This is a genomic window from Peribacillus sp. NPDC094092 (assembly GCF_050279365.1).
GTDB lineage: Bacteria > Bacillota > Bacilli > Bacillales > DSM-1321 > Peribacillus.
Window position 1 is genome coordinate 285,999 of the sequence record NZ_JBNNUC010000004.1, and the last position, 57,671, is coordinate 343,669.

Here is a 57,671-nt window from a genome sequence, read left to right on the forward strand (position 1 = left end):
TCGATTGTAAAAATAAGAGATATGAGTCAATCCGGGATGTTCCTTCACACCTGAACTTGCGCAACTTATTTCTTGAGCGCCGAGAAATAATTATAAATTGGAACCTTTTCAAATATCTGAATAAAGAGCTAAAAAAGAACAGGAACCGTCAAATTATGACGCTTTCTGTTCTTTTTATTTATCCACTACTTACATACCTTATAACAGTTTGAAAACAGTAAAAGGGCTAGGAGGATACCACTACGGAAGGCCGCCACTTCCTTGAAATGTCTGCAATATGATGCGGTGCCGTTCTGCAGCATCCTCCAATTAAACGTGCCCCTGCATGGTGCCATTCTTCAGATTTCAGGTCGAACCTGTTACATGATTCTTGACCATGCCAGCTTTTAGTTTCCGGATTATATATTTCTCCAGAATTCGGATAAACTATAATTGGTTTATCCGTGTTTGAACGCAACACCTGTATGGCTTCCGTGATACCTGATACAGGCGCACAGTTGATGCCGATTGCAGCAATTTGCTCACTGTCCCCAAACAATCTGGTACACGCCTCAAGCAATGTACCGTCACTAATCGCTTTTTCATTTTTCAATGAAAAGGATAGCCAAGCATAGACTTCTGGATAATCTTTCAATATTGCATGTAATACTTTTGCTTCTTGCAGGGAAGGAATCGTTTCAAATGCTAAAATTTCAGCACCGGCTTCAATCAAGGCAGATATTCGCGAGCGATGAAAAGCAGTTAAAGTTTCATCTGAAACACCATAGTTTCCTACATACTCTGAACCATCTGCAAGGTAAGCCCCATAAGGTCCAACTGATGCAGCAACCAATGGCTTAGGTCTACTCGTTCGATATTCTACTTCCTTCCAAAATTCATCTCTTGCTTTCCTTGCAAGTAAAACCGTTTTCCTGATTAGTTCCAAAGCCTCTTTCTCTTGTATTCCGCGGAGGGCGAAACCTTCAACTGTTGCTTGGTAGCTTGCCGTTATCGCACAGTCAGCACCAGCCCGAAAGTAGTCAGAGTGAACTTGATAAATCACTTCTGGATTTTCAAGTAATACACGTGCGGACCACAGGGGATCGTTCAAGTCGCACCCATGCCTTTCAAGCTCTGTAGCTAGAGCCCCGTCCAAAATCATGACTGGATGATCTCGTAATATTTCGTCAATTGGGCTAATTTTATTCTTCATGTTGTACTCCTCTTTTTCTTTATAGTTTGGGTCAGATAATAACTTCCATAGCAAAATAAAATAAATGGAATACCACAATATAGTGCAATTCGTTGTGTGGGATCAAATGCAATTCCTATGCAAGAAGCAAGACATAGCATAAAAGAAATGATTGGTATGAGTGGATATAATGGTGTATGGAAGGACAAATCATTTACTGAATTTCCTTCGTTTATAAATCGTCTGCGAAATAGAAACTGTGACGCGCTAATACTCATCCAAACTACTACCACGGCTAATCCAGAAATGGATACAAGCACTATATATACTGTATCCGGTGCAATAATACTCGAGAAAAGGGCTAAACCACCTCCCAACATACTGAAAAGGACTGCATTTATCGGAACACCCCGTTTTGTCAATTTTGCAAATATGGGAGATATAGTTTTCTTATCTGCAAGTGACCATAGCATTCTGGATGATGCATATAATCCTGAATTTGCAGCAGACAAAATGGCAGTTAATATAACAAAGTTCATAATATCCGCTGCATACGGCACTCCAATTCGTTCGAGAATTGCAACAAAGGGGCTCTCTAGTACGCTTGCATCCGAAATAGGCAATAATGCGGATAATACAACAATGGTTCCTACAAAAAAGATGATCAATCTCCATAATGTCATTCGGATTGCCTTTGGAATCGTTTTTTCTGGATTCACTGTTTCTCCAGCTGCGATCCCGATTAATTCAGTACCAGAAAATGCGAAATTCACCGCGAGCATCGTCATTAGAATGGCAAAAGCACCATTCGGAAATAAACCTGCACTTGTAAAATTGGAAAATAAAGGAGCTGATTGTGAATTAATTATTGGAATAAAACCTAACATTGCCGCAGCTCCCAGAATAATAAATACCACAATAGCAAATACTTTTATTGAAGCAAACCAGAATTCGGATTCAGCGAAGAACTTAACGGTCCACGCATTTAAAGCCAAGACCAATATGGCAAATAGAGCACTCCATATCCAGACATTGATTGATGGAAACCATCGCTGCATCAACAATCCTGCAGCCGTAAATTCCGAACCTAGTGCAACAGTCCAGGTTAGCCAATACAACCAGGCTACTGTATACCCTGTCCCTGGTCCAATGTATTTGGCTGCGTAGCTATGAAACGCACCTGTCTCGGGCATATGTACTGCCAGTTCACCTAGACATAGCATAACTAGATAAACCACTAAAGCTCCTATCAGATACGAAAGGATGGTGCCGAAAGGGCCAGCCTGTTGAATCGTATAACCCGAACTCAAGAATAAACCAGTTCCAATCACCCCGCCAAGCGATAGCATTATTATATGCCGTGCTTGCATTTGCCTTTGAAAATCATGCTTCTTTTTGTTCTCCATTCTTATTCTCCTTAATCTTGGATCCAGAAAAAACGAAAACGCACTCTAAAAAAGAGTGCGCTACTGACAAATAAACAAGTACGGTCTTATCTATCAAGGTTTCACCCCCTGGAATTAGCACAGTGTCTTTGTAGACCTGTTGCTGAGGTTTCGTAGGGCCAGTCCCTCCACCTCTCTGGATAAGAAATTATTTTTTTATAACTTTATCAATCTATGAAAAAATTGTCAAGTTTTGTTTCTGATTGTAAATACCTCCTTTTAAATTCTAGCGATCATGGGCGCCGGCGGCATAAATATGACATGGTTGCTCGTTTTTGGAACATTCGCTAATCGCCTTAAATCGCAGATAAAGCTAACCGAGATAATTTAGATTTAAAAAATGGCGCCATCTTAAAAAGATGACGCCATTTTTTCTTTAAGGACGTTCTATTTCGAATAATTCCCCTAGTTTTGTATAAGTATGACCCGCTAATCTTGCTACAGGTTTTAGGCCATTCTGGTCAATTCGGCCATTATGGTAAATATCTTGCTCTATATGATAGCAGACTATTTTCCCTATCAATAAATCACAACCTGGTTTCTTCTGGGAACCTGCCAATGGTATCGCATGCTCTAATGTGCATTCAAAGCGTACCTTCGCTTCTTGCAATCCTGGTACGGATACTTTATCACTAACAACCGGCGTGAAATTGGTAAGACCCAATTCACTTTCGTCAGATGGGAGTTCCTTTGCCGTTCGATTTGCATCAGCTACATTATTTTCATCCGTGATATGGACAACGAATTCACCTGTTTGAACTGCATTTCGGGCCGTGTCCTTTGAAACCCCTTCTTTTCGTTGAACAGAAATGGAAATCATTGGAGGATTTGAACTGACTATGTTAAAAAAGCTAAACGGCGCTATATTGATTGTACCGTTTTCGGATTTGGTTGTGACCAAGGCTATCGGTCTCGGTATAATGCTTCCAGTCAAAAACTTATAATTTTCCCGTTCAGTCAGACTTTCAGGATTAACAGAAATCATCTTCATTCCCTCTCATTCTTATAAAAAGTTCTTTTGAAACCATGAACCCGCTGCCTCAACCTCTGAACGTGTTAACTGATGACCGTAATTTTCCCACTGGACATCCACTTTAGCACCAGCTTGCAGTAATAGTTGATTAAGTTCATCAGTTTCTGCTGCCGGGCAAATCGGATCGTTTTTACCTGCAGCAATAAAGACAGGTATATCCGAAAGGGACGGCAAAGCAATCCCCCGTCTAGGCACCATTGGATGATGAAGAATCGCTCCTTGTAATGCCCCTTCGAAATGGAACAGCAGACTTGCCGCAATATTTGCACCATTGGAATAACCTAATGCTACCACTTTGTCACGGTCGAAGTCATATTTTTCGGACGCTGATTCCAAGAATTCATAAAGCTCCTTCGTACGAAAGATCAAATCTTCTTCATCAAAAACCCCTTCGGATAACCGGCGGAAAAAACGAGGCATTCCGTTTTCGAGTACATTTCCCCTTACGCTCAATACGGATGATCCCGGTGAAACCATTTCCGCTAATGGCAAGAGATCTGTTTCCGTTCCTCCAGTGCCATGTAAAAGCAAAAGCAATGGCGCTTCCGGATTACTTCCTTTTTGAAAAATATGCTTCATCATTTATCCTCCTCCAGTACTCTCGGCATTGCCGGCAGTAACGTTTTCTCCATGATTCCCCTTTTTTCTTCAAGCCATGGCGGCAGCATTAATTTCCTGCCCATCGTTTCCTTCGTTTCATCATGAGCGAAGCCAGGTGGATCTGTGGCAACTTCAAAAAGTATGCCCCCATCTTCCCTGAAATAAATGGCATCGAAGTATTGGCGGTCTTTAAAGGGTGTCACACCATAGCCATGGTTTGCAATATGCTCCCTCCATTCTTGATGATCTTCATTATCGATTGCACGCCATGCAAGATGATGGACAGTTCCCACTCCGATTTTCCCATTTGGCAAAACCGTTTTTTTAACATCTATCAAGTTTCCGATGTCCGATGTGGATTTGAAGCGGATGTAATCGCCCTCTTCCCCCATTTTTTGCAGGCCCATCACATTTTCTAATAATTCCATCGTTTTGATCGGTTTTGACGTCAATAATACGGCACCGCCGAATCCCTTGACCGCCTTGGCAGCTGGTACACCGCCGAATGACCACTCGCTATTTTTCCCTTCTTTTCGCTCAACCAGCTCAAGTTGCAAACCATGCGGGTCTTGAAATTCCAGGTATTCCTCGCCGAAACGTGAAACCTTTTTAAAGTCTATGTCAAACTTACCTAAACGCATTTCCCAGAAATCCATTGATCCTTCCGGAACGGCATATGTTGTAACACCCACTTGTCCTGAGCCAATTCTCCCTTCGTATGCCCCAGGCCAAGGAAAGAAAGTGATGATAGTGCCCGGAGAACCTGATTCATTTCCGAAATATAAATGATAAGTGCCTGGATCATCAAAATTAACGGTTTTCTTCACCATACGCATTCCCAATACTCCAGCATAAAAATCCACGTTCTCTTGCGGATTGCCTACAATTGCGGTTATATGATGTATTCCTGCATTTTGCTTTTGCATGCCTATTACTTCCTTTCCCTTTGATTAATTTGTTGGGTTTGTATTCAGAGGTTTTAAATTCGCTTCAATATCTTTTCTTTTCGATTCTAAAAATGGTGGCAGGGCAAGGTTCTCACCTAAGTGCTGCTCTGCTTCATCCACTGCAAAACCTGGTCCATCAGTAGCTAATTCAAATAAGATGCCATTCGGCTCCCTAAAATAGAGTGAATGAAAATAAAAGCGGTCCACATAACCCGTGTTCACGAACTTCGATTCACTAATTTTCTCTATCCATTTTCTAAGTTCCCCTTCATTATCCACCCGGAAGGCAACATGGTGTACTCCACCCCTCCCCAGCCTTTCCCGAGGTATGTCATTTCTTTCTTCAATATGGAGTTCAGCTCCTGGTCCTCCCTCACCTGTTTCATAAACGACTATCGGTTTCTGACCCCTGATTGAGGATGGGTATGTGCCTGATTTCGTGAACCCCAATACCTCGGTAAGAACGCGTTCTGTTTGTACAATATTAGGTACAGTAAGTTTTACTGGTCCCAATCCAAGAATGGAAAACTCTTGCGGAACCGGGCTTCCATCCCACGGTAATCCTCCTTGAACGCCGTTATTATCCTGATCGGAAACCAAAAGAAGCCTCTGCCCTTCAGGATCTTTAAAAGAAAGCACCTTCCTTTCAAAACGGCTCGATATTTCATCATGCTCAACATTGAATTCAACAAACCGTTTTTTCCAATATCCTAGTGCTGCATCATCTCTCACCCTTAAGGAAATTTCTGAAATACTATTGTTCCCCTCATGAGTGCGGGCAGCATTGGGAATTTCAAAAAACGTCAATTCGGTACCAGGTGAACCAATTTGATCTCCATAAAATAAGTGATACATACGTACATCATCTTGATTCACCGTTTTTTTAATTAATCGCATCCCTAATACTTTTGTGTAGAATTCAAAGTTATTTCCCGCTTTAGCTGTAATCGCCGAAACATGATGTAATCCTTTTAATTCCATCCGTACCACTCCTATCTTTATAAATCTCCCCTTACGGAGATGAATTAATAGATGAATTAATCCATAAATAATATCTCGAATTCAAGGTATTTGACATGCGTAATACTTTTAATAAAAATATCTTGATTTAAAGATAAACGACATAGATAAATTTGTCAACCATTTTCATACAAATAAATACCTGTATTCACTTATCATAAATTATTAAAATCAGGTCAAAATAAATCGGTATAAAGAATGGAGGTGTGATATATGGTTAAAGATTTTTTTAGCGCAATTGAAGATAGACGCTCTTATTATTCCCTTAGCAAGGAACGTGTTGTTCCTAATAAAAGGATTAAAGAAGTTATCGATCATGCCGTACAATATTCCCCTTCCGCTTTCAACTCCCAAAGTGCAAGAGTTATTGTTTTAACAGGTCCAAGCCACGACCAATTCTGGAATATCACAAAAAAAACATTAAGAAAAGAAATCGGTGCCAAAGATTTTAAAAAAACTGAAGAAAAAATGAAGTCATTTATAAATGGTTATGGTACGGTTTTATTCTTTGAGGATCAGGCCATTATAGATAGGCTTAAAGAACAATTCAAAACGTATACCGAAAACTTTCCGATTTGGTCGAACCAATCATCTGCCATTTTACAATTCATCGTATGGACTTCCTTGGAAATTGAGGGGTTTGGTGCAAGTCTTCAGCATTATAATCCTTTAATCGATGACGAAGTGAGAAAAACATGGGATATATCACACGATTGGAAACTCATCGCACAGATGCCCTTTGGAAAACCAACTGCTGAGCCTGACGATAAAGACTTCACACCGCTTGAAGAACGTGTGAAATATTATCATTGAAACAATATGGGCTGTCTCTATATAACGAGCCAGCCCTTTCATTTTAGTAATCCGGGAATGTTGCAAAAAATTTTGAAAATATCAATGACGCAAAGCCTATATATTCTACAACGGGCATGATTTTGATATCCTCAATGGCGTTAAACATATACATTTCAAATCCCCCCTTGTAACTATTGAATTGGTGAAGAACGCCCTGGTAGCCATTCCTTCAAATAATATGGGAGTTCACCGGAATATTGTTTAGCAGCATGTCCACTTTTCAGGAGGCTATATGTCTTATCCTTACATCTTAAATGCTTCATTACCGGATAGATCATCTCCTGTGGGACCAATCGATCATACTCACTAGCGCTTACCAAAACACTAGCATCAATTTTCGATAGCTTCGCTTTTTTCCCCCTTACCTTAAAACCTCCATTAACCAAGCTGTTTTTTATCAAAAGGTCTTTGGTTATTTGTTTTGCGGCTGCTCCGGATAATGGTACATGCCCATTAGCCCAAGCATTGAAGCGGCGCCAATTTTGAACGTATTCATCATCATCCGCTTGATTCAATAAAGATAAATAGGGGGATATATAGATAGGAGATGTAATTAACCGGATTCCATATTTAACTGCACTGGCTGGGATCGTTTGATAAATATCAATCGTATCGTCAAAATCCGCGGTCCCTTCCTTTAACGCTTCCTGCCATTGATCAAAAAATTCTGAGGCACTGAAATCAACCGGTGTAACGGAGAGGATCAAGTTCTTGATTGGCTCGTCTGCAATGGCAGCATATATTGCTGCTAATGTACCGCCGAGGCAAAACCCCATAACTGTAATTTCTCTTGCTTCAGAGTGGCGTAATGCACGCTGTACTCCTTTTTGAATATAATCGACGATATAATCTTCGATCGATATTTCACCATCTTCAAAGCCTGGACTTCCAAAATCAAGCAAATACACATCAAAACCTTCATTTACAAAAGATTCTATTAAACTATTCCCGGGGGACAAATCAAGAATCAAAGGAGTATTAATTAGTGAATATATAAGAAAAACCGGCACATCATATTTTTTTTGTGCGGATGGGTAATGCCAAAGCGTTGATTTGTTTTTTTTCCACACCGCTATTTTCGGTGTCAGTCCCATTTCAGGCAATGGCTGATTGGGAATATCCATAAAATGTTTCCATTTAGCCATGGATTCGGATTGATCTTTCGGCACTTTCCGCTTAGACATTTGAATTTCCCTGTCCAAGTGAATCGATCTCAGGTAACTGCGAGCTTAACAATAAGGAGTTATTTATAAAATCCGCGGCTCTTTTTTTACGCCCTACCATTTCATTGGATTCCCCACTTGATTTCTTTTTCTTACTGCGCGATGAAAAAGCATTGCGTTTTTTACTAACTGAAGAATTACCTCTAACGTTCCCGCCCCCATCCTCTACAAGTGTTGAGACCAGCTCTTCTAAACTATCAATTTTTTCTTCGAGCTGGATGACTAATTTCGCTACACTCGCAATATCTTTTTTTGTTGGATAATTCATGATGATGGACATTCTTTCTGAGGTTTCCTGCATTCTATTTATTCTTGGAATCTGCAATCGGGCATTGTCGCTTACTGCCTCGATTAACTCACGTCTATTCAGCAAATCCTTAATTTTACCATTAAGCTGTTGCTCTTTTTGTGCGCCTAGTAATTTAAGCCCTTTATAAAAATTTGATTTTCCCTTCATATATTCCTTCCTTCCTTTCTCCTACGTTTACACTAATGCCGAAATTCCACCGTCAATGATCAAAACATGACCGATCATATAATCAGAAGCCTTTGAGGCTAAAAATACGGCGGCCCCCTTTAAATCATCTTCATCGCCAAACCTGCCAGCCGGGGTTTTACCTAATATGTCATAGTTAGACTTTTCAAGAATTTTCTTCGTGATTTTAGTCGGGAAAAATCCAGGTGCAATTGCATTGACTTGGATCCCATATCTAGCAAGTTTAACTCCTAAATCCTTTGTCATTGTAATGATGGCACCCTTACTGGTGTTATAAGCTATCGTATCCAATAGCTCAGGAAACGTCCCGCCAAGACCTGAAACCGATGCTATATTTATGATTTTTCCGGAATTTTGCTGTTTCATGACCTTCGCTACAGCCTGTGAAAACAGGAATGTACCTGTAACGTTAACATTCAATACTTTTTCCCATTTATCCTTAGGAAGATCCAAAAGCGGACCTGACCAGGATGTACCGCTATTATTGACAAGAATATCAATCGTGCCAAATTGAGCAACCGTTTCCTTGACGACATGGTCAATGGCACTCTCATCCGTGATATCACATTCAAAGGCAACGGCATTAACACCGATCGATTGCAAGTCTTCACATGCCTCTTTACATAGAGGAAGATTTCGTGAAGCAATGACGATATTGGCACCAGCCTCCCCCAACGCCATGGCGATCTGTTTGCCCAATCCTCTGCCGCCGCCGGTGATGATGGCCGTTTTATTAGTCAAATTGAACATATTACTCAATGTAGTCAACTTTTCAGCCCTTCCTTAATGAAGAATTTTTTATATAAAACCGTCTATATCATTATAGAAAAGCCTATCCAATATTGTGCTTAAAATAGCCTAATGCCTCTGCCTTTTGTTTCATCAACATGTATCCTTTATAACCATGATAATGCTACGGTCAGCTGGCGGAAATTCGGCCTACCGGAAACTTAATTCGTCAAGGCGGCAGATTGTTCGATGGAACTTTATGTTAGTTGGCTCTGGAGGTAGATCATTCGACGACCGTTTCGTCACTTTTATTGTCTGATAACTGGATTATTCGTATGAGTGAGCAAAATCGGATACTTAACCTGTTTAATCGTTTACACTATAGAATAGTAAGGAGGTTAATAAATGACGATACATCACTTTCATTTAACCGCCGAATGGCCCGGCGGCAGAAATGATATCGGCACGATTCATTCAGGGAATCTTCAAACACAGATAAGTATTCCTACTGGAATGGAGGGACCAGGGATTGGCACTAATCCCGATGAAATGCTTCTTGGGGCGGCATCGACCTGCTATATCATCACCTTTGCTGCCCTGTTAGAGCGGGCCCATATAGAAAAGGTGAGCTTGTCCATGCAATCGGAAGCGTTAGTGGATGTTACGAATGGTATATTCACCTATAAGAAAATCATTCATTGCCCTGCACTTGTATTGGTACCGGGCACTTCTGAAAAAGTGGTTGAAAAAGCGAGGAAACTTGCTGAAAAGGCTGAAACATCATGTATGATTTCTAAAGCGATCAAAGGGAATGTAGCAGTGGAATTGAATCCGACAATTTCCATAGCACAGCAACCTTGAACTGAAAAAGTGCCTAACCCTATATTGGTTTAGGCACTTTTTGAACTATTGTATCATGTTCACTTTATTTTCAACCTCGCGGCACACTTCATCAGCCGTTAAACCATTTGCCTCAATGATGGACGCTTTCAATGAAGTATCGCTTATACCCATCACATTACTTTCCAAGCCTGTTACCACACAACAATCCACGTTTTTTGCGTCAGCTTCTTGTTTAATCTCCACAACATCAAAACCTTTTTCACGAAGTGCTTCCTGAATATTCGTTAATGATTCTTCAACACCGATTTTTGACATCAACACACACCTCCTCTACTCTCTAACCTGTCCTTTTCACCTTCAATATATGTATAGGATGTGAAGGAAATAGGGAAAGTAATATCGAGGTGATAAACATGAATGGGAAAAACAAGAAAGATGCTTCACAAACTCGTTTAGGTTCTTCTCAGATAGAGGGGCAAGGTACCACTACGAAAGAAACCGGGGCCTTCGCTAAATCTTCTTCACTAAAAAAGCAAAAACGTTCCTGATATATGATCATGGAACTCCGCCTTCATGATACGCAAAAAACGCTTGGTTTATCCGCCAAGCGTTTTCCTGTCTTCACTTTACTTTCATTCAAGTTCTTATAAGTTTTGTTTTCTGATTTCCCTTTGAATTTTTAAATCATTCAACTGATCTCCATCAATTGTTTTTGAATCCATTTTTGCTTTATCGGCTCCACCTGGGTTTAAATCACTTGCCCTTAAATTATTATTGGGAGCTGCTTGCTCGTTCCATTTGGTCATCATGATCTCCTCCTCAGTCCTATATCCTTCCCAAACCTAAGAATATTCATGAATACACCCCATCATTTATTGCAAAGATAGGAATGGAGGTGGTTTCATTGGAACCAAACAAACCCGGAAATAAGAGTGTACCGGATTTTAAAGAGTTGAACGACCGTATCATCAGAGAAGCATCACAGAGTCCCCGTTTAGTGATCAAAACAAATTTGGATGCAAAGAATGTAAAGGATGAGAACCCTTATGCCGATCGGATTAACAGCGAAGGATTCTCTGATTTTTTTGAGGAATAAAACAAACCACTTTATACAATTTGGACGTTGATTTCCACCCCAGGCAATCTCTTTTCCGCGGGCTGTCCGGGAGCCTCCTTGACGTCTTTTTAGCCTATGGGGTCTTCCCTGGACGCTTTCAGATAGAATCCCTTTGTCTACAAAATGAAACCGGCTTATTAAGCCGGTTTCATTTAAAAATATTTTTTCTTCCAAAAAATGAATGCCGTCGTCCCAGCCAACGTGATGGCAATTAATAATGTAAAAATGAAAGCAAACCGATTATGTTCAAACGGCAGTTCCACATTCATTCCGTAAAAACTTGCCACCATCGTCGGAAGCGTTAAAATAATGGTCACGGAGGTTAAAAACTTCATGGCATTATTGACATTATTGGAAATGATCGAAGCGAATGCATCCATCATACCGCTAAGAATGGATAGGTACACTTCTGCCATTTCGATTGCCTGTGCATTTTCGATGATTACATCCTCAAGCAATTCTTTATCTTCTTCATACATTTTCAAATAATTAAAACGGAGGATCTTATCAAGTACTACGCGATTAGATTTCAATGATGTCGTAAAATAAACCAGGCTTTTTTCCAAAGCGAGGAACGTGTATAATTCTTTATTTTTCATGGACTGGTGCAATTCACGTTCCGCTTCATTAGTCATCTTGTTAATCTGTTTCAGGTAACGTAAGTAATAGGATGAAATCTCAAATAATAATTGTAAAGCAAACCTTGTTTTCTTGTTGGTGAAAAACCCTTTGATTTTATTGTTTTTGAAATTCGCCAGTATCGGTGTTTCTTTTAAAGACACTGTAATGAAACAGTCTTTGGTAAAGATCATGCCTATGGGAATCGTTTCGTAGATCGGTAAGCCGGCTTCGTCCCTGGTCAAATAGGGGAAGTCGACAATAATTAAAACATTATCATCCTCTTTTTCGATTCGCGGCCTTTCCTCATCGTCCAGTGGATCTTTCATGAAATTGATGGGTAATTGCAAAGTCGTGCATATATAATCTATTTCAGCTTCTGTAGGCGCTACAATGTTCACCCAGGAACCTTTTGTCATTTCCTCGATATTGTTTAGGTGACGGTTTTCATCCGTCTTGTAGATTTCAATCATTTCTTGACCTCCTCTTCTATAGAGAAAGCCTTATTTACCTTCTTCGAGCAGATACTCAGGGAGAATAACAGTCTCGACTTCTAGCATCATATTGGCTTCCTCTTTCTTTCTGGGTTCAGGATCATAAGAACTGCTGCTCACTCGTATCCACTTCCTTTCGATTCTTTAATCTTAATCCTTATTCATTTAAAGCACAATAAAGAATTTAATACCCTGAATCCCTGTTTAAAATTCGCAATTATCTGATTTCATCTAATAGAAAAATATAACAAAAAAAAACGCTTGGGAAACCCCAAGCGAGTGTGATTGCATTATCCATGTTTCGCATTATTATAATAGTGAACACCATACATGGCGCCTTCATCTACCATTTTATTATCACCATGGTCATATGGATCAGGGTGACCTGCCTTTTCGATTACCGGATCCAGATCGGAAGCCTTTCTATTCCAAAATCCTACTGCTTTTGCTTTTGCATTGGACCAAATATCCTTCACTTTTCCTCTGTTCGTTTTATTTGATAAAAATGAGACTCCGGCAACTCCGACTCCTATTAATACAACGTTTTTTCCTAACGCCATCATTACCTTCCCCCTTATTTATTGACTTGCTTTATGTATACCCCACGCCAGAAATTTTAAACCTTTATTTATATGGAGGAATTTGATAAAAGAAATTAGGTTTCATTATTTCATTATTATATGGCTGATGAAAAACATGTGTCGTCGCAGGAGACACCGGTGGAATTAACCAGGTCCAGTCCCCCGTTACTTTCCGGTTACAAGAGGTTTCTTTTTCTTCGAATTTCTTGAATTGTTTTGCCGCTGTATGGTGATCTACAATGCTGACTCCGTGTCTTTTATATGAATGCAGGACTGCTTCATTCAGTTCGATCAAGGCTCTATCTTTCCATAAATTCGAATCACGCTTAATATCCAAGCCCATCCTCTCCCCTATTGCCGGCAGCATATTGTAGCGTTTTTCATCCGCAAGGTTCCTGGCGCCGATTTCCGTTCCCATGTACCACCCATTAAATGGTGCAGCTGAATAAGTAATACCGCCAATTTCCAATCTCATACCCGAAATGATCGGAACTGCATACCATTTGATTTGAAGATCTTTGAACCATTTTAGCTTAGGGTGGGTGATTTGAACTTCTTTAATGAGACTTTCAGGTATATCATGAAGACAAGGAGTTTTTCCGTCCAATTGGACTACAAGGGGTAAAATATCGAAAGGACCGATTTTCCCTTCCCATCCTAATGCCATACATTGCTTGGTGAATTCGATCGAACTTGAATCACCGATTACGCCATTTTCCGTCTCATATCCCGCATACCGAATAAGCTGATGATTCCAAATATCCACTTTTCGATCATGATCTTTCTGTTTGAAAATTGTAATCACAGGTCTGATGTTCCCATTATTCGTAGCATATTCGATATGCTCAAAAAGAGCAGATACGATTCCATCTTCGCTTTGAATCATCCTTTTATCAATCACTCTCAGCGATTCCCAAAAAAAGCGCCCGATGCAACGATTGCTATTACGCCAAGCTAATTTAGCACCATATTCCAATTCTTCATATGTATGTTCATATCTGCCTGTTTCAGTTATTTCCTTGTTAATTTGTTCGATCCTGCCCTTTATATCCTCTTCCGTTTTCAATAATTCCGGATAACATGTCCTGATAAAGGATGCGGCCTCTTGCAGTAAATGATTCATCTTTCCCACGGATCCTTCCATTTGCAAAACTTTGACTTCCATTTAAAAATAACATATTTTTCATGGTATCTCTAAAAAACAAATTTTTTTAAAAGCGCATTTTTTAAAAATGTGGCAATTCGGCGTCAAAACCATTTCAAGATACTTAAAGTAAGCTCATAAACTTCTTATACTTTAACATCTCTAGTAACTAAATAATTATCGGTAAAGTTGTTACAAATGAGGTAAATGGATTATAATATATTAATAATGAGGTGATATGATGAATAATACGACACTTTGTCCACGATTTGAAAAAGGGATGCAAATCTTGAGTAAACGCTGGACTGGATTGATTGTCAATCAATTACTTAATGGCCCTCAACGGTTTTGTAATATTGAATCTGCATTCCCGATAAGCGGCAGGATTCTTTCTGAACGTTTAAAGGACTTGGAAATTGAAGGGATTGTTAAAAGGGACGTATATCCAGAGACACCGGTCAGGATTGAGTATTCTTTAACTGAAAAAGGCAAGGCCCTTGCACCGGTAATGAACGAAATTCAAAATTGGGCACAAGAATGGCTCGAACCGATACAGAATCAATGATATAGGAATTAAAGAAGTGAGGAAGGTCTGCCAGCTGCGGACTTCCTCCTTTTTTGTTTAAGCGCCAGTGCCTAGTGGTATATTTTTTACAGATAGAATAACACTAGGTTTATTCCAAATTTATGGGCGGTGAATTATGAAACAAGCAGATTGCATTATTATTGGTGGTGGTATAGCCGGTATTCAGGCAGCCATTCAGCTCGGAAGATATAAACATGATATTATCGTCATTGATACAGCAAAAGGCCGATCCTCCATTGCCAAGGCTTACCATAACATTCTTGGATGGCCTGATGGGGTAAGCGGCAAACAATTGAGGACGCTCGGCAGACAGCACGCTGAAAAATTCGGTGTCGAATTCTTGGATGATACAGTTAAATCCCTTGAAAAAAAGCAGGACAAGTTTTTTATCCAAACAAAAAACGGCATGGTATATCAAGCTAAAATGGTTTTTATTGGTACGGGCATTACCGATAACATTCCTCCAATCAAAAACATCTATCCAACGCTTGGGACATCCACATATATATGCCCTGATTGTGATGGGTATGAAATCATGGATAAGCAAACCGTTGTCATAGGAGGAGGAAATACAGGCGCGAGCATGGCGCTTACCCTTTTATATTGGTCAAAAAATATCATTTACGTAAATCATTTGAAAACAAAAATTGATGAGGAGTATAGGGAAAAGTTAAAGGAAAACCAGATTCCCGTAATCGAAGAGGAAGTTTATGAAGTCCATGTTGATGCCAAACAGCAGTTGACAGCCATACAATTAGTATCAGGTAAAATAATCGAAGCTGAAAAGGCATTCACGGCATTTAAGGGTAACAAACTTAATAATGAGCTGGCCTTACAATTGGGTGTGCAAGTTAATGAAAACAATCATGTGGTAATTCATCCACGGACTAAAGAAACGAATATTAAAGGAGTCTGGGCAGGCGGGGACCTCGTTGCCCATTCCGAACAAGTCACCATTTCGATGGGGGATGGTACCCAAGCAGCGATATGGATTCATAAGAGGCTGTTGGGCCAGCCGCTTCCTTATGATTGACAACCTGATGGAAAATTGAAAGGCGACCTGTCCACCAGGCCGCCTTTTACATTGGTATTTATAGAGTTTTCTACTATAAACACCTATATTCGATTCCTTCCCTTAAAAACTTTAACCAAAATGAGAATGACCGCGATGATAAGCAATATATGTATAAATCCTGCAGCCACTTTAAAGACTAAACCAAGAACCCATAATAATATGATTAAACCAATAATTGTCCAAATCATGATTAATCCCCCTCTCTTCCCTTCTTTAAATGACTTTTTATTAATGTGAACCTACAAAGAAGTTTTCTGCTTACATTTAAAATACCCATATCTTTCTGTAACAAACCCTCACCCTATTTTTTACATAAAACTGTAAATGCTGTAAATGATAATAAAGAAATAAGGAATCTTCCATATTGAAGAACATTCACCATAAGGAAGAGACTTTCAGGTTTTATAGGTTCCGCAAAAATCCAATTAAAAGGAGTCGTTCATTCATGAAAAAGTTTTTAGTCATCTGTTTAACAGCTTGTTCCCTATTCTTGGTTAACCTGAATCACCCGGCTGCACAAGAAAATAAAGCAAAACCGGAAAGTGTCCAATTCACTGAAGCTCAAAAATCGGAAATCGCTAAGATCCAAAAACAGATACTCGCTGATAAAAAGTTATTGATCGAAAAATATGTCGAGTATGGCGCGCTTTCGAAAGAAGAAGCCGATAAAATGGTATCACATTTTGAAGAACATTATAAAATGATGGAAGAACATAATTTTCAAATTCCGCCGCACCGCCCACATTCTCGACACATGCACAAGTAATTGTATGTTATTTGCCTATATAGCCTGATAATCCGACCTGATGAATAGGCCGGATTATTTTCATTTCTTTCGTCCTTGATAAATAAACATTGCGCGTTTACCATTTACTAAAGGATTTATATTTCTCTTTAGCGAAATACATAACTATGAGAAATGAAAGGGTGAAAAGGATGAACAAAATAGGTATAACAGCAAGAGACTTATTTCACTTGAAATCAGTAACCGATCCAAAGCTATCCCCGGATGGCAGCATGGTGATTTATGTCCAAACCAGAATAGATGAAAAAACGGAAAAATACATTTCCAATCTGTATATGTTCAGCCTGATTACGAATGAAACAAAGCAATGGACTTTCGGGGAAAATCGTGATACATCACCAGCCTGGTCCCCCGACGGCAAGCATATCGCCTTTTTATCGGACAGATCTGGTAAAAAACAAGTCCACATTATAGGGAGCATTGGCGGGGAAGCTCGACAGCTGACCCATTTCGTGAACGGTGTATCAAAGCCTATTTGGTCTCCTTGTTCCACCAAGTTACTGCTTTCAACCGGATTAAAGGAGGGGGAAAACCTTAATACGGTCAAAGATAATGATTTGTCCAAAGAAGTTCATAGGTATGACCGGATTAAGTATAAATGGGATGGGAGAGGCTATTTTGATCAGTTATATCAGCAGCTTGTTATAGTGGAAATTTTCAAGGGAGATTCCACATTGTTAACGGACAACAATATTGATCATCATCCGAATGCATGGTCCCCAGACGGACAGCGTATTGCATTCATAAGCGGGGATGCAGAAAGAAGTGATGATGAACTTTTTTCCGATATTTTCATCATGGAACTAGAAACGAAAGCTTTAGAGAGGATAACGGATGGCAAAGGCTTCTTTAGAGATCCGAAATGGTCTCCAAATGGCGAATATCTATCTTTCATTGGCCATAATAAAGAATTTGCCGGTGCCACCTTTTCAAATATCTGGTTATATTCCATTTTCAATCAAACAACTCAGTGTTTGACCGATGGATGGGACGTCCAAATTGGAGATTCCGCAATTGGTGATTTCCAAATCGGAGCCGTCGACCCTGGTATCTTATGGACAAACGATAGCCAAGGCTTTTACTTTTTAATTAGCGATTACGGAAATACCGGGGTTTATTATGGTTCCATTGAAGGGGCCATGTATCCATCGATCCTTGACCCGCAGCATATATACGGCCTGACTATAGATCCTGAAAGCCATCGTGCTGTCGTGGCCATTAGTACTCCTGTTCATCCCGGCGATCTCTTTGCTTATAACCTTACCAATGGCGATAAGGAACAAATCAGTTTTGTTAATGAGGATTTTTTGAAGGATAAACATTTGTCCATGGCTGAACCCATTACTTTTCCATCTGTTGATGGTCTTACCATCCACGGCTGGATTATGAGACCGACCGATTTTAATGGCAATCAAAAATATCCGCTCATTTTAGAAATTCACGGCGGTCCGCATATGATGTATGCCAATACCTATGTTCATGAATTCCAGACCTTGGCTAATGAAGGCTATACTGTATTGTTCACTAACCCGCGCGGGAGTGTAGGATATGGCCAAGACTTCGTAAATGCCTGCCGGGGCGATTATGGAGGCATGGATTATAAGGACTTAATGGCCGGGGTTGATCACGTTTTAGCCACGTATGATTTTATCGAGCATGAAGATTTAGGGGTATCCGGAGGAAGTTATGGAGGGTTCATGACAAATTGGATCATCGGCCATACCGACCGCTTCAAGGCTGCTGTGACTCAGCGTTGCATAAGTAACTGGCTAAGTTTTTATGGGGTCAGCGACATTGGCTATTATTTTACAGAGTGGGAAGTGGGCGGCGATATCGTTAATTCCGCTGAAAAATTATGGCAGCACTCTCCTTTAAAATATGTTTCCAATGTTAATACCCCTTTACTTTTACTTCACGGTGAAAAGGATTTCCGCTGTCCCATTGAACAGAGCGAGCAATTTTTTGTCGCTTTAAAACGGCAAAAAAAAGAAGCAGTGCTTGTTTCCTTTCCAGATGAAACTCATGAAGTTTCCCGAAGTGGATCTCCAAAAATGCGCCTGCAACATATTGAGGAAATCAAAGGATGGTTCAATGAACACCTTTAAAAACAAAAACTCTGTTAGCAAAAGCTAACAGAGTTTTTGTTTTTAGTGTTGAATTTGGTCTCTGTCCTCGGAAATCGAACTTAAAGCATTTCCCGCCATTGAATTTGTCTGATGATGTACAGCAAGATCACCTAATGCCACGACACCCACCAGCTTGTCATTCTCAATGATAGGGAGCCTTCTGATTTGTTCGGTGGCCATTAACTCTTCAGCTTCCTCCACTGACATATCAGGGGTACCAGTTACAAGGTTCGTGGAAATGACATCAGTAATTCTAGTTGAATTCGGCTTTTTCTCGGCAACACAGCGAATGACGATATCCCTGTCTGTGATGACACCAATCAAATGGTTATTCTCCAGTACAGGAATGACACCAACATCATCATTCTTCATTTTGACTGCTGCTTCATATATATTATCTTCCGCCGTGCAACAATCCACGTTTGTTGTCATGATATCTCTTAATGTAGTCACGGAAATCCCTCCATTTTCATAAGTTGCTTGTTTATTTTTGACCTATGAAGAGAAATTATTCATGTAACGCATTCTTGCTTCATTCCACATATTTCCCATGATCCGGTTTAGCTAATGAATCGAACTCCTTTGCAAGCTTTGATAAACCCATTTCCAGTTCTTTCCCTTCAACAGGATACCCGTGCCCCGTTATGGCAACAGCCGGCTTCATGCTTTCCAATAATTTTACAGATCCTTTTGCCGCCTCCCAATCAGTTGTCAAATACCGCGGCGGGCCCGCAATTTCTTTCTCCTGAGTGATTACCTTGTATAGGGAATCTTGCCTGACATTCACAAAAGCATCTCCAGCAATCAAACTTCGGTCACTTTCACGGAAAAGTGAAATATGTCCTTTTGAATGACCAGGGGTATGAATCCATTTCCAATCGCGAAGCCCGGGAACACTTTGGTCATCAGGCAATGGCTGAACTTTTTCATCAAGATTTATTCCCTCATTCGGAAATATCCAAGAAATTTTTGCGACCATCCCCCCTTCAACTGTAGGGTCCGGTTCGGGGTAATTTTCCTGTCCCGTTAAATAAGGCATTTCTTTTATATGGGCATAAACAGGAGCATTCCAATACTCCATTAACTCAATCAGTGCACCAACATGATCGAAATGTCCATGTGTCAAAATAATGGCAGCAGGTGGATTTTGAGGTCCATATATTTCTTCAGCTGTTTTCTTTATTACCTCCGCTGAGCGCGGCATCCCTGCATCTATCAATACCCATTTATCATCTTTGGGTGACCCTACAAAAACAACATTAACGATTTGGACGGACAGACAATATATATCCTCATTTATTACCTGTACATGACCACTGGAAACTGAAGTCATTGGCAGCAATTTTTCATTCAAATGATTATCATCCATTTTTAATCCTCCTAATTTTGAACATTCTTTTTTTAAAAAGGATACCCTGTACAAGAATATAAAAAACAACCTATAATTTTTATAGGTTGTTTCTCAGTATACATCCCTTCGGGTAAATACTGTAAAGGATACAATTAAAGCAAGAGCCCACCAAACGAGCAAAGTAGTGACAGATGATAATAAAGTCATCCCTTCTATCGGGGGAGCCGTCCCGCTAATATAGGCGGTCAACTTCAAATTCACCATAAAGAAATATTTCGCTGATTCCCATGATGAAACCATATTGTTCAATATAGCACCGGAAATTAATGCAGCCAGCATGATGCCCATGCCTGCAGGGGTACTCCTCACTAAAACCGAAAGCATGAAAGAAAGGGTCCCTACAACGACCGCCACCAGCCAGACAAGTCCCAAATCCATCAATAGGAATTTCCATTGTTCAACTAACCTTACTTGACTGACATCCACATCAGCACCATTCAATTCGAATCCGGTTATTACGGGGGCCCCCCACCCTTGATACCCGAAAACGATTCCTGATAAAAGGTAGGACAATAAGGCTGTCATCGCCACGATAATCGAAACCGATAATAATAATGTTACATATTTGCTCAATAAGATTTTCCAGCGCTCCACTGGCCTTGTCAGCAGAAGCTTTATCGTGCCTTGTCCATTTTCGTAAGAAACCAAATCACTGGCCACAATCATGATCAACAGCGGAATGAACAAATCAATTGCATTTTCCAAAAACATGCGTGTAAAAGTAGCTGCGCCCGGTTCTGAGGGATTAATATCATGATCGAGATAATATTGCTGCTGCTTCAGGCTTACTTGCAGCTGTTCACGCCACTCATCCAGCATCCTATTCGAGCCCAATCGATTTTGAGTATCAATGATTTGCTGCTGAAGTGCCGCACGCCAATCATCAGTTCCCAACTTCTCCCGTTGCTCTTCCACTTGTTTGTATTGGGCATATGTAAACATCAACACTAAAATTCCAACGATGATACCGATTATGATCAGCCGTTTTTTTGCCAACATCTTCATCATTTCATTTTGGACCAAGTTATTCAATGCCTGCACCTCCGACACCGGTAACTTGCAAAAACAATTCTTCCAATCCCGGGAGTTTTCGATTCATTTCATGCACCCTCACCCCTGCTTGGTTAAGTGCAGCATTCCATTCGGGTGTTTTGAGTTCATCATAAGCTGTAATGATATATTTTTGATCTAAGGTAATATCGGTGAAGCGGCTAAGAATTTCCACTCCCTTTTGAAATGGTTCCACCCGCCAAATGATCCGCTCCTGCGTGGATAATAAGCTTTCCACTGTATCGGTTTTGATAATTTCCCCGCCTTGAATAATTGCTACCCGGTCACAAAGTTGCTGTATTTCACCTAATAAGTGTGAGGAAACAAGAACACTCATACCTTCTTCTTCGGCCAACTTCCTTATGAATTGTCGCATTTCACGGATTCCTGCAGGATCTAGACCGTTAGTCGGTTCATCCAAAATTAATAGCTTAGGGCTGTTCAGCATCGCCTGAGCGATTCCTAAACGCTGCCTCATACCTAACGAATAGGTCTTCACTTTATCGTGAATTCTCGCTTGCAGACCGACGAGTTCAACAACTTCGGTCATTCTTGTTTCACCGACTTCAGGTAACATTCTTGCAAAGTGGAGCAAATTATCCCACCCGCTCAAAAATGGATATAACTCTGGATTTTCAACGATGCAGCCCATTTGCTTCATAGCCTTCGTAAATTCATGACGAACATCATACCCGCATATATGGATGGAACCCGAGGATGGCTTAATCAGTCCGACCAACATGCGGATTGTCGTCGTCTTACCTGCTCCATTCGGTCCTAAAAAGCCGAAAACCTCACCTTCATTCAACTCAAAATCTATTCCTTTAATAATTTCCCTTTTGCCAATCTTTTTTCTCAAGTCCTTAACAGACAATGTCACCTGTTTCATCGTTCCACATCCTCCCATTTTATTAAAGGAGCAACTCTATCAGCAATTAAACGGTACCCCTTCTTATTTGGGTGAAATTTGTCCGAATACAAATACTCATTTACCGACAATTGAAATAAATCGAATGTTGGAACGAAAATTGCATTTTCATAATGAGCCACGACTTCTGCCGTTTCATTATTCCAGTCCCGTACAATGCGGTTCGTATCAAAGTCCTTATCCAAATCTATAAATGGATTATACAGCCCAAGCAACAAAATGGTAGCTGAATCATTGACTTTATTTATATCTTTAAAAATTTCATGTAAATTCCCCAAGAATTTCTTTTGTGATACGGATGTAGCTTCACGATCATATTCAAGCAGGGTCTGCCCTTTTTGAAATAAATCGTTACCCCCGATTGTAACTAAAATAACATCAGCTGCCTGGATTTGGCGCTTAACTTCCGGTTGTTTCACCTGCTGCACCAATTCTTTAGACACTTGTCCATTAATTCCCAGGTTATGAATGATTGGTTTTCTATTATATCGACTCTTCAAATCTTCTACTACAAGTCCAACATAGCCTTTGCCTGTTTCATCGCCTGTGCCACGTGTTAATGAATCGCCTATCGCCACTACCGTAAAATCATCGGGAAGATCATTTTTAATGGGGGCTTCTTCAATTACTTCCAAATCGGACGTTCCTTTTCCATAATGGTCCATAATCGCCCATCCTAGGCAAAATACAAAAAACAGGCCGATAAGAGCTGATACGATGGTGGTAGCCAACACTTTTGGTTTACGCAAAAACACTCACCTCTTCCATTCATTCTCTATCTTCCATTAAATCATATTATTTCCAAAAACAAAAAAACGTTTACTTATGTATAAAAATCCCAATGATTTAATCATTAACAGCATTTCTTTTATAAACCGCACTCTTCCCCTATAATCAATAAAAAAAGGCAGAATGGGACTTATTATTCCCTTTCTGCCTTTCTTTGAATTTGTCTAGTATTTTTTAACCCGGAAACATGATGCCACACACTAAAGATGGCACCCCGGAACGGCTGCAAGTGATGAGAAATGATCATGCAGCCCTTAAACATGCCCACTGCAATTGAAGTCGTTTTTGATCTTCCTTATTAGAACTGAAGCACTCATCATTTTTCAATCGTATCTATAGGTTTCCCCATTCCTTTCAAATTTTTTTCTAACCTCATGAGCCAAATGGTAAGCAGCATCCCGATCAGAGTGAGTAAACCATAAAATAAATAGACTGAATATATTCCTGATTTTTCCAATATTATCCCGCCACTGAAGGTACTGAACCAGTTCCCCAATCCGTTGCCAATGGAGGAATAAAGAGTTATTGCTGTCACCGTTATACGTGCAGGGACAATTTCCCTGATATATTGTAAAGCTGCTGGAATGAATAAACCAAGTGAAAACCCTTGAATGATCGAAGTCACATATACGGCAGCCAAACTTGGTTCGGTGAAGTATAAACCCCAGCGGACCAATGAAGCCGTTCCAGCCAATAAAGTAATTGGAAGCAGGCCGATCTTATGAATCCAGGTACCTGCCATTCTCATAAAGGGAATCTCCGATAATACAGCTAATAGGAACGCAATGCCGATTCCTGTATATGTTCCGCCTCTTGCTTCGACAAACAAACCATAGTATACATTATTTGCTAGATTAGGACCAAAAAGCAAAAACGTTATCGCAAGAAAGATAAGAAAACGTTTCATGGTGATCAATTCTTTCATTCCCCCGAAAAGTTTCACTTTTCCCCCAGGTGGCTCTTCGGGCAAACGAAGAGCCAGACTAGCCGCTAACAACAAGCCGAAGAAAAAGGCATAAAATATAACGGAAGGACCTATGAAGGATTCAGATAACCTTCCCATTACAAAAACCGCCACACCGTAACCAAGTGATCCGAATAAACGGATTTTACCATAATTCGATTTGATTTTTGTTGTATATTGTAGGGTGATGCTATCAGAAACTGGTATTATCGCACTTTGAAAGATGGCCAAAGCGATTGCGACGGATACTAAAAGGAAATAATGTTCGAACAGCAAGTAGCCTAAACCGAATACACCAGCAAGAAACGATGATATTGCAAGTATTTTTGCTGGTCTCCCGCTCCAATCACAGACAATTCCCCAAAAAGGTTGAAACACGATCATCACTATGGGACCAACAGACATGATCGTACCTATTTCAATACCGGATAAACCTGCCTCATTGGCCAAATAAACGCTTAATAGCGGTGTTAAACTTCCCACTGCAAAAAAAGAAAAAAGGTAAAATACCTTCAAGCTAATAAGATTGACATGCTTTTGTTTTTCCAAATCCAGTTCCCCCACGCAGACACCTTCTACAAAGTTGATGATTTTTTTCATTGCTTCCTATTAGGCATTTTAAATAGGGAGCACGATATTAAAGACTGTTCCTTTATTGACTTCGCTTTCGACAAAGACATTTCCCGAATGGCTTTCTATGATTTTAAAGCTGATCATGAGACCTAACCCATTTCCAGATTTTTTCGTGGTGAAAAATGGTTCCCCAAGTCTCTTAAGCTGCTCTGGCGGTATCCCAATTCCTGTGTCGGTAATGGATATATGCACATTATCCTTTTTAAGTTCAGTATTGACTTTTATGAACCCACCGTCAGGCATAGCCTCCATCCCATTTTTAATGAAGTTCAATATGACTTGTTTTAACCGATTCTCATCACAACGAACGAGGATTTCTTCGTCATTACAATCCGAAATCAGCTTGATGTTCTTCTTCCTTGCTTCAAACTCCGTCAAAGATACAACGTTTTGAATGATCGACACAAGATTCTTCGTTTCCAATATCAATGCCTGTGGTTTGGCCAATTGTAAGAACTCTTCAACTATCTCATTCACACGATTGATTTCATCCATGATTATTTCTAAATATTCTTGTTTATTTTCGTCTGTTTCATTCAATTGCAAAAATTCCGTAAACCCTTTCATGGAGGTCAGCGGATTCCGTATTTCATGTGCCACCCCAGCAGCAAGCTGACCGACAGCGGCTAATTTATCCTGCCGATGGAGCATCTCTTCAGATTGTTTACGCTCAGTTATGTCATATCTAAGCGCCAAAAACTGGAATGGCTCTCCCTCTTCGCTGAAAAATGGAACAATTGTTGTATCGACCCAATAAAAACTGCCATCTTTCGCCTTGTTTCTAATTTCACCTTTCCAAACTTTCCGTTCATGGATGGTCTTCCACATTTGTTCAAAGAATTCTTTTGAATGGTATCCAGAATTAACTATCTTATGGGTCTGGCCTATCAATTCACCTTTCCCATAACCTGAAACCTCCAAAAACTTGTCATTCACTTCAATAATGACTCCTTTATCATCGGTTATCGCCACAATCAAAGATTGGTTAATTGCATAATGCATATCTTCCAGTTCCTTGATTGACCCCTTTAAAGCATTTTCTGCTTCTTTACGACTGGAAATATCCGAACGGATGGAAATATATTGATAGGGTTTCCCCTTTTTCATAAAAGGCACGATAGTTGTATCCACCCAATAAACATTACCATCCTTAGCCCGATTGCATATTTCTCCATGCCATGTTTCCCCTTGACTGATCGTTAGCCATAAGTCAGTGAAAAATTCTTTTGCATGATAACCAGAATTGATTATCGAATGATTTTTCCCAATTAGTTCATGTTTTTCATATTGTGATATTTCCAGGAATTTTTCGTTAACATATGTAATGATTCCTTTTGCATCCGTGATGGCGACGATTGCCGATTGATCTAAAGCATAACGGATATCACTCACAGTATTATCGCTTTTTGCTAACCGACGGCCCACGATCGTACTTGATGCTATCAAGCTGGCAAGGATGAATATTGACACGAAGCATGTAAGATAAAGCATAAAAGGAGTGAGCGGAACAAATTCACCCGTTACATTTTTCACGTTCATCGGTAACACTCTCACAAAAAGATAATACCCTTCAATGATTGCCCCACTCATCAGAAGCGTACTGACTGGCTTTAGTGAAGATTGACTTAATTTATTAAAATAAAATAATATTGCAAGCGCTGCTACAAATAATATAAAGATGCTGAAAAGCGTACTGAGTACCGACAATGGGCTAAAGTGCAAAGAGTGATTTAAAGAAGATGTTCCCATTATATAATTGGAAAAAATGGCCATCGTAAACATGAAGCCGCAAAAAACGATTTGCAGGACTTGCGTTTTATACGAAATGGCCAATAATCCACCCCCTGCGAGAGCGATTGCTATTGCTAACGAAAAGATTATTGTAGAAAAGTTGTATGCTGCCATTCCTGAATTATCGAGTGTGTATATGACCACAAAATTAAGCGTCCAGATTGCCACTCCCATGGAGCAGCTGCTCCCTATAAATACCAGGCGTTTATATCTCTTTATCATCAGTAATGTTGTAAGTAAATCCAAAGCCGTATAACACGCCATTATTATCAATAGTACTGCAATCATAAAGAGGACAGGATTTGATGCCACAATTGATTGTTCCATTTTTTTACTTGATCACCTCTACGTTCTGTTCTCCTATATTGTAATGTAAATTCATAGGACCTCAAAGGTTTTTTATTTCCTTACTCCTATATATTTACACGCTGTTTCTTTCGGAGCACCCCTTACCCAAGAAAATGCAGGTTTTTTCATAAAATCAATAAAATGAGAAATACTATTGTTTTGTATGGAGTAGAATATGAATACATGGTAATGACAAGCATTCACAACCCTGTTCATCATTGCAGGGAATTATCAATAATACCAATAATTATTCAGGAATATATTAATGAAGAATGTTAATTTCTTTATTTAATTATACCTATAGGTTTATAATTAAAGAGAACTTATATAGAGAGAAGGAGTGGGGGGCATGATTATGTCAGACCTGGCAGGTGCAAGTACAACAGAAATTATGCAAAAGAAGACCCAGCATAAAAAATTAACACTTAGACAAATTTTACAGAGAGGTCTATTAATTACGATCGGTGCGGTTTTAATGGCTGTCGGCCTCGAGATTTTTCTAGTGCCGAATAACGTAATCGACGGGGGCATAACGGGTATTTCGATTATGTTATCTTACATCACTGGATGGAAGCTTGGAATCTTTCTTTTCATTTTGAATCTTCCTTTCTTTTTTATCGGTTATAAACAAATCGGAAAAACCTTCGCATTATCTACCCTTTATGGAATTTTAATCCTTTCCATTACCACTACATTGCTTCATCATGTACCAGCTTTCACTCAAGATATCCTCCTAGCGTCCGCATTCGGCGGAATGATTCTTGGAATTGGTGTTGGAATGGTCATTCGATATGGCGGCTCGTTGGATGGTACAGAAATACTTGCTATTCTCGCTAGCAAGAAGCTCCCTTTTTCCGTTGGGGAGATCGTCATGTTTTTTAATTTATTCATCCTTGGCAGTGCGGGCTTCGTATTCTCGTGGGACCGTGCCATGTATTCGATCATAGCTTACTTCGTGGCATATAAAACGATGGATATCGTCATCGCAGGTTTGGACGAATCCAAATTTGTTTGGATCATCAGTGATGAATTTAATGATATCGGAGATGCGATAATGAATCGTCTTGGACGGGGCGTAACCTTTTTAGCTGGAGAAGGTGCCTATTCTGGTGATGATAAAAAAGTCATCTTTTGTGTAATAAACAGGCTTGAGGAAGCAAAACTTAAAGAGATAGTCAAAAGCTTCGATCCATCTGCATTTCTTGCCGTAGGGGATATCGCGGAAGTTCGAGGCGGTCGGTTCAAGAAAAAAGATATCCACTAACCTCACCCGCTTTTTGCTTCTTCATCCTATTTGCAAAAAGATAAAAAAAGCTGAAGGGAAATTTCCCTTCAGCTTTTTTTATTTAACATTAATAATTTCTTGGATTGTTGATTGCTTGAAGCATTCTGGTGCCGGGTTTCATCTCGCTGCTACATAACGGACAAACATGTTCATCATTACTTGTAAAGTTATCGCGAATCCAACCTTTGCAATCTTCTGATGTACATTCCCACACCTTTGTTTCTTCAGGAATGATTTCTTCCGTATTATTTCTTCTATACATATATCTCACTCCTTAGAATTGAATTGACTCCGTCCTGCATAACAGATCACAAGCCATAAAGATAAAAGAAAGAATAGATGGCGTTTAATCTAAATTGTGAGTAAATAACCATTCGTTAATCCAAGTATGATCATTGTTCTTTCAAACAAACTCTTGAATGGTAAGAACTTGAGATTACGACATGAATTTTTCATATCTCAGTACCCATTATATCATATATATGCTTTATTTATTTGAAGAAAGATTCTAAAAAAGAAATGATTCCCCAAAATGAAACACAGTCCCTGACTTACCCTTCAAGATAATCGAGACTGCGCTGTTTAAGAATCCATTCCATATGGTTCTTCCTGCTCGTTCAATGAACATTTCAAAGCGAATCGAGCATGAGAGTAATTTTTTAATGCCAAAACCTAAAACAATGAAAGCCCTGCCTCTCTCCCATCCATACGGTTCCTAGACCGTGCCTGCGAGAATCAGATAAAAGCTTGTAAGTACATGTTTATTAATTAAACCGTCCGTAATTCCAATTGGGTAGATTAAATTCCAAAAGACAAATGGTACATAGAAGTAAGTTAATGAAGAACAGAAATGGATCGAGGAAAATAATTACATGTAGTTCTTTTTTCTAGATGTGTTTAACTTGTTTCTACTTCATCATGAAAATGATGAAAAATTATTTTATTAATAAAAATGCTACTTTAAATTACCCTCCAGTGTTTTCTTTTCTTAACACTGAAATTTAACTATACCATAAATATTTTTATGTGTAAAGTCTTTATCCAAAATGAAATCGCTCCGTCATACTTCTTTCTTAAAATAAAAAATAAAGAGGCTATGATTCACCTCTTTCATTTAAAAGCATTATACTCATTTTCTATTTTTGGAAGTTCCCTGACTTCCTCAACTAATTGACTTCCGCACATTGGGCAATCATAGTTTTCCGAGGCAAAATCTTTTCTCATCCAGCCATTACAATCTGCTGATCCACATGCATATACTATCGTATCTTCCATAACGATTTCTGGTTCCTCTGAATTCTTTTTACCAAAATACATGAGCAACCTCCTCTTTTTTATATAAAGACTCTGATCAAAGGCGCAAAATTTCTCCTTTTTATCATTCCTAGTATACGCATTAAACTATAATCTTATTTATTCAATGAAGAAATTATCCAAAAAACCTTAACACCTTTCGTTTTCCAACCCTGCTTTAACCAAGATCGCTTTAATCATGAAGTAGGAAATATGCTCAGGCAGGGCTTCTTTTAATGGTTTCAATTTTTCAGAATCCAATTGTTTCGCAGTTTCCAAAACAAGATCAAACTCTTTATCCGAGAAAATCTCATCCCATTTGATATCCATGTGTTCTTCTGCACACTTTAATAAATGATTTTCAATTGAAACGGAAGACAGCCCTCTCAATGTTCCTATTTCCTTGATTGATTTGCCTTCCCGATATAAGCTATAGCTTTCTGCATGAGATGGTTTAGTAGCTCGCTTTACCGTTTCCTTTGTAACCATAGTATTCGTTTCTAATTCAGGGTGTGCCTGTACATACTGGGAAATCCCTTGTAAGAACACAGATCCGAAGCGTTCAAATTTCTGCATCCCTACGCCTTTAACTTCCAGGAATTCCTCTTCCGTCCTCGGCAGTTTGACGGCCATATCTTTTAAAGATGCATCGGAAAAAATAATGAATGGAGGTACATTTTCCTTGCTTGCCAATTGTTTCCTTAACTGTCTTAATTCTTCGAACAACCCATGATCCGCACTGATGCTGCTTACTTTTTTTATTTCCTTGCGCAGGACTTTTTTCTGTCCCAGCAGCACTTCCCTGCCAGCATTGGTAACCTTGAGGACCGGAAACTGGCCGCCCGTCATTTCGATGTACTGTTTTGCTGTCAGGAAATCAATGAAATCACCTACATCCTTAGCAGATTGATCATTGATGATACCATAGGTTGAAAGCTTCTGGAATCCGAACTCTTCAATTTTCTTATTGCGTGATCCCGTAAGCACCTGGGAAATCATCGTTTTACCGAATCGCTCACCCATTCGCAACATGCATGAAAGAACCATCTGTGCCTGTGTCGTTACTTCAACAGATTCACGTTTATCTGTACAATTTTCGCAATGACCGCAATCTTCCGGGTTTTCTTCTCCAAAGTATCGAAGGATGAAGGCTTGCAAGCACCCTTCGGTAAAACAATAATCCTTCATTCTGTTCAATTTCTTCAATTCCTGGGACTGCCACTCCTGCGAGGGATTTGATTGATCAATCAGGAAACGCTGTATCTGCATATCCTGAGGGGAATATAAGAGAATACATTCACTATCCAAACCATCCCTCCCTGCACGGCCCGCTTCCTGATAATAACTCTCCATGTTCTTTGGAGTTTGGTAATGGATGACATATCTAACATTCGACTTATCGATTCCCATCCCAAAGGCGGATGTTGCTACCATCAAGGGAACGTCATCCCGAATGAATTGGTCTTGCTGTTCCGACCGGTCTTGTTCATTCATGCCAGCATGGTATCGACCTGTATTGAATCCAGCCTTAATAAGCTTGGCATACAATGTATCGACTTCTTTTCTAGTGGCTGCATATATGATACCCGATTCACTTTTGTTTTTCTGTAAATAGCGCATTAAAAACCGTCCGCGATTTTCTTCTTTCACAACGGAAAAGAACAGGTTATCTCTGGAAAACCCAGTTGATACTGTATGCTGCTCTGATATCCCTAGTGACTGACATATATCATCGGTCACATGCGGTGTGGCCGTTGCCGTTAATGCCAGTACAGCAGGAGCTGATGGCATGTTTTTCAATAAGGTTTTGATTTTTAAATAACTTGGTCTGAAGTCATGTCCCCATTGAGATATACAATGGGCCTCATCAATGGCAACCAATGATATGTCCACATTAAAAAGATCCTGTTGAAATGCAGGATTTTCCAAGCGTTCTGGTGCAACATAGACCAACTTATATCTACCGTGCTTAATATCGTTCATTCTATTGGATGATTCTAACCCAGAAATGGAGCTATTAAGAAATGTGGCATCAATCCCATTTTGTTCGAGGGCATCTACTTGGTCCTTCATTAAGGAAATAAGTGGGGATATCACAAGCGTTACGCCAGGTAACAGAAGGGCTGGAATTTGGTAACATATTGATTTACCTCCGCCGGTAGGCATGATTCCTGCTGTGTTTATTCCTTCCAAAACCTGTTCGATAATCTGTTCCTGACCTTTTCGGAATGACTCATAACCAAAGTATTCTTGTAAATAAGTACGTGCCTTTTCCATCAATTTATTACTCCCCCTATTTTTTGTAAAGATTTATAAGGATCTATTTCTTCCATTGTACCTGCTTTTCCCGTCAACCTAAAGGACAAAAGAAGCAGACACATTATGTCTGTGTCTGCTTCTTTCAATATATGAACATGTTTTGCATGGTTAAATTAATTCAGGATTTGCACTTTAACGTTTTTAACGCCCCAATTCACGGCATCCTGTTCGTTTGGAACAAATATGTCCACTCTATTCCCTTTGATGGCACTGCCAGTATCGGCTGCCGTCGCGTAGCCATAACCTTCAACATAAACCTTTGATCCCAGTGGAATGACTGAAGGGTCCACGGCAATCACTTTTGCATCAGGATTAGCTTTCAAGTTCACTCCTGTGGCTGTTGTACCGCTGCAACCTTGACAATCAGCCGTATAGGCGGTTGCACTAACAGTAATCTCTTTTCCAGATTTTGCTTGATCTTGAGATTCATTGTTTGTGTCTGCTGGTTCCGCTTGTTCAACCGGCTTTGTTTGTTCTGCTGGTTTCGATTGTTCCACTGGCTTTGATTGTTCTGCCGGTGCAGCCTCTGATTCCTGCGCGGGTCCTACACTTGCAGCTTCGACTTTATTAGCTGCAGGTTTAATGACCAGTTTCTGACCAGGATGGATTGTATCTGAGTTTAAACCGTTCCAAGATTTAATATCATTTACCGCTACAGCATATTTGTCTGCAATTTCCGATAATGTGTCCCCTGACTTTACTTTATGATGCTCTTCTTGAGAAATATGTATGGTTTCTCCGGCATAAATCACGTCTGAAGACAAATTGTTCCAAGACTTAACATCTTCAATTGATACTTTATAAGTTTGAGATATCCCCCATAATGTGTCTCCATCTTTCACTTTGACATCTTCTGCTTGTACCGGAATTGTAAATGCACCGGATATTGCAGCCGCTGCCGCTAACGATAAGATTGATTTTTTCATATGTTGTTACCTCCTTGTGAGCTGCTTTATAAGCTACGAGTTAAATCTTAACATAGTTTTTTTCTATACAAAGAACAAACAGATAAAGAATAGATGACAAACATCACAGTAAGATAACGAGACCATAACAGGATTTTATAATATTCTGAAAAAGCATCATTTTCCAGATAGTTTCCTTTCCAGACCAGGGGAGTCATATTATGCATGACTAAAGCATAAGAATTAAAGGCTATATTTTTACAAAGGAGGTATTTATTTTGACTCGTGAAAAAACTTTTACCTTAGTAAAGTCATATAAACCTTTCCATAGTAAATTCGATCCTTGCCCGCCTATTGGGAGAAAGTACTACAGGACACCTCCTAATCTGTATATTAATTTTCAACCGCCGAATTTGGAGCAGTTCACACCGGAAGAAGCTTTGAAATACGGGACACTTTGGAAATTCTTTTATGATTTTTATGATAATCCATACCGGGAAAGGGAGACGTAAATGAAAAAGAAACTGGATGATGAATATTATCAGTTGCTTGAACAAATACAGGCTGCCGATTTTGTACTAGTTGAGTTGACACATTATTTGGATACACATCCTAACGATCAGCAGGCTTTACAGCAATTCAATCAATTCCATGAATATTCCAAACAGTTGAAATCGGTTTTTGAGCCTAAATATGGTCCATTATTGGGATTTGGAAACAGTCCGGGCGGTGAAAATAAATGGGAATGGGGCGAAGGCCCATGGCCATGGCAGGTATAAGGAGAGATAGCTATGTGGGTTTATGAAAAGAAGCTGCAATATCCAGTTAAAGTAAGGGACTGTAATCCTAGATTGGCTAAATATTTGATAGAGCAATATGGGGGTGCTGATGGTGAGTTAGCTGCAGCACTCCGTTACTTAAATCAACGATATACAATTCCCGATAAAGTAATTGGCCTGCTGACGGATATCGGAACCGAAGAATTTGCCCATCTGGAAATGATCGCCACGATGATTTATAAACTTACAAAGGACGCTACCCCCCATCAGATGGCAGCAGCTGGGCTAGGTGAACATTATGTCAATCATGATAGTGCTCTTTTTTATCAAAACGCGGCAGGAAATCCGTGGACTGCCACTTATATCCAAGCCAAAGGAGATCCCATTGCAGATCTATATGAAGATATCGCTGCTGAAGAGAAGGCCAGAGCAACCTACCAGTGGTTGATTGACATCTCGGATGATCCTGATATCAATGATTCACTCAGGTTTTTACGTGAAAGGGAAATTGTCCATTCGATGAGGTTCAGGGAAGCTGTGGAGATTTTAAAAGAAGAAAAAGGTAAAAAGAAGTTCTTTTAACGAAATTCACATAAAAAAGGCAGCGGAGAAAATCCGCTGCTTTTTTATTTACGGTCTGAAGAATATGTCCATCCATCTTCCTGGTAAATCTTTTCTTCTTTCATCAGTTTGCCGAGGGCACGCTTGAACGCTCCCTTGCTCAAACCGAAGTGAAATTTAATATCATCAGGTGGAGTTTTGTCTCCATAAGGCATTGCACCGCCGCGATTCATTAAATAATTGAAAATGACATCAGCATCTTCCCCCATTAAATCTTGTTTAAAGGGGATCAATGAAACGTTAAGCGTCCCATCTTCTTTACTATCAATGACGCGCCCTTCAACTAATTCACCAAGACGGGGCTCCTCCTTGCGTTCACTTTCGTGAATGAAACAGCGGTACCCTTCTTGTGAAATAAAGAAAGATCCAACCATAAGCAAACGATAGACATTTCCCTTAATACTGGTGTTACGGATTCCTTTTAAAGGAGCTTTTACTGCGATCTCCTGAATTACATCTTCCGTTGCAAGTTTACCAAACAGGCGATCATGTCGATCTGTCTTCAGGGATACATATAAACGATCACCTACCTCAGGCCATAAACGATCTATATTCGGAAGGTCATCCAGGGATACAAGAATATCTTTGGAAAGACCGATGTCCACAAAAACCCCCAGTTTCCTTTTCACATTGACAACTTCCGCCCAGCCATATCGATCAATCTGAATTTCAGGTATCTTCATTGTCGCTGTTAGCCTTGCTTGTTTGTCATGGTAGATGAACACAGTTACTTCATCGCCAATCTCAAGTTCCGTTCCTTCATTCATTTCATTATGATGAAGTAAGACATCTTCTGAACCATCCGTTAAAAACCATCCAAAATCAGCCTTACGTTCCACTTCTAACTCTACAGCCATGCCGGCCTGAATTTTTTGCATGAATAAAAATCCTCCTGTAACTTACCTTTTCCTACAATTGTACCCAATTATTTATTTTTCCAACATATTTGAATTTATCATTTTTTTGTTGTTCTGTATACCTATTACGTTTTTTTATTTTTTACCCCTTCTTTTCTTCATGGAATGCCTTTGGGATCAAAATCTGCCCTTGTTTACCGTTCCTTAACAATGTATGGATGATCACATTGGATAATTTGCTATGTGATTGGTATCTTGACTCTGAAGTGTTCATGCACCATTTTGCAGATGGAATTCCACCGCGATTCATTACCGAAAAATCCCTTGGCCAGTTAAATTAACTTCGTCAATAGACGCTCTATCCTAGCCTGAAGTTCACTAATACTAAATGGTTTCGCTACATAATCATCTGCACCATGTTTCAAAGCATTTGCCATATCATCCGTACTTTTCCTTCCAGTTAGCATTAAAACGGTGAAAAGCTTAGCATTACTGCTGTGTTTCACATTCTTCAGAACTTCAATTCCATCCAGGATGGGCATCACTCCATCCAGGATTAAAAAATGCCCTACATCTTCCTTTGCTCGATTGGATTTCAAAAAGGATGGACCATCTTCATATACAGCGATATTCAAATCAAAATGCGGAATTTGTAGCGAATGCAAGGCTTTAGTCAATATGGTCCGGATAATGAAATCATCATCGATAAATGACACATTGAGGGATTTCTTGTTATTTCCCGCTAATTGTATGCTTTCAACCCTTCCGCGACCTGAGCGTTTCGCTTCATATAAAGAAGTGTCGGCTTCCTCCAATGCCTCCTTGGGCGTAATATTTTCATTTTCAACCGGAAAAACCCCCGCAGAAAATGCAACCGAAATGTGTGACCATTCTGGTTGATTTTCTTTGCAGAAAAATCCTTGATTAATTTGGTTAACTTGTGTTTTGCTTCATCATTCGATGTATTCGGAAAAATAATGACGAATTCTTCCCCTCCATGCCGGCAGATCAAGTCCGAACTCCTTATATTGTTTTTGATGAATCGGGCAAACTCAACCAGAACAAAGTCGCCCACCGAATGCCCGTATCGATCATTCACCCTTTTAAAATGATCCAGATCAATGATGCTTATTGAAAAATGGAGCCCTGACCGCTTATAATCATTAAAATAACGTGGCAGTGTATCTTCCAGGAATCTTCTATTATATACCTGTGTCAACTCATCAATTAGGACCGATTGGTCAAAGATTTTTTTCCGCTGTATATGTCTTTCCATCTTGACAATAAACTCATCGAAATCAATTGGCTTACCAATAAAGTCATCCGCACCCATCTTGAATGCTTTTATCCGTGTATGTTTATCGTTCTGAATGCTGATCATGATTTTTGGTATGAAATATTTCTCGTTATGTAGATGAATCTCCTGAAGGATTTGAAAACCATCCATTGCAGGTAACTGAATATCAAGAATAAGGCAATCCGGCTGCATCTCAAAGTATTGATTTGTCGCTTTGACAGGGTCGGCGTTCGTTATGACCATCCATCCCATATCTTCCAATAGATCTTTCAATAAAATCAACATGGAAATATCATCATCAATGATCTGGATGAGCGGGGCTTGTGAATCGCGGACAGGCTTTGCTTTTATTTCAACTTCATCAAAATGCTCATATTCATATATATGTTCTATGAGTTCAAAAAGGAAATTCCTAAGTTCCGTCCGATTCCAGACCTTCTCACTATCTTCATCAATCCCTTCCAATAGCTGTTCGGTGATGGCCATTAATCCACACAATTGCAGGGTACCAGCCGTTCCTTTGATTGAATGCAGAAAGCGGAATATCTCTTGGGAAGGAATGGTCTCCCCTGCATCCAGCTCTAACCAATCAGATAGTTTGTTTTTAATATTCCCAAATAAGCTATTTTTGTATTTTTCCATATTTACAAGATTCACTTTTTATCACTTAACCCTTTCCACCTAAACAATCCTACGGTCATCTTACTCTTAACAATTTCAATAATGACTTTTTAACTATACAAATCTGTTTAATTCATTTTTATTAGGTCTAAAGTATATCATTTCAGGAATATTTTACATCATAGGGGTCAGTCTGATAAATAGAATATTGCCATATTGCACAATTTATTTAAAATTTGTCATAAAGTTTACTTATTTCTTATCTTCTAAACCCGCAATTTCATACTCAGGTATTTCGATGATATAATTTAATGATCAACAGAAAGGAAAAAGAAATCATTCATGACAAAAAAATTGTATTACACATCCACCAAGACTTCCCAATGGGACACCAAAATTCAGGAGAGCTTTGAAGAAGATGGCTTTTACTACATCACTCTTGAAGAAACCGCTTTTTATCCCGAAGGGGGCGGTCAGCCTGCAGATACAGGTTTAATAGAAGGAATCACCGTTCTTGACGTTAAAAAAGGCAATGATGGAAAGATTCTGCATAAGACGGAGAGAAGGCCAGATTCAGAAATCGTTCACTGTGAACTTGATTGGTCCCGCCGCTTCGATCATATGCAACAGCATAGCGGCCAGCATTTACTCTCTGCTGTCTGCAGGGAACTGTTCGACTCTAATACGGTAAGCTTTCACCTTGGAAAAGAATATTTAACGATCGATATAATGGCAGGATTTCAATGGACTGAAGTACATACGGCTGCTGCTGAAAAGCTAGTTAATCAATATATCATCGAGAATCGCGAAATCCTTATCTATTACGTGACAAAAGAGCAATTACTGACTCTTCCTGTTGTCAAAATGCCTAAAGTTTTAGAGAATATCCGCATTGTTGAGATTGAAGGGATTGAATATAACCCTTGCGGTGGAACCCATGTAGGGCGGACAGGTGAGATTGGCTTAATAAAAATTTTAAAAACGGAAAAACAGAAAGAATATACCCGTCTCTATTTTAAGTGCGGCTTCAGGGCATTGAACGATTATTCCGAAAGTCTAGGAATTCTTTCTGCATTATCGAATAAGTTCAATACCGGACGTTCAGAGATTCTGAATAGAGTGGAGAAACTGGAGAATGAGTTTAAGCAGCTACTATCGGCAAATGAAAACTTGAAACTTGTAAATGCAAATTTCCTTGCTGACTCTCTGCTTGCAGAAAATGCAGGGGGATTCATCTCTCATATTTTCGAAGACAGCCCAATGAAAGAACTGCTTTACCTTGCAGGTACGATTATAAAAAAGGAAAAGGTTACCGTATTATTAGCATCGCGTAAGGAGCAAAAGATCATCCTTTCGCACAGTGGGGCTATCCCCTTTCATTGCGGACAATATTTCAGGGCTGAACTCGGTTCGTATAATGGGAAAGGCGGAGGGAACGAACAGACTGCACAAGCAGGTTTTGCGTCACAAAATGACTTAATGGCATTTTACCAATACACAGTTGAAAAATTAGGCCATAATACTGGTGTATAAAACCTTTGCGAAGTGTTTGAAGATATTCATGATGAACACGGAAATCACGACTTCTCAGAATGAGAAAAGAGAGGACAAATTTATGTCCTCCCTTTCATTCTTCTATTTTCAATTTGACTAATCCTTGTTCTTCAATATGAAGATGATATTTTTCTTCGAGCTCCATGATACGTTTAAACGCTTCCTCCTGATTGTATTCATGTTTTTCCGACTCCTCGGCAAACTCTTTTCTAGCCAAGTGATAAGCAAGCTTATCCCTGAACACTCCCTCTTCATACTCATTTATGACTTCATGAAGTTGCTCCTCCAATTCCCTGCTTAAATCATAAATTTCATATTCTTTCACAAACTGTACTCCTTCCATGCCGAAATCTTTGGCAAAGGAATTGAGATACTGTTCCACTTCACTGTACTCTTTATTATCTTCAGTATCGGAAGCCACCCAATATCCGTACTGAACCATTTTGAATAATGTTTCATACTGCTTCTTGGTAAAATTGATTTTCATTGTCGATACTCCTTTTCCGGTTTCCTTACAACAAAAAGAATAAACCGCAATGGAACAAAAGTCCAATGCGGTTTATTCTCAATCCAATATTTCCGTTACAGAAAAATAAGCTGCTTTTTCCGTATCTACGACATAATGGCAATCGCCTTTAACTAAATTATAATAACGGTGCTTTTGAATATTTGAAATCATTTGAGTCGAGTCATCACCTTCAACCTCATGCTCTAGTTCTTTGCCGCCCGGAAAATAAAAACTAACTTTCAATTTCATCTTTCTCATCCTTCCCCTCATCTGGTTGAATCACTCTCTTATTTCTTATCCTTTTTCATGCCGTTTTAAACATAAATAAAATGCTTATTCACATTTTCCATGATATTCTAGGGAAAACGGAAATCAGAAGGTGTTTTCATGAGGATAAGGAAAGCCATAGAAGAAGATGTAAATGGAATAGCAAATGTACATATTAACAGCTGGAAAACGACTTATAAAGGAATCCTCCCGGAACAATATTTGTCCTCCATGAATCTGGAAGCCAAAAAGAAAAACTGGCTAAGAAATTTAAAGATGCTGCATAATGCCACCTTTGTAGCGGAAAACGCCAATGGGGAAATCATCGGTTTCGCTGCCGGCGGGCCTGAACAAACGAATGATCCCCATTTTCAAGGTGAAGTATATGCCATTTATTTTTTAAAAGAATATCAACGACAGGGACTCGGCCGAAAGATGATAAAAGCGGTCATACATGAGCTTATGGAAATGAGACATAAGAATTTAATAATCTGGGCATTAAAGGATAATCCTTCATGCGGTTTTTACAAAGCCCTTGGCGGTCAAGTGATAGCTGAAAAAACCGTTAAAATGGCAGGCATCGAGCTCCTGGAAGTCGGTTTCGGGTGGGAAGATATTCAGGATGTCCTTTTGCATTTTTAAGCGTATCGCGAGGTGGGTGGTTACGCTCCATCCTATCTCTTCCCTGTCCCGATAAGGAAATCATTTTTCTCATTACCTAAAAAATAAAGCCTGTGCAATGGCCTTGTCATTGTTACGTACAGCAATTTGATATCAAGTTCATTTCCCTGGCAATACGCTTCTTCCAGGGATATGGCAAATACGACATCGAATTCGAGACCTTTGGCTTGGTAGGAAGGAACAATCAACGTTTTATCCTTAGGGATGTTTCCAGCTTCATCTATTAAATGAAAGCCTTGATGGAATCCCTTTAATTTCTCGTTTGCCAGTTTGCAATCTTTCATCGTTTTAGGAATAACGGCAAACGTTTTAAATCCTTCTTCTTTAAGGCTTGCAATAAGTTCGATTAGTTCTTCTTCCCAACCTTCTTTTTCAATGGAAATGAATTCTGGATCTTTGCCATGACGGACTACAGGTTCGACTTCAGGGAAATCATATGTCAACAACTTAAGTATTTCATTAGCTTGTTTCATTATTTCAACAGTTGTTCTGTAGCTTTTTTGTAATTCAGTATACGTCGCCCGAGGGAAAATACGGCTGTGAACCTCTTCCCATGTTTGAAGTCCGCGGTATGAATGGATGCCTTGTGCAAGATCGCCTACAAGTGTGAACATATCTGTATCAACGGCTGTCTTTAGTGCCTGTAACTGCATGAAGCTGTAATCCTGGGCCTCATCAATGACGACATTTTTTGCTTTGTTTTCTTTATCGACACCAAAAAGCCGCTCCTGAAGATATAATAATGCTCCTAAGTCTTCCATCTCGTAACTTTTAACTGAAAATAATTTATGATTATACTCACATAATACACTGGCATCTTCAAATGTAAGTTTACCGTTGCTGTAAGAGGCAAGTCGCTCCGGATCTTCGTACAACTCCTGATAGTAATCCAAAAGATCTTTACTTTTGAATTGCTTAAAATACCCTTTTACGGAAGTGCGGATCGCCTTTTGGATCTGACCGATCCTTTCCTCCTTTTTATCAAGGCATTTTGTAACAAAATCCTTACGAATGACTGGATCAATATTTCTATAGAGAGCTTTCTCAATTTTGGCATCATAAAGATCAACAACACGTTCAAGCATTATTTTCTTTTTCAATTTCACTTCATTTTGCAAAATGGCCTTCAGTTTGTCCAACCTGCTGTATAACGGTAAATACCAATAATCCTCTTCCAATAATCTAATGAACTTCTTAGCGGAATAGAGGCGATATTTATCACAATAAAAATCAGCATTCGGATGAAAACCCCTGAAAATATCCTTTATATATTCGTCCAATATATACTTAAAGACAGGGGAGCCTTTCAGACCTGATATCCAGACGGCTGAATTAATTTCTTCATCATCCTTTTCCAGCAATCGAGTTAATTTATCATCCGCTGCAAGCTTCACCTGCTTTCCTATTGCTGCCTGAACATATTCGGAAAATGTGAATTGTTTTACCTTTTCCACACCCAATTCAGGTAAAGCTTCAGATATGTAATCAATGAAAACCCGGCTCGGAGCAAGAATCATTAATTGTCGCGGATCGAACAAGTCTTTATAGTGATAAATGAAATAAGAGATCCTATGTAAAGCAATTGTAGTTTTACCACTGCCCGCTGAACCTTGGACAATGATAGGTTTATTCAAATCGGCACGAATGATTTTATTTTGTTCTTCCTGGATCGTGGTAATGATATCTGTCAATCGATTGCTGGAGCTTTTGGAAAGGGATTCCTGCAATAATTCATCCGTTGTTGTCAAATCAATGTCCCTTACCTCCTCCAAGACACCTTCTTCGATCATTAGCTGTCTTTTCAAAGTGATGTTCCCGCTGAATGTCTCTCCTTCCGCTTCATATTCTATTTCACCTATCCGCCCCTCATAATAGAGGTTTGCAATCGGGGATCGCCAATCGACGATGATCTGTTCCTGGCTTTCCCTCTGATAAAGCGATGTTTTCCCGAAATAAAGAACTTCACCTCTATCACCGTCATTCCTTTCAAAATCCACTCTTGCAAAGTAGGGCTTTTTACTTGCTTTACGCAAACTTTCAAGTTCGGTTTTGGACATCTCAAAAAAGTTGGCCGTCGTCAGCAACTGTGAATATAAGCCTGATTCAGACCAATCGGCATCGCCAAAAGCTTCTTGCATATTCCGCTGAAACTGATCTTTGCTTGTTTCTGATGTTTTGATGACTACATCGATATAACGTTTCGTAAAATCCAGCCGCTGACGTTCCTGTTCAAAATCAGGGTGATTACCCAATGAAACCACTTCCCCTTCCTTATTTAGTTATCATTAAACTGCCGATGCTAAGACGAAATGGACATTTATACTACCAGAAAAGCCAATGGTTGACAAATATGTAGACATAGAATGATATAGTTGCGACTTTACCTTCCCTGATATTTCTCACAATTTTCAGGATACACTATATATTCCAGATATGTTGATTTATGAAGGAGTGCCAAAATGCTTTCAGGAGGAGAATCATTGAATACTTTTTTACCATACTGGGAGTAGGAAGTTTATTTTTTAATCATCAGATGGGTATCACATTATCAGATTAATTAAGTTAATGACCATTATACTATCTTCTTTATACATAATGATATGCAGTGAATGTATTGTATATCAAAAAGATGTCAAATCCATCAAGCCATGGAACAAATGATCCCTCCCCTGCTCTTCCTTCAAACATCCTATACGACTGCACAAAAGTCTCCGTCTTTAAAAAGTAGGCTGACCATGATATTGCATTACTCAGGGGCAGCCATACCTAACGTCTTACTTTTATTTATTTATAAATTAAAAAAGGCTTAATTTCAGGCACTCTAGTGCCATTCGAATTGATTATCAGTGCACACTTTAATTGACTTTTTCATAGCCGCCCCCCTGAAAAGGAATTCGCTCAAATAAAGATGGCCCCGGTAAAAGGGGCAGACACTTCATACCATAAAGGAATTTACTTCAAGATCCATTTTTTCAGAAATGGCCTGACTAAAAATATTTTATGTTTATCCTACGACTTTAACTAATCAAGTCACTTTGCTTTAATGCTTCAATAATATATACCATTCACGATTCTCTGGAAATGTTCAGCATCCCATTAGGGGTAAAGTGCACGATTATACCCTTCTTCTACAATTGTCATCATCTCTTAACATAAATAACGTTAATTTAATATTTTATTGGAAACTCCCATTATATACTTAAATTACAATTAAATAATTTTTTTAAGAAAGTGGGTACTGTCATGGAAATGAATGAAAAACAACCAATGCTATCCCCTAAATTAATCCATGAACTTGAAACTTTATCTTCCAAAACAAATATGCCTATCTCCGAACTATTGGAAATATCCGTAGTATCCCTGCTGGAAAAGGTGAATAATACCAAAGAACTAAATGTTGGACTTAATAATAAGGAAATGATATTAAGAAATAAAATCATCATTAATCAAAATAAAGAGGTTTTGAATAACCAAAGCACTTGACCATATAGGTGAAGTGCTTTTTGCTTCCTAACTGCCACTGTATTAATGAATAGATATTCTACCGTGGTTTCCAATGTAATACTTCTTAAATTAGCCCCAATAAAAAAAAGCAGTTATCACCTGCTTTTCAAAAGTAATGCCATCTAAATGTTAAACAAAGTGTATGGGGACGGGTGTGCGAGATTCCTGCTCAGAGCATCCAAGCGAGTGCCCTCCGTTCCAATCACATTTGTTTTTACAAACCCTCAAAAAACTATAGGCAAACTTGATTGTCCAAGTTTGCTATAGTCTGATCCAGCTATTAAACTCTTATTAATGAATCATGGTCTATTTGATGTCACGTATGTACCTGCTATGAAATCATGTATCGCTCTATGGTCTTTCCTTAGGCCGACCATGAATGCACTAACAATAAACCCTATCCCCAATGTAATGGCATAAACCAAAGCAGCAACTAAATACCTCAATAGCATTGTGCCTATTCCTAATTTTTTGCCGTCCATCCTTACAATGCGTATTCCCATAATTCTTTTACCGACCGTATAGCCATACCAGAGTATAGGGACAAGCAGCATGTAAAGAAAATCGAAGAACGTTGAAAAGTTTTCATTTTCCCAATCTCCAGTAATCAACCCGAAAATTATCGCTAATGGTAAAGATACTATTAAGCCATCCAATAATCCTGCAAAAAAACGTTTCCAAAAACCTACTGAATCACTCATTTCTGATCCTCCTGTCGTGTTAGTTACAGTTACCTATATTACCAATTAAAAGGTTGATGCGTAACGAGCCTTTATACCTATAAGTTTCTTTGATGAAAAAATAAAACATGCTTTATACGCGACAATTTAAAAACAAAATGAGATCCTTGTGTAATTTTTGCTTATAAACGGTTGTTTTTGCTAATCTGCCTTTAATTTTCATAAGAAATAAGATACAATTTAACGAACGGCATTTAAAAAATGATTGGACATAAACTGCTGTTTGTGTGAATCAACGTATAACTAATGAAACAAAGTGTTGAACACGTTGAAACAAAAGTATTTTGGAGGAATGTAAATAAATGATTACAGTAAATAATGTTGGTTTACGCTATGGCGATCGTAAACTGTTTGAAGATGTTAATATAAAGTTCACGCCAGGTAACTGCTATGGCCTGATTGGTGCGAATGGTGCGGGTAAATCCACTTTCTTAAAAATCCTTTCAGGTGAAATTGAAGCGCAATCCGGCGATGTCCATATGGGGCCTGGCGAACGCCTTGCCGTCCTAAAGCAGGATCACTTCGCTTATGAAGAAGAAGAAGTCCTTAAAGTTGTCATTATGGGACATGAAAGATTATATCAAGTCATGCAAGAAAAAGATGCCATCTATATGAAGGAAAACTTCACCGACGAAGACGGAATGAAAGCGGCCGAACTTGAAGGTGAATTCGCCGAATTAAACGGCTGGGAAGCTGAACCTGAAGCTTCAATCCTCTTAAAAGGCCTTGGCATTGCGGAAGACCTGCACAGCAAGAAAATGGCTGAATTGAACGGTGGCGACAAGGTTAAAGTATTGCTTGCACAGGCACTATTCGGTAAACCGGATGTCCTATTGCTGGATGAGCCTACCAACCACTTGGACTTAAAAGCGATCAAATGGCTGGAAGAATTCTTGATTAACTTTGAAAACACTGTTATCGTAGTTTCCCATGACCGTTACTTCCTTAACAAAGTTTGTACACATATCGCAGATCTTGATTTCGGTAAAATCAAAATTTATATCGGTAACTATGACTTCTGGTATGAATCAAGCCAGCTTGCACTTAAACTGACTCAAGATGCCAATAAGAAAAAAGAAGAAAAAATTAAAGAGCTTCAAAGTTTCATCGCTCGTTTCAGTGCCAATGCATCCAAATCAAGCCAGGCGACATCCCGTAAGAAATTATTGGACAAAATCAGCTTGGATGACATCGAGCCTTCTTCACGCCGCTATCCATATGTCGGCTTCACTCCTGATCGTGAAATCGGAAACGACCTGCTTCGTGTAGATGGTATCTCGAAAACGATCGATGGTGTAAAAATATTGGATAACGTCAGCTTCACGATGAATAAAGGTGACAAGATTGCATTTGTCGGAAAAGATGAGATTGCTAAAACAACATTATTCAAGATCTTGGCAGGTGAAATTGAACCGGATAGCGGTTCATTCAAATGGGGCGTTACCACCTCACAGGCATACTTCCCTAAGGATAATGCTGAATTCTTTGAAGGTGTCGATTTAAATCTTGTCGATTGGCTCCGTCAATATTCTCCTAATGACCAGAGCGAAAGCTTCCTGCGCGGTTTCTTGGGAAGAATGTTATTCTCTGGCGATGAAGTCACGAAAAAGGCAAGTGTACTTTCAGGGGGCGAAAAAGTCCGCTGTATGCTTTCCAAAATGATGTTAAGCGGTTCAAACGTCCTAATGCTTGACGAACCTACTAACCATCTCGACTTAGAGTCGATTACAGCATTGAACAACGGTTTGATCAGCTTTAAAGGATCTATGATCTTCTCTTCTCATGATCATCAGTTCATCCAAACTATAGCGAACCGAATCATTGAGCTTACACCAAAAGGTACAGTCGATAAGCAAATGAGTTATGATGAATACCTTGAAAATAGCGAATTGCAAAAGCAAGTAGCTGAAATGTACAAATAATGCTTTTATGAAAGCACATCCTAATTGGATGTGCTTTTTTCGTTCCCGATTTCTTTCTCTGCCTGCATTTATTTCCTACCTTTAATGCATTGAAGGTATAAATAACATGCTGCATTAAATATAATAATATTCCCCGAAAAATGAGCACTGAATAATTTCATTGATAAAAAGGTATATTGGTAAGGAAGGAGTGAGTTAGAATTGGATGGTCATACAGTGAAAAATATTTTTGATGATACAGGATACCTTTTTTTATATGATAAATTCAGTTATCATTTTTATGTATCCGGATTGTTCGACCTAGTGGACCAAGAAAAAACAATCTCGGATTTTTTAAATTCTTATGGATTCGATGATAAAAATCCTCTCTTTTTTGACGACTTTTCCTTTTATTTTAATTGCTTTCATTATTCCCAGCAAAAACAAAAGATGATAAATTACTTAAAAACCGAGTATGACGAACATATATGTTAAGCAGAAAGGCAAGATAAACTGATCCTGCCTTTTATTAAAAACATATACGATTGAAAAAAGGTAAGAGCATATTAGTGCTCTTACCTCCCTTGAATTTTTTTCTGTTATTCTTCCTTGCTTGCTGCCCTATTCATGTTCGCTTCGACATTTTCCTGACTGATGGTTGTAAATGGTAAACTCCTCTTTAAAGAGAAATTCTCAAGCAAGTCTTTACCATCAATTCCCGAAGATGCCTTTAATGTCTCCGTTGTACACAGTTATTTAATAGCCCATTCATTCGTACCGCTTACCCTGTATCCACAACAGTGATTTTGTCGATATGCCTATGCGGGGCTTGCCTCTTGTTTGGCATACTGCGGCAATATTTTCAAGATCATTTTCAAAATTGAAAAATTACTAACTTCAGGATTGTAAACGCTCCTTTAGCTTTCCATATATGAAAAAAGAATCTCTAGTAATATACTAAAGATTCGGGATTAATAATATATTGTAACTTTAACTAGTTAAAAATAAAAGTAATTAGGTTAATATATTTCCATAATACGAGATAAACGAATAGAGAAAATCTTTTGATTTTCATCCTTTAAGGAAAGGGTTTGTTCATTAAGGTTAAGTTTATGCAATTGACCCTTACATGTTTTCAATACTCCTTCTTTATAATAAATGATGGTCGTTATGCCCTTTTTTTTCAACGATTTCAAGATCATCTGATTATCTCCTTTCTGTCTATTCAATTATTTATTAAAATTGTATGATAATTGGTGCCATACTATGAAATCAATTAGGATATGTATATTATATAATGAAAATCGTAAGCGTTTTCATTATTGTTGTGAACAATTTGTGAAAGTTTGAACATTAGATTATTTAGGGAAGTTCAGAATAGGCTAGGAAATGGTAATAGTTCAATTCGTCGCAAATGCTTACGCAGGGGTAGTGAAATGGTGGTTAAAGAATGGAATGCCTTACCCACCTCGTATCATGGCAGAAAAAGTGGGCGATTTGTTATAGAGAATTGTATGGTTACCTTCTATGAAAAACCTTCTTAAATTAGTGAAGAAGAAAAGGATAATTTCTATGGAAGAGCTTTTACTGGGATAGCTATCTCTTACTATTTATTAAAAATGTACTTTGTGAATTATTGTATAGTTAAACAAACCATGCATAACCCCGTTCTAAATTTAGGACGGGGTTAAAAATATAGTTGTTTAAATATTGATGTAAAATACTTCACTATACTAAAAAATATAAAGTCGTTTAAACAATCTAAGTTTTATGACTTTTTACGATTTAAGTCTTGATAATTGAAAAACGGTGCAATTATTTTCAAAACTACAATATTTACATTTGTGAAAATAAATAAAATATATGTCTTAACGTGTGATTTTTCTGAAATGGTACCGTAACCACTCAATAGAGATTAAAGTGCCGTCCAGCCTCCGTCAATAACTAATTCAGATCCTGTCATAAAGCGAGATTCATCAGAAGCTAGGAAAAGTGCACCATATGCAATATCTTCTGGTTCACCGAAGTATGGTAGTTGTGTATATGTTTTATAGTAAGGGAGCGCGTCTTTCATCGTTGGTTCTGTCATCGGTGTGACAACTATTCCTGGGTGTAAAGAATTGACGCGAATTTTATCTTTTCCATATTCAACAGCAGCTGATTTTGATAAGACACGAAGTGCGCCTTTTGCTGCAGTATATGGGCTTGTACCAGCCATACCGACAAGGCCGCCGATTGAAGAAATATTGATGATTGAACCGCCGCCTGCTTTTTTCATTTCAGGGATAACATATTTCATTCCGATTACGCAGCCATTTAGATCAATATCCAAAATTTTATTCCATTCATCCATTTCCATGTTTGCAATTGTTTTTGGTGATGAAACGCCTGCATTATTAACAAGGACATCGACTTTTCCGTATAATTTTACTGCTTCCTCAATGACAGATTTCCATTCCTCTTCAGATGTAACATTATGTTTAATCGCGACAGCCTCGCCTCCATTTTCTTTAATTTCCCTTATGACTTGATTCAAGGGTTCTATTCGAACATCTGTAGCAATCACTTTTGCTCCTTCTTTAGCAAATAGTTTTCCTTCGGAAGCACCCATTCCCATCGCAGCTCCAGTGATGATCGCCACTTTTCCGCTTAAACGGCCCATATATAAACATCCTTTCATTATTTAAAATTAAATAAAAAGACTTTACTATTACCAATCCTTAGTTTTACGGAAAAGACCACATGAGTATATTGTCAAAACATATTCGATTCGGTAGACCATGTCCCATTCAAGTAAGTGAAAATCCCTCCTAAGATGGAAAAGATTCAGGAGGGATTTTTAATAAACCTTTTCGGGGGGATATGCAAAAATACCCAACTTGAAGCTTCATCGAGAACAATTAACCTTTTTTTACAAGAGAATGACGATTAAGTACATATTTAAGCGCACCAATATATTCGGTCAGTGCCCTTTGACTTACTGCAGAGGATGGCACAACACCTTCAAATCCGTGATAACAACCCGGATACAGATGGAATTCAACATCAACACCAGCCCGACAAAGGCGGGTTACGTAATCCAGAGTTTCATCACGAAAAGGATCTAATTGTCCTACACATGTATAGGTGTAAGGCAGACCTGATAAATCAGTTGCTCGCGCTGGGGCTGCATACTCGGATACATGATCTGCACCATTTTCACCATTTAGGTACATAGTCCAACCCTTTTGATTCAAATCATGATTCCACACCATATTACCTGTTATTTCCATACTAGATGGTGAATTATTACGATCATCTATCATTGGATATAATGGCATCTGGAAACATAATTCGGGACCTTTTCGATCTCTTGCAAGTAAAGTAAGTGCTGCGGTTAATCCGCCCCCAGCACTTGCCCCCGCTGTTCCAATCCTAGAAGCATCAACCCCTAATTCAGATGCATGTTCAGAAAACCATTTCAGTACTGCATAACAGTCTTCTAACCCTGCTGGATAAGGATGTTCTGGAGCAAGACGATAATCTACGGAAACTACAACACAATTCGCTTCTGTCACAAACCGTTGGCACAAACCATCATCCCCTTCAGGAATACCAAGAACATAACCGCCCCCATGAATCCATAATAGACCAGGTAAAACACCATTTTTTTTCTTCGGTTCATATATTCGTATCCTAACGGCTGGGTGATCCCGTGGACCCGGCACCATTCTGTTAGAAATTGAAACAGACTCATCAACGGGGATTTCAATAGATTTCGAGATAACCGCCATACCCTCTCTTGTTGCCTTAAGATTGTCCAAATCAAGCGGTGGAAATAATTCAAGTGCCTCTCTTAATTCAGGATCAATTCTATTTTTCATATATCCATGCCCCCTAAATCATTATTTCTTCTATTTGAGCTTATTAAGAGAAACGCGATGTATGCGTTTACAATTCAATAAACTACTTACTTCTCCAAAACAATCATGCTGTTAATCCACCATCGATTGTAATAATAGAACCATTCATATAACCAGCTTCTTCTGATGCCAAAAAGCAAACAACATTAGCTATTTCCTCAGGTGAAGCAGGTCTTCTAAATGGACCATTCTGCTCAGGGTTATTTATATCCATATGTTTCGTCATATTTGTTTCGACACCGCCTGGACAAATAGCATTTATTCTTATCCCTTTTGATCCATATTCTACTGCAGCCGTTTTCGTTAGACCTACTACCCCATGCTTGGACGCGGAGTATCCGCCTAAATATGCTGTACTTTGGACGCCTGCTGTCGAAGCTGTATAAATGATCACCCCAGATTGTTGCTCCTCCATGACCTTTAATACATGTTTAAGTCCTAGAAAAGCACCTTTTAAATTCACTGCTATCACCCGATCAAACATTTCCTCGCTATAATCGGCTAATAGGGTGGGTTTACTAAGAACACCAGCATTATTAAAAAACACATCTATTCTTCCATACAGATTTTTTACAGTGGAAACATATTTTTCTACATCGGAGTATTTCGATACATCTGCTTGAATAAAAATCCCTTCACTTCCACTATCTTTTATGAGTCCAAGTGTTTCTTCTCCTCCTTTTTCATCTAAATCAACAACAACAACGAACATTCCTTTTTCTGCCAATTTCAAACTGACAGACCTGCCTATACCACTTCCAGCTCCAGTAATTAAGGCTACACCATTTTTTAAAGACATTTATATACTCCCTTTCTCTGATAAAACGTCTTTAATAGACAAAGTAAATCCATTGTACCCCGAAGCTGCAACTTCATTACATTTGTGCTTATATTTGTCAAATCCCCCAAGATAAATGAGGAAACTCCGTGGTTTACCTGCAATATTTGCACCGGTGTACCAAGAATCAGTTTTCACATAAAGAGTCATTTCCGCAACCTCTCGACAATGCTTGCTCCAAGCTTCTTCTGCCTCTACCGTTGGTTCGAAAATTTCCACATTATGTTCACGCAGGTAATCTAAACAATCGGTAACCCATTCAACATGCTGCTCAATCGCTGTTGGCATGTTTACTAGTACGGACGGACTCTCAGGCCCCGTGATCATAAAGAAGTTAGGGAAGCCGGCAGTTGCAAGACCGAGATAAGTTCTTACCATAGAACCTTCTTTCCATTTTTCCTTAAGTGACACTCCATCTTTGCCACGTATATCAATTTTAAATAATGGTCCTGTCAGCCCGTCATAGCCGGTAGCAAAAATAAGGATGTCGAGTTCATACTCCTTTTCCTTTGTTCGAAGCCCTTTTGGGGTAATCTCTGCAATTGGCGCCTTCTTGACGTCAACTAACGTGACGTTTTCCCTATTATAGGTTTCATAATAATCGGTGTCCAAGATTGGGCGTTTCGTGCCAAAATAATAGTTTGGAAGCAGCTTTTCAGCGATTTCAGGGTTAGGGACGATTTCTTTTATTTTCGACCGGATAAAATCAGCAGCGGTATCATTAGCCTCCTCATTAATAAAAAGATCGTTATAAGCGGAAGTTAAAGCATACCCTCCTTCTTCCCAAGCCTTTTCATATACCTGATGACGTTTTTCCGGTGAATCCGATAGAGCTGAGATGGTACGAATTTGGATTCCATTACCCGTTGGGGATTCGCGCATCTGTCTTTTAATCTCATTGAAGTTTGCTTTCGTTTGATTAATAAACTCTGGAGCATAAGGATGGTTTCTGGCTGGTATTGTATATTGTGGGGTTCTCTGAAAAACAGTTAGGTGATCCGCTTCTTTTGCAATTACAGGGATTGCCTGTACACCACTTGAACCCGTGCCAATTACCCCAACCCGCTTTCCTTTAAAATCCACCTTTTCTTGAGGCCATTTGCCGGTATGATACCACTCTCCCTTAAAACTTTCTAAGCCATTAAATTTAGGTAGATTTGCAGCAGAAAGACATCCTGCGCCTGAAATGAAATACTTTGCAGTCACACTTGTACCATCATTCATTTGAACCTTCCATCTGTTACTTGTCTCATCGTAATGTACTGCAGAAATGCGTGTATTAAACTGAATGTCCCGACGCAAATCAAATTTATCTGCTACAAAATTAAGATAACGTAAGATTTCCGGCTGTTCAGGAAATCTAGAAGTCCAGGTCCACTCTTGGTAAAGTTCTTTCGAGAAAGAATAGTTATAATAAATACTTTCGATGTCACAACGTGCTCCAGGATAACGGTTCCAATACCATACACCGCCTACCCCGTCCCCTGCTTCATAGACACGTGTAGAGAAGCCCGCCTCTCGTAAACTATGGAGCATATATAAACCGGAAAAACCAGCTCCTAGAACGACGGCATCCAAGTAATTCACTTGATTTGTTGACATCATTTACCTACCTCCCCAATTTTCAATCAAAATGTAATAACATCTTATTTGAAAAATTCACCTCCTTACACCAAGACTATACCTTTTTGTAATAATTGAATATTCCGTATTTTTAGAGTATAATATCCCTTAAAAAGGGGATGTTTTATGGTTTCTTACTCTACCATTCAAGAATCTATTCAAGGGCTTGGCTCTATTTCAAGTCACGAGGAACAGCTTTTTAAAATATTAGAGATTTACATGGAACTCTTCCCTGTCCAAAATTCTTATTTGCTAAGATACTCTCCTCTAGGCCATCTTGCTGAAGGAGTAATTTTCCTCGATTCAACAGGGGGTGTACATATTGGTGAAATTCGTGATGATATTCGTTCAATTCCCATTATTTTTTCAGCTATTAGTGAAAAGAAAGCAAAATTTTGCAAAGGGCATGAATATCTTAAACAAATGGGCAGCAAATATACCATTACTTCCAACTTCAATTCCCTGTTAGTTGTTCCGATTTGCTTTGGTTCGTTTGTCTTCGGTTATATATGCAGCTCAGATTTTGCAGAAGGTACAATGATCGATGATCAACTGCTATCATCTTTTACCCTTTATGGGAAATTAGTTGGAAAAGTGACCGCTAATTGGAATAATGAAGAGGGAATGCAGTTCCTAAGTCGAAGAGAATTAGAAGTAATGAGAAGGATATCATATGGAGAAAGCACAAAAGAAATGTCTGATCATATGAAAATTAGCGAATTAACGATTAATCAATATGTAAAGACAGCGGTTAAAAAGCTCGGCGCAAATAATCGTTCACATGCCATTGGAGAATTATTTAGAAAAGGAATTATTTCATAGCGCTAAATTGAAAGCGTTTTAATTAATCTCTAAGAAGGGGTTCCATCATGCAAAAATATGTCCAATCGAAGGACCACAAGTTTTAACCAATAGAACATCATCCGTTTTAATTTTAAAACCTACACACAAACCACCCATGCAACATGGTTTTAACAAACATTATATTAAATTAGCATCATTCTTTAGCGTTTGGAGCTGCAATTTTAAAACTTGGCGAAAAGCCGATACCATTGCATGGCCATATTTTATCATTTTCTCCTTTTATATATAAATCTAAGTTGTGAAACCGTTTGGATAGCTTGGTAATACTGCATTCACAAATCGGAGCCAAATCTTATAAGTTATTGCATCTTTTGTTTAGAAAATCAGAAAAAGTCGTTCCCAAGTTAGGGAATCCACTTTTTAAAAAACACCAGATAGCACACTAAGGGTTGTTCCAAAGTCATTACAGACTTCAGAACACCCCATAGAATTCCTGTTAGAAATCCCCCTTTAAAACTACGCATCCAGACCAGTTATAGGTTGAACTTTATCTGCACAATAAGACTCGTTTCTGCGCGCTATTCCATCAAATACCCTAGCTAGCTTACCTGCCAATTTCATAATCGATTTCATTTTCTTCATTTTTTTCACTTTAACATTATGGGAGTGAATAGCTTGAAATACCGTGTTATTCATCACAAGACTCATGGTGGCTAAGTAAAAGAAACGCCTTAGCCTGGATCACCCTCGCTTAGAGATGACAATTTGGCCTTTCCACTTTCCAGAGCTTGCTTCAGCCAGATGCAACCCGTGCCGAAGTAAAGAATTATCGTGTGAAAAACCATTTAGATCTCCTGGTTCACCTAATATTCCAGCTAAAGAAATTTCACTAATTCTCTTTATGGCAAGCAGTTTCTTGGCAAAAGGTATTTGTTTAAATACATCCTTAACCTCTTGTTTCACTCTTTCGAGTTGTAAAACTGAAAGATCATACTCCACTAATAATTGTTCCAAATGAAATTTATACACTTCAAGTGCTTGTATTGTGCCGACAGATTTCATTGCTAACAAGAGAAGTTATTGAGCTTTCTTTAATCCAGGCTGCCTCTTCATTATTGATTTCCATCCTGAAACAACATCATCAGGTTTCAGGGAACGCAGTTCCAATGGAGATGGAAATAAACGAAGTGTGGCAATAGCCCCTTTAGCAGTCAGGTCTTTAAATACTTGCCTGAGTTCTGGAAACGACAATACAACCCAACGGTTTAATTGATTAATAGTGCTAACGAGTCGTTTAACTATCACATCACGGTTAGACATAAGGACCCTAAGTATCTCAAATGATTCTGAAGTGTTCCTGACAAAGGCGTAGTAACCGTTCTTCACCATATCAGCGATGACCAGGGCATGTTTCTTATCACTTTTCTACTTAGTATTATCACGATTTTCCTTATTCCTTTTTACTAAGTGGGGGTTTACCGTTACTACCTCAATTCCTTGTTTAAATAGCCATTTTGAAAGATTAATCCAGTAATGTCCCGTAGGTTCCATTCCCACGATGGCTACCTCCAGTTTATTTAATCTTTGAAGCATATCCATCCATTTTAATATACTAGCAAACCCATCTTCATTATTTTCAAATGTAAGTGGATCTCAGATAACAATTCCAATGGAATTCACTGTTCTAGCCACATGTAATTGTTGGGCAATATCCACTCCAACAACAAGTTGTTCATTGGAAATTATTCCAATTATTTAATTTTGTTTATCTTGCATTTTAAACTTCAAATTAGGGTTCCTCCTTAGGGTTTAAGTTAGAGTGGTGTCTTACTTATAGCTTACTGAGGAGCCCTTTTTTTCAAAGCTGAAAACTACAGGAATGCTATCCTGCTGGGGGTCGTTGTACCCCCTGGATCTGCTTTCGGTGACCGTGGAGAAGGGTATTTCCGAATCTCCCTCTCTGCTCCGACGGAAAGACTGATAGAAGCGGTTGGACGGTTAAAAAAATTCTTTTCAAATCTATAAAAAGAAGCAGTCACAACTCCTTCAAATCAAACGGACGATAATATAAAAAATCACTGTCCGTTCTATTTTTATCATCCCCCTAGCACTCTTCCTTTTCATGCAAACGCATACAAAGAAAGATCTAACCCATTTATAGTCAGATCCTTTTGTCTTTTTCAATTTTTAAACAACTTTTTCTATGCAACCTTCTATGTCAATTCTTCAACAGGTTAAAGCGTATGTTTCTTTTTAATCAACTGAAGTTCCAGTTCCTTTTTCAACTTTGACCGGAAAAGGTTGATTTATGGAATCAGTCTGTCCAAATCAGAGAGAATATGTCCATCAGTTCTGTTTCTTCTTATTTTACATATGGATTGTATAAGGCTCTCCGAATCTTACGTTTTTAAGGGGGTATCGTCCCATGGCAAGCATTGAAGGACTAACCGGGCGTGTGATCCTGCAAGGCTCACCCGGCTATGACGAAGCAAGACAAAATTATAACGGCCGTTTTAACAAATTCCCAAAAGTGATCGTTTACTGTGAGGTCACACAGGACGTTGTCAACGCGATCCTATGGGCACGTAAGCAACAGCTTCCTTTTCGCGTACGCAGCGGTGGACATAGCTATGAAGCATTTTCCCTCGTAGACGGCGGTCTCGTCATTGATGTAAGCGGGCTGCAAAAGCTGCAAATCAATAAAGAAGGTGGCACGGCGCAGATCGGCGCGGGGTTCCGTTTGCTACCTTTGTACGAAGCGCTTTGGAAAGAAAGAGTAACCATCCCATCCGGGACGTGTCCGACGATCGGTGTATCCGGAATAACGCTAGGAGGAGGATACGGGTTGTTGTCCAGGCTATTTGGAATGACCTGCGATAACGTGCTCGAGGTGGAAATGGTTACACCGCAAGGCAAGATTATCCGTGCCAATGACAGTCAGCACAGCAACCTGTTTTGGGCTTGCCGTGGTGGGGGAGACGGCAGCTTTGGTGTGATCACATCCTTTACCTTTCGTGTGCATCCGATCGAGAATGTCACTCGTTACAGAATATCATGGGACTTTGACGATCTCGAAAAAGTGGTGCGTTATTGGCAGACGTGGGCTCCCCATACCGATGCACGTCTGACATCCCTGTTATTAGTTCCTGCGCAAAACCAGGGCGATCTCCGTTCCAGCGGGGTATTTGTCGGCTCGGAACAAGAGCTCAGGCAGATTATGCGTCCTCTGCAAGAGGCGACTAAGCCCAAGACCGCTGAGTTCCACTACACTACTTGGATTGAAGCAGCCCGCCTGTTTGCAGGACGATTGGTAAAGCAAGACAAATTTAAACATTCTTCCGCCTATGCCTACGAACCTCTGTCAGATGCGGCACTTGGCGTATTGATCCATAACTTGCAAACCGCCCCCGGCACAGCTAATGTGATCGCGTTTGACTCCTATGGTGGTTCGATTAGCCAAGTACCCACCAATGCAACGGCATTCGTACACCGCAAAGCCTTGTTCGTGATCCAATACCAATCGTATTGGGTGCAGGATGCGGAAGCAGATAAAAATATTCAATGGATTGAGCAATTCCGTAAATCCATGCTCCCCTATACTCGCGGCGCATTTCGCGACTACTGCGACTCCATGATTCCTGATTGGGCTACTGCATATTTCGGAGAAAACTTAGCGAGACTGAAAAAGGTTAAACAAATGTACGATCCAGAGAATCTATTCCGCTTCGAACAAAGCATTCCAAAATAAAAAATATTAAAACCGTGATTAAAAGTAGGCTAGTGTAATTGGGTTTTAATTTAGACGCCGACTATGACGACATTCACTAAGATTCTCCAATTCTTTATAGGAATGAGTGTTTATAACTCTAAGCATTTTTATATCTGTTTCTTATCAAGATCACTATTCAACGGACGATTCTTCCACTAAACTGCTAACGATAGTTAAATAGTCTCTTCCGTTTCAATATCGAGAATAAATTCAATATTTGCTTATTAACAATATTTTTGAGAGAGCGATGTATTTTGTTATTATCAAAAGGTTGCCCCCTCTTAAAGACAGTCAGAGTTTATTAGGGCATGAGAAAAGTGAAAGCTTTAGACAAGAATTTTATAGGAAGTATTTTTAGTAATTACTTACCGATGATGAGCAACGCTAAAAAGTCGTTGGCATTTATTGAATTCTTCCCATTAGTTTAAGTACATTCCTTCAAAAAGTCATTTTCATCGAAGAATAAAGGAAAGAGTTGGGTTTTGCCGCATCTTCTAATCGTTATCTCTTAAGAAAAATCCTTCGAAGTGTTCTTAGCATAACTTATATGGGAGGTGTTGAAATTGGCAATTTACGAATGGGGAGTTGACTCAGCTGAGAATGTAACGGAAGAATTATTTCAATGTGTTATACGTAATTTTGGATATCCGAAATTTTGGGGAAGATACATGGTAAGAGTTCCTGGTGCTTCGGAAGGGTTAACAAAACAGGAAATCTCATTTATTCAAAGTAAAGGTGTAAAATTATTACCTATTTATAATTCTTTTCAAGAGGCAAAAGG

58 protein-coding genes, 2 pseudogenes and 1 riboswitch (1 of these 61 only partly in view) are annotated in these 57,671 nt (G+C 39.1%); of the genes and pseudogenes, 20 read left to right on the forward strand and 40 right to left on the reverse strand.

Features of this window, described 5'->3' with window-relative positions; translation table 11 throughout:
* Positions 1-226: 226 nt before the first annotated feature.
* From mmuM to ACQKNS_RS19775, 6 genes are all read right to left on the reverse strand, one after another.
* Complete coding sequence (gene mmuM / locus ACQKNS_RS19750) at positions 227-1,192, reverse strand: homocysteine S-methyltransferase (RefSeq protein ID WP_427644973.1); 966 nt, start codon at positions 1,190-1,192, stop codon at positions 227-229.
* Entirely contained in the window at positions 1,189-2,577 is a 1,389-nt protein-coding gene (mmuP, locus tag ACQKNS_RS19755; protein WP_427644974.1) for an S-methylmethionine permease, read from the reverse strand. The genes mmuM and mmuP overlap by 4 nt, the downstream gene beginning before the upstream one ends.
* Before the next feature lie 83 nt (positions 2,578-2,660).
* Positions 2,661-2,763: riboswitch (SAM riboswitch) on the reverse strand.
* A gap of 229 nt (positions 2,764-2,992) precedes the next feature.
* Positions 2,993-3,601, reverse strand: a complete 609-nt coding sequence (locus ACQKNS_RS19760; RefSeq protein ID WP_427644975.1) for a flavin reductase family protein — start codon at positions 3,599-3,601, stop codon at positions 2,993-2,995.
* An 18-nt stretch (positions 3,602-3,619) separates the two neighbouring features.
* Positions 3,620-4,228, reverse strand: a complete 609-nt coding sequence (locus tag ACQKNS_RS19765) for an alpha/beta hydrolase (protein ID WP_427645146.1) — start codon at positions 4,226-4,228, stop codon at positions 3,620-3,622.
* Positions 4,228-5,175 (reverse strand): ring-cleaving dioxygenase, encoded by a 948-nt coding sequence (locus ACQKNS_RS19770; RefSeq protein WP_427644976.1) that lies wholly within the window; start codon positions 5,173-5,175, stop codon positions 4,228-4,230. Before ACQKNS_RS19770 ends, ACQKNS_RS19765 begins: the two co-directional genes overlap by 1 nt.
* Positions 5,176-5,199: 24 nt before the next feature.
* On the reverse strand, positions 5,200-6,177 hold the full coding sequence (locus ACQKNS_RS19775) for a ring-cleaving dioxygenase (protein ID WP_427644977.1): 978 nt from the start codon (positions 6,175-6,177) through the stop codon (positions 5,200-5,202).
* Positions 6,178-6,429: 252 nt separating this feature from the next.
* Here ACQKNS_RS19775 and ACQKNS_RS19780 point away from each other — a divergent pair, with 252 nt between their 5' ends.
* Positions 6,430-7,029 (forward strand): nitroreductase family protein, encoded by a 600-nt coding sequence (locus tag ACQKNS_RS19780; protein WP_427644978.1) that lies wholly within the window; start codon positions 6,430-6,432, stop codon positions 7,027-7,029.
* A 173-nt stretch (positions 7,030-7,202) separates the two neighbouring features.
* On the opposite strand, the gene ACQKNS_RS19785 is transcribed toward ACQKNS_RS19780, so the two are convergent.
* The 3 genes from ACQKNS_RS19785 to ACQKNS_RS19795 are packed head-to-tail and all read right to left on the reverse strand — an operon-like array spanning position 7,203 to position 9,540.
* A complete protein-coding gene (locus ACQKNS_RS19785; RefSeq protein WP_427644979.1) occupies positions 7,203-8,255 on the reverse strand; it encodes an alpha/beta fold hydrolase in 1,053 nt (350 codons plus the stop codon).
* The gene (locus tag ACQKNS_RS19790) at positions 8,248-8,751 is read right to left on the reverse strand and encodes a hypothetical protein (RefSeq protein WP_427644980.1); all 504 of its coding nucleotides are present in this window, start codon (positions 8,749-8,751) and stop codon (positions 8,248-8,250) included. The genes ACQKNS_RS19785 and ACQKNS_RS19790 overlap by 8 nt, the downstream gene beginning before the upstream one ends.
* 27 nt (positions 8,752-8,778) lie before the next feature.
* Positions 8,779-9,540, reverse strand: coding sequence for an SDR family oxidoreductase (locus ACQKNS_RS19795; RefSeq protein ID WP_427645147.1), 762 nt, complete (start codon positions 9,538-9,540; stop codon positions 8,779-8,781).
* Positions 9,541-9,924: 384 nt separating this feature from the next.
* Here ACQKNS_RS19795 and ACQKNS_RS19800 point away from each other — a divergent pair, with 384 nt between their 5' ends.
* The gene (locus tag ACQKNS_RS19800; protein ID WP_427644981.1) at positions 9,925-10,380 is read left to right on the forward strand and encodes an OsmC family protein; all 456 of its coding nucleotides are present in this window, start codon (positions 9,925-9,927) and stop codon (positions 10,378-10,380) included.
* A gap of 45 nt (positions 10,381-10,425) precedes the next feature.
* Here ACQKNS_RS19800 and ACQKNS_RS19805 read toward each other — a convergent pair whose 3' ends face one another.
* Entirely contained in the window at positions 10,426-10,677 is a 252-nt protein-coding gene (locus ACQKNS_RS19805; protein ID WP_214786968.1) for a YkuS family protein, read from the reverse strand.
* A 98-nt stretch (positions 10,678-10,775) separates the two neighbouring features.
* On the opposite strand from ACQKNS_RS19805, the gene ACQKNS_RS19810 reads away from it, so the two are divergent.
* Positions 10,776-10,910: a YuzL family protein gene (locus tag ACQKNS_RS19810; RefSeq protein ID WP_427644982.1), complete on the forward strand. Its 135-nt coding sequence runs from the start codon at positions 10,776-10,778 to the stop codon at positions 10,908-10,910.
* Between the two features lie 96 nt (positions 10,911-11,006).
* Here ACQKNS_RS19810 and ACQKNS_RS19815 read toward each other — a convergent pair whose 3' ends face one another.
* Positions 11,007-11,171 carry a hypothetical protein gene (locus ACQKNS_RS19815; protein WP_427644983.1) on the reverse strand — a complete coding sequence of 55 codons (165 nt, stop codon included), beginning with the start codon at positions 11,169-11,171 and terminating at the stop codon, positions 11,007-11,009.
* A 95-nt stretch (positions 11,172-11,266) separates the two neighbouring features.
* On the opposite strand from ACQKNS_RS19815, the gene ACQKNS_RS19820 reads away from it, so the two are divergent.
* Positions 11,267-11,458: a hypothetical protein gene (locus ACQKNS_RS19820; RefSeq protein WP_427644984.1), complete on the forward strand. Its 192-nt coding sequence runs from the start codon at positions 11,267-11,269 to the stop codon at positions 11,456-11,458.
* 173 nt (positions 11,459-11,631) lie between these two features.
* Here ACQKNS_RS19820 and ACQKNS_RS19825 read toward each other — a convergent pair whose 3' ends face one another.
* The 3 genes from ACQKNS_RS19825 to ACQKNS_RS19835 form a co-directional block, all read right to left on the reverse strand.
* On the reverse strand, positions 11,632-12,570 hold the full coding sequence (locus ACQKNS_RS19825; RefSeq protein ID WP_427644985.1) for a magnesium transporter CorA family protein: 939 nt from the start codon (positions 12,568-12,570) through the stop codon (positions 11,632-11,634).
* A gap of 311 nt (positions 12,571-12,881) precedes the next feature.
* Positions 12,882-13,154, reverse strand: coding sequence for a hypothetical protein (locus ACQKNS_RS19830; RefSeq protein WP_427644986.1), 273 nt, complete (start codon positions 13,152-13,154; stop codon positions 12,882-12,884).
* 61 nt (positions 13,155-13,215) lie between these two features.
* Complete coding sequence (locus ACQKNS_RS19835; RefSeq protein WP_427645148.1) at positions 13,216-14,316, reverse strand: nitric oxide synthase oxygenase; 1,101 nt, start codon at positions 14,314-14,316, stop codon at positions 13,216-13,218.
* Positions 14,317-14,557: 241 nt separating this feature from the next.
* On the opposite strand from ACQKNS_RS19835, the gene ACQKNS_RS19840 reads away from it, so the two are divergent.
* On the forward strand, positions 14,558-14,881 hold the full coding sequence (locus tag ACQKNS_RS19840; protein WP_048678030.1) for a winged helix-turn-helix transcriptional regulator: 324 nt from the start codon (positions 14,558-14,560) through the stop codon (positions 14,879-14,881).
* Positions 14,882-15,017: 136 nt separating this feature from the next.
* A complete protein-coding gene (locus ACQKNS_RS19845) occupies positions 15,018-15,935 on the forward strand; it encodes an NAD(P)/FAD-dependent oxidoreductase (RefSeq protein WP_427644987.1) in 918 nt (305 codons plus the stop codon).
* An 83-nt stretch (positions 15,936-16,018) separates the two neighbouring features.
* On the opposite strand, the gene ACQKNS_RS19850 is transcribed toward ACQKNS_RS19845, so the two are convergent.
* Positions 16,019-16,165 (reverse strand): lmo0937 family membrane protein, encoded by a 147-nt coding sequence (locus tag ACQKNS_RS19850; protein WP_251436829.1) that lies wholly within the window; start codon positions 16,163-16,165, stop codon positions 16,019-16,021.
* Positions 16,166-16,422: 257 nt separating this feature from the next.
* On the opposite strand from ACQKNS_RS19850, the gene ACQKNS_RS19855 reads away from it, so the two are divergent.
* Both ACQKNS_RS19855 and ACQKNS_RS19860 read left to right on the forward strand, forming a co-directional pair.
* The gene (locus ACQKNS_RS19855) at positions 16,423-16,743 is read left to right on the forward strand and encodes a YckD family protein (protein WP_427644988.1); all 321 of its coding nucleotides are present in this window, start codon (positions 16,423-16,425) and stop codon (positions 16,741-16,743) included.
* A 170-nt stretch (positions 16,744-16,913) separates the two neighbouring features.
* Positions 16,914-18,887: a prolyl oligopeptidase family serine peptidase gene (locus ACQKNS_RS19860; protein ID WP_427644989.1), complete on the forward strand. Its 1,974-nt coding sequence runs from the start codon at positions 16,914-16,916 to the stop codon at positions 18,885-18,887.
* A 42-nt stretch (positions 18,888-18,929) separates the two neighbouring features.
* On the opposite strand, the gene ACQKNS_RS19865 is transcribed toward ACQKNS_RS19860, so the two are convergent.
* The 7 genes from ACQKNS_RS19865 to ACQKNS_RS19895 all read right to left on the reverse strand — a co-directional run bounded on the left by ACQKNS_RS19865 (position 18,930) and on the right by ACQKNS_RS19895 (position 26,801).
* Complete coding sequence (locus tag ACQKNS_RS19865; RefSeq protein WP_427644990.1) at positions 18,930-19,361, reverse strand: CBS domain-containing protein; 432 nt, start codon at positions 19,359-19,361, stop codon at positions 18,930-18,932.
* 79 nt (positions 19,362-19,440) lie between these two features.
* Complete coding sequence (locus tag ACQKNS_RS19870) at positions 19,441-20,277, reverse strand: MBL fold metallo-hydrolase (protein ID WP_427644991.1); 837 nt, start codon at positions 20,275-20,277, stop codon at positions 19,441-19,443.
* A gap of 93 nt (positions 20,278-20,370) precedes the next feature.
* On the reverse strand, positions 20,371-21,351 hold the full coding sequence (locus tag ACQKNS_RS19875; protein ID WP_427644992.1) for an ABC transporter permease: 981 nt from the start codon (positions 21,349-21,351) through the stop codon (positions 20,371-20,373).
* Positions 21,344-22,258 (reverse strand): ABC transporter ATP-binding protein, encoded by a 915-nt coding sequence (locus ACQKNS_RS19880; protein ID WP_427644993.1) that lies wholly within the window; start codon positions 22,256-22,258, stop codon positions 21,344-21,346. The genes ACQKNS_RS19875 and ACQKNS_RS19880 overlap by 8 nt, the downstream gene beginning before the upstream one ends.
* Positions 22,255-23,046 carry an SGNH/GDSL hydrolase family protein gene (locus ACQKNS_RS19885; protein WP_427644994.1) on the reverse strand — a complete coding sequence of 264 codons (792 nt, stop codon included), beginning with the start codon at positions 23,044-23,046 and terminating at the stop codon, positions 22,255-22,257. Before ACQKNS_RS19885 ends, ACQKNS_RS19880 begins: the two co-directional genes overlap by 4 nt.
* A gap of 356 nt (positions 23,047-23,402) precedes the next feature.
* Complete coding sequence (locus ACQKNS_RS19890) at positions 23,403-24,650, reverse strand: MFS transporter (RefSeq protein ID WP_427644995.1); 1,248 nt, start codon at positions 24,648-24,650, stop codon at positions 23,403-23,405.
* Positions 24,651-24,668: 18 nt separating this feature from the next.
* A complete protein-coding gene (locus ACQKNS_RS19895) occupies positions 24,669-26,801 on the reverse strand; it encodes a PAS domain S-box protein (RefSeq protein ID WP_427644996.1) in 2,133 nt (710 codons plus the stop codon).
* A gap of 370 nt (positions 26,802-27,171) precedes the next feature.
* Here ACQKNS_RS19895 and ACQKNS_RS19900 point away from each other — a divergent pair, with 370 nt between their 5' ends.
* A complete protein-coding gene (locus ACQKNS_RS19900) occupies positions 27,172-28,086 on the forward strand; it encodes a YitT family protein (RefSeq protein ID WP_226990376.1) in 915 nt (304 codons plus the stop codon).
* An 88-nt stretch (positions 28,087-28,174) separates the two neighbouring features.
* On the opposite strand, the gene ACQKNS_RS19905 is transcribed toward ACQKNS_RS19900, so the two are convergent.
* The 4 genes from ACQKNS_RS19905 to ACQKNS_RS19920 form a co-directional block, all read right to left on the reverse strand.
* Positions 28,175-28,369, reverse strand: a complete 195-nt coding sequence (locus ACQKNS_RS19905) for a cold-shock protein (RefSeq protein ID WP_034307294.1) — start codon at positions 28,367-28,369, stop codon at positions 28,175-28,177.
* An 848-nt stretch (positions 28,370-29,217) separates the two neighbouring features.
* On the reverse strand, positions 29,218-29,424 hold the full coding sequence (locus tag ACQKNS_RS19910) for a cold-inducible protein YdjO-related protein (protein ID WP_061463486.1): 207 nt from the start codon (positions 29,422-29,424) through the stop codon (positions 29,218-29,220).
* Positions 29,425-29,550: 126 nt separating this feature from the next.
* On the reverse strand, positions 29,551-31,680 hold the full coding sequence (gene recQ / locus ACQKNS_RS19915) for a DNA helicase RecQ (protein WP_427644997.1): 2,130 nt from the start codon (positions 31,678-31,680) through the stop codon (positions 29,551-29,553).
* A 152-nt stretch (positions 31,681-31,832) separates the two neighbouring features.
* Positions 31,833-32,645, reverse strand: a complete 813-nt coding sequence (locus ACQKNS_RS19920) for a LysM peptidoglycan-binding domain-containing protein (RefSeq protein WP_427644998.1) — start codon at positions 32,643-32,645, stop codon at positions 31,833-31,835.
* A gap of 257 nt (positions 32,646-32,902) precedes the next feature.
* On the opposite strand from ACQKNS_RS19920, the gene ACQKNS_RS19925 reads away from it, so the two are divergent.
* The 3 genes from ACQKNS_RS19925 to cotJC are packed head-to-tail and all read left to right on the forward strand — an operon-like array spanning position 32,903 to position 33,985.
* The gene (locus ACQKNS_RS19925) at positions 32,903-33,136 is read left to right on the forward strand and encodes a spore coat associated protein CotJA (RefSeq protein ID WP_063234475.1); all 234 of its coding nucleotides are present in this window, start codon (positions 32,903-32,905) and stop codon (positions 33,134-33,136) included.
* Complete coding sequence (locus ACQKNS_RS19930; RefSeq protein WP_427644999.1) at positions 33,137-33,403, forward strand: spore coat protein CotJB; 267 nt, start codon at positions 33,137-33,139, stop codon at positions 33,401-33,403.
* 12 nt (positions 33,404-33,415) lie between these two features.
* The gene (cotJC, locus tag ACQKNS_RS19935) at positions 33,416-33,985 is read left to right on the forward strand and encodes a spore coat protein CotJC (RefSeq protein WP_427645000.1); all 570 of its coding nucleotides are present in this window, start codon (positions 33,416-33,418) and stop codon (positions 33,983-33,985) included.
* Positions 33,986-34,029: 44 nt separating this feature from the next.
* On the opposite strand, the gene ACQKNS_RS19940 is transcribed toward cotJC, so the two are convergent.
* The 4 genes from ACQKNS_RS19940 to ACQKNS_RS19955 all read right to left on the reverse strand — a co-directional run bounded on the left by ACQKNS_RS19940 (position 34,030) and on the right by ACQKNS_RS19955 (position 36,835).
* Entirely contained in the window at positions 34,030-34,902 is an 873-nt protein-coding gene (locus ACQKNS_RS19940) for a CvfB family protein (RefSeq protein WP_427645001.1), read from the reverse strand.
* A gap of 121 nt (positions 34,903-35,023) precedes the next feature.
* Positions 35,024-35,191: a hypothetical protein gene (locus ACQKNS_RS19945; RefSeq protein WP_427645002.1), complete on the reverse strand. Its 168-nt coding sequence runs from the start codon at positions 35,189-35,191 to the stop codon at positions 35,024-35,026.
* Positions 35,192-35,213: 22 nt separating this feature from the next.
* Positions 35,214-35,696: a response regulator transcription factor gene (locus ACQKNS_RS19950; RefSeq protein ID WP_427645003.1), complete on the reverse strand. Its 483-nt coding sequence runs from the start codon at positions 35,694-35,696 to the stop codon at positions 35,214-35,216.
* On the reverse strand, positions 35,624-36,835 hold the full coding sequence (locus ACQKNS_RS19955) for a diguanylate cyclase (RefSeq protein ID WP_427645005.1): 1,212 nt from the start codon (positions 36,833-36,835) through the stop codon (positions 35,624-35,626). The genes ACQKNS_RS19950 and ACQKNS_RS19955 overlap by 73 nt, the downstream gene beginning before the upstream one ends.
* Before the next feature lie 306 nt (positions 36,836-37,141).
* Between ACQKNS_RS19955 and ACQKNS_RS19960 the strand changes: the two genes are divergently transcribed.
* Entirely contained in the window at positions 37,142-38,332 is a 1,191-nt protein-coding gene (locus ACQKNS_RS19960) for an alanine--tRNA ligase-related protein (protein WP_427645006.1), read from the forward strand.
* Positions 38,333-38,426: 94 nt separating this feature from the next.
* On the opposite strand, the gene ACQKNS_RS19965 is transcribed toward ACQKNS_RS19960, so the two are convergent.
* Together ACQKNS_RS19965 and ACQKNS_RS19970 are read right to left on the reverse strand one after the other, a co-directional pair.
* Entirely contained in the window at positions 38,427-38,840 is a 414-nt protein-coding gene (locus ACQKNS_RS19965) for a hypothetical protein (protein WP_427645007.1), read from the reverse strand.
* Between the two features lie 78 nt (positions 38,841-38,918).
* Entirely contained in the window at positions 38,919-39,119 is a 201-nt protein-coding gene (locus tag ACQKNS_RS19970) for a hypothetical protein (protein WP_427645008.1), read from the reverse strand.
* Positions 39,120-39,248: 129 nt separating this feature from the next.
* Here ACQKNS_RS19970 and ACQKNS_RS19975 point away from each other — a divergent pair, with 129 nt between their 5' ends.
* Positions 39,249-39,770, forward strand: a complete 522-nt coding sequence (locus ACQKNS_RS19975) for an N-acetyltransferase family protein (RefSeq protein WP_427645010.1) — start codon at positions 39,249-39,251, stop codon at positions 39,768-39,770.
* A gap of 32 nt (positions 39,771-39,802) precedes the next feature.
* Here ACQKNS_RS19975 and ACQKNS_RS19980 read toward each other — a convergent pair whose 3' ends face one another.
* Entirely contained in the window at positions 39,803-42,070 is a 2,268-nt protein-coding gene (locus ACQKNS_RS19980; RefSeq protein WP_427645012.1) for a HelD family protein, read from the reverse strand.
* 982 nt (positions 42,071-43,052) lie between these two features.
* On the opposite strand from ACQKNS_RS19980, the gene ACQKNS_RS19985 reads away from it, so the two are divergent.
* Positions 43,053-43,292, forward strand: a complete 240-nt coding sequence (locus ACQKNS_RS19985) for a hypothetical protein (protein ID WP_427645013.1) — start codon at positions 43,053-43,055, stop codon at positions 43,290-43,292.
* Between the two features lie 320 nt (positions 43,293-43,612).
* On the opposite strand, the gene ACQKNS_RS19990 is transcribed toward ACQKNS_RS19985, so the two are convergent.
* Complete coding sequence (locus ACQKNS_RS19990; RefSeq protein ID WP_427645014.1) at positions 43,613-44,014, reverse strand: RDD family protein; 402 nt, start codon at positions 44,012-44,014, stop codon at positions 43,613-43,615.
* Between the two features lie 341 nt (positions 44,015-44,355).
* Here ACQKNS_RS19990 and ACQKNS_RS19995 point away from each other — a divergent pair, with 341 nt between their 5' ends.
* Positions 44,356-45,975 (forward strand): ABC-F family ATP-binding cassette domain-containing protein, encoded by a 1,620-nt coding sequence (locus ACQKNS_RS19995; RefSeq protein WP_427645015.1) that lies wholly within the window; start codon positions 44,356-44,358, stop codon positions 45,973-45,975.
* Positions 45,976-46,973: 998 nt separating this feature from the next.
* Here the strand turns inward: ACQKNS_RS19995 and ACQKNS_RS20000 are convergent.
* Positions 46,974-47,156: a YolD-like family protein gene (locus ACQKNS_RS20000; RefSeq protein ID WP_034307388.1), complete on the reverse strand. Its 183-nt coding sequence runs from the start codon at positions 47,154-47,156 to the stop codon at positions 46,974-46,976.
* Between the two features lie 184 nt (positions 47,157-47,340).
* Here ACQKNS_RS20000 and ACQKNS_RS20005 point away from each other — a divergent pair.
* Positions 47,341-47,460 (forward strand): annotated as a pseudogene (locus tag ACQKNS_RS20005) (TetR-like C-terminal domain-containing protein); the annotation flags it as partial.
* 409 nt (positions 47,461-47,869) lie between these two features.
* Here ACQKNS_RS20005 and ACQKNS_RS20010 read toward each other — a convergent pair.
* The 4 genes from ACQKNS_RS20010 to ACQKNS_RS20025 form a co-directional block, all read right to left on the reverse strand.
* Positions 47,870-48,616, reverse strand: a complete 747-nt coding sequence (locus ACQKNS_RS20010; protein WP_427645016.1) for an SDR family NAD(P)-dependent oxidoreductase — start codon at positions 48,614-48,616, stop codon at positions 47,870-47,872.
* Positions 48,617-48,854: 238 nt separating this feature from the next.
* Positions 48,855-49,817, reverse strand: coding sequence for an alpha/beta hydrolase (locus tag ACQKNS_RS20015; protein WP_427645017.1), 963 nt, complete (start codon positions 49,815-49,817; stop codon positions 48,855-48,857).
* Positions 49,818-49,920: 103 nt separating this feature from the next.
* Entirely contained in the window at positions 49,921-50,655 is a 735-nt protein-coding gene (locus tag ACQKNS_RS20020; RefSeq protein WP_427645018.1) for an SDR family NAD(P)-dependent oxidoreductase, read from the reverse strand.
* Positions 50,656-52,299 (reverse strand): flavin-containing monooxygenase, encoded by a 1,644-nt coding sequence (locus ACQKNS_RS20025; RefSeq protein WP_427645019.1) that lies wholly within the window; start codon positions 52,297-52,299, stop codon positions 50,656-50,658.
* Positions 52,300-52,443: 144 nt separating this feature from the next.
* Between ACQKNS_RS20025 and ACQKNS_RS20030 the strand changes: the two genes are divergently transcribed.
* Positions 52,444-53,139, forward strand: coding sequence for a response regulator transcription factor (locus tag ACQKNS_RS20030; protein WP_427645020.1), 696 nt, complete (start codon positions 52,444-52,446; stop codon positions 53,137-53,139).
* Positions 53,140-53,637: 498 nt separating this feature from the next.
* Here ACQKNS_RS20030 and ACQKNS_RS20035 read toward each other — a convergent pair.
* Positions 53,638-54,876 (reverse strand): annotated as a pseudogene (locus ACQKNS_RS20035) (IS110 family transposase).
* A gap of 670 nt (positions 54,877-55,546) precedes the next feature.
* Here ACQKNS_RS20035 and ACQKNS_RS20040 point away from each other — a divergent pair.
* Both ACQKNS_RS20040 and ACQKNS_RS20045 read left to right on the forward strand, forming a co-directional pair.
* The gene (locus ACQKNS_RS20040) at positions 55,547-56,869 is read left to right on the forward strand and encodes an FAD-binding oxidoreductase (RefSeq protein WP_427645021.1); all 1,323 of its coding nucleotides are present in this window, start codon (positions 55,547-55,549) and stop codon (positions 56,867-56,869) included.
* A gap of 584 nt (positions 56,870-57,453) precedes the next feature.
* A protein-coding gene (locus ACQKNS_RS20045) for a glycoside hydrolase domain-containing protein (RefSeq protein ID WP_427645022.1) crosses the window boundary here: on the forward strand, positions 57,454-57,671 show its start. Its footprint extends 436 nt past the window's final position; only the first 218 of its 654 coding nucleotides appear in the window; the start codon lies at positions 57,454-57,456; the stop codon falls past the right edge of the window.

Bases quoted from the DNA above. Each gene is read 5' to 3' on its own strand.
- mmuP (WP_427644974.1), bottom strand. From the start codon at position 2,577: ATGGAGAACAAAAAGAAGCATGATTTTCAAAGGCAAATGCAAGCACGG.
- ACQKNS_RS19890 (WP_427644995.1), bottom strand. From the start codon at position 24,650: ATGAAAAAAATCATCAACTTTGTAGAAGGTGTCTGCGTGGGGGAACTG.
- ACQKNS_RS19815 (WP_427644983.1), bottom strand. From the start codon at position 11,171: ATGATGACCAAATGGAACGAGCAAGCAGCTCCCAATAATAATTTAAGG.
- ACQKNS_RS19840 (WP_048678030.1), top strand. From the start codon at position 14,558: ATGAATAATACGACACTTTGTCCACGATTTGAAAAAGGGATGCAAATC.
- ACQKNS_RS19920 (WP_427644998.1), bottom strand. From the start codon at position 32,645: ATGAAAAAATCAATCTTATCGTTAGCGGCAGCGGCTGCAATATCCGGT.
- ACQKNS_RS19855 (WP_427644988.1), top strand. From the start codon at position 16,423: ATGAAAAAGTTTTTAGTCATCTGTTTAACAGCTTGTTCCCTATTCTTG.
- ACQKNS_RS19845 (WP_427644987.1), top strand. From the start codon at position 15,018: ATGAAACAAGCAGATTGCATTATTATTGGTGGTGGTATAGCCGGTATT.
- ACQKNS_RS19825 (WP_427644985.1), bottom strand. From the start codon at position 12,570: ATGATTGAAATCTACAAGACGGATGAAAACCGTCACCTAAACAATATC.
- ACQKNS_RS19800 (WP_427644981.1), top strand. From the start codon at position 9,925: ATGACGATACATCACTTTCATTTAACCGCCGAATGGCCCGGCGGCAGA.
- ACQKNS_RS19775 (WP_427644977.1), bottom strand. From the start codon at position 6,177: ATGGAATTAAAAGGATTACATCATGTTTCGGCGATTACAGCTAAAGCG.
- ACQKNS_RS19805 (WP_214786968.1), bottom strand. From the start codon at position 10,677: ATGTCAAAAATCGGTGTTGAAGAATCATTAACGAATATTCAGGAAGCA.
- ACQKNS_RS19930 (WP_427644999.1), top strand. From the start codon at position 33,137: ATGAAAAAGAAACTGGATGATGAATATTATCAGTTGCTTGAACAAATA.
- ACQKNS_RS19850 (WP_251436829.1), bottom strand. From the start codon at position 16,165: ATGATTTGGACAATTATTGGTTTAATCATATTATTATGGGTTCTTGGT.
- ACQKNS_RS19780 (WP_427644978.1), top strand. From the start codon at position 6,430: ATGGTTAAAGATTTTTTTAGCGCAATTGAAGATAGACGCTCTTATTAT.
- cotJC (WP_427645000.1), top strand. From the start codon at position 33,416: ATGTGGGTTTATGAAAAGAAGCTGCAATATCCAGTTAAAGTAAGGGAC.
- ACQKNS_RS19975 (WP_427645010.1), top strand. From the start codon at position 39,249: ATGAGGATAAGGAAAGCCATAGAAGAAGATGTAAATGGAATAGCAAAT.
- ACQKNS_RS19985 (WP_427645013.1), top strand. From the start codon at position 43,053: ATGGAAATGAATGAAAAACAACCAATGCTATCCCCTAAATTAATCCAT.
- ACQKNS_RS19785 (WP_427644979.1), bottom strand. From the start codon at position 8,255: ATGTCTAAGCGGAAAGTGCCGAAAGATCAATCCGAATCCATGGCTAAA.
- ACQKNS_RS19770 (WP_427644976.1), bottom strand. From the start codon at position 5,175: ATGCAAAAGCAAAATGCAGGAATACATCATATAACCGCAATTGTAGGC.
- ACQKNS_RS19990 (WP_427645014.1), bottom strand. From the start codon at position 44,014: ATGAGTGATTCAGTAGGTTTTTGGAAACGTTTTTTTGCAGGATTATTG.
- ACQKNS_RS19860 (WP_427644989.1), top strand. From the start codon at position 16,914: ATGAACAAAATAGGTATAACAGCAAGAGACTTATTTCACTTGAAATCA.
- ACQKNS_RS19760 (WP_427644975.1), bottom strand. From the start codon at position 3,601: ATGATTTCTGTTAATCCTGAAAGTCTGACTGAACGGGAAAATTATAAG.
- ACQKNS_RS20015 (WP_427645017.1), bottom strand. From the start codon at position 49,817: ATGAAAAATAGAATTGATCCTGAATTAAGAGAGGCACTTGAATTATTT.
- ACQKNS_RS20040 (WP_427645021.1), top strand. From the start codon at position 55,547: ATGGCAAGCATTGAAGGACTAACCGGGCGTGTGATCCTGCAAGGCTCA.
- ACQKNS_RS19895 (WP_427644996.1), bottom strand. From the start codon at position 26,801: ATGGAACAATCAATTGTGGCATCAAATCCTGTCCTCTTTATGATTGCA.
- ACQKNS_RS19765 (WP_427645146.1), bottom strand. From the start codon at position 4,228: ATGAAGCATATTTTTCAAAAAGGAAGTAATCCGGAAGCGCCATTGCTT.
- ACQKNS_RS19790 (WP_427644980.1), bottom strand. From the start codon at position 8,751: ATGAAGGGAAAATCAAATTTTTATAAAGGGCTTAAATTACTAGGCGCA.
- ACQKNS_RS20030 (WP_427645020.1), top strand. From the start codon at position 52,444: ATGGTTTCTTACTCTACCATTCAAGAATCTATTCAAGGGCTTGGCTCT.
- ACQKNS_RS19905 (WP_034307294.1), bottom strand. From the start codon at position 28,369: ATGTATAGAAGAAATAATACGGAAGAAATCATTCCTGAAGAAACAAAG.
- ACQKNS_RS19870 (WP_427644991.1), bottom strand. From the start codon at position 20,277: ATGGATGATAATCATTTGAATGAAAAATTGCTGCCAATGACTTCAGTT.
- ACQKNS_RS19945 (WP_427645002.1), bottom strand. From the start codon at position 35,191: ATGAATCGCGGTGGAATTCCATCTGCAAAATGGTGCATGAACACTTCA.
- ACQKNS_RS19830 (WP_427644986.1), bottom strand. From the start codon at position 13,154: ATGATGGCGTTAGGAAAAAACGTTGTATTAATAGGAGTCGGAGTTGCC.
- ACQKNS_RS19835 (WP_427645148.1), bottom strand. From the start codon at position 14,316: ATGGAAGGATCCGTGGGAAAGATGAATCATTTACTGCAAGAGGCCGCA.
- ACQKNS_RS19960 (WP_427645006.1), top strand. From the start codon at position 37,142: ATGACAAAAAAATTGTATTACACATCCACCAAGACTTCCCAATGGGAC.
- ACQKNS_RS19810 (WP_427644982.1), top strand. From the start codon at position 10,776: ATGAATGGGAAAAACAAGAAAGATGCTTCACAAACTCGTTTAGGTTCT.
- ACQKNS_RS19970 (WP_427645008.1), bottom strand. From the start codon at position 39,119: ATGAGAAAGATGAAATTGAAAGTTAGTTTTTATTTTCCGGGCGGCAAA.
- ACQKNS_RS19965 (WP_427645007.1), bottom strand. From the start codon at position 38,840: ATGAAAATCAATTTTACCAAGAAGCAGTATGAAACATTATTCAAAATG.
- ACQKNS_RS19880 (WP_427644993.1), bottom strand. From the start codon at position 22,258: ATGAAACAGGTGACATTGTCTGTTAAGGACTTGAGAAAAAAGATTGGC.
- ACQKNS_RS20010 (WP_427645016.1), bottom strand. From the start codon at position 48,616: ATGGGCCGTTTAAGCGGAAAAGTGGCGATCATCACTGGAGCTGCGATG.
- ACQKNS_RS19795 (WP_427645147.1), bottom strand. From the start codon at position 9,540: ATGTTCAATTTGACTAATAAAACGGCCATCATCACCGGCGGCGGCAGA.
- ACQKNS_RS20000 (WP_034307388.1), bottom strand. From the start codon at position 47,156: ATGATCTTGAAATCGTTGAAAAAAAAGGGCATAACGACCATCATTTAT.
- ACQKNS_RS19900 (WP_226990376.1), top strand. From the start codon at position 27,172: ATGATTATGTCAGACCTGGCAGGTGCAAGTACAACAGAAATTATGCAA.
- ACQKNS_RS19995 (WP_427645015.1), top strand. From the start codon at position 44,356: ATGATTACAGTAAATAATGTTGGTTTACGCTATGGCGATCGTAAACTG.
- mmuM (WP_427644973.1), bottom strand. From the start codon at position 1,192: ATGAAGAATAAAATTAGCCCAATTGACGAAATATTACGAGATCATCCA.
- ACQKNS_RS20020 (WP_427645018.1), bottom strand. From the start codon at position 50,655: ATGTCTTTAAAAAATGGTGTAGCCTTAATTACTGGAGCTGGAAGTGGT.
- ACQKNS_RS20025 (WP_427645019.1), bottom strand. From the start codon at position 52,299: ATGATGTCAACAAATCAAGTGAATTACTTGGATGCCGTCGTTCTAGGA.
- ACQKNS_RS19910 (WP_061463486.1), bottom strand. From the start codon at position 29,424: ATGTATTTTGGTAAAAAGAATTCAGAGGAACCAGAAATCGTTATGGAA.
- ACQKNS_RS19940 (WP_427645001.1), bottom strand. From the start codon at position 34,902: ATGCAAAAAATTCAGGCCGGCATGGCTGTAGAGTTAGAAGTGGAACGT.